Genomic DNA, 56,854 nt, shown 5'->3' with positions numbered 1-56,854 from the left:
TGTTTGCTGTTCTCGCCGCCGGTGTTGGTCTTGCGGCTGTGGCCGTGGCCGAAGCCCGGGTTGATCCGCAGCCAGACCCGGTGCCCCGGGGACCGCTCCCCGAGTTGACGGAGCATGTCGATGGAGCCGGCGTTGACCTCCACTTGCAGTTCCACCACGCGCTTGAGGGTGGCTGCGTCGAACAGGTCGCAAGTGAAGACGATGCCGGCATCCACCGGGCTGAAACCGGCCAGCAGGGCACGCTCGATCTCCCCCAGGGATACGGCGTCGACCCGTACCCCGGCCTCGCGGATCAGGCGCAGCAGGTGCAGGTTGGACGAGGCTTTCTGGGCGTAGCGCACCACGTCGAAGGCCTGCAGTTGGGCAATGCGCGCCTGGATGGTGGCGGCGTCATAGCACCACAGTGGAGTGCCATATTGGCGGGCAGCGGCGACGAGTTGAGCGGGAGAGAAGGGAATGGCCATGGCGATTGCTGTCTGTGGTCAGTGAGAGTGGTTGCAGCATGCCGATTTCCGGTCATTCAATAAAATATCTATTCTTTGTAGCCTAATTCAGATCTGATATGGGTTGAGCGATCAAGCGAGCCTCTGTTCATGGACATCTCCCTGCGGCACATCGAAGTATTCCGCGCCATCATGCAGGCCGGCAGCGTCACCGGCGCCGCGCGCCTGCTGTTCACCTCGCAGCCCACGGTGAGCCGCGAACTGGCGCGGCTGGAGGCGCTTTCCGGTCTGCGCCTGTTCGACCGCGAAGGCGGGCGCCTGCTGCCCACGGCCCAGGCCCTGCTGTTGCTTGAAGAGGTCGAGCGGGCCTATGTGGGGCTCGAGCGGATCAACAGCGTGGCCCAGTCGATCCGCCGTTTCGAGCACGGCCAGTTGAGCCTGAGCTGCCTGCCACTGTTCTCCCAGACCCTGCTGCCGCGGGTGTGCAAGCGCTTTTTGCAAGCGCATCCGGGAATCGGCCTGAGCATCACTGCCCAGGAATCGCCGCTGCTGGAAGAGTCCCTCAGCGCCCAGCGCCATGACCTGGGCCTCACCGAAAGCGAGCACCTGCCACGAGGTACTCAAGGGGAACTGCTGTTCTGCGCCGATATGGTCTGCATCCTCCCGGACGATCATCCGCTGTTGGCCAGGCCACGGCTGGCTTCGGAGGATTTTCGCGGGCAGAACTTCATCAATCTCTCGGGCCTGGATATCTACCGGCAAACCCTGGACGAGCATTTTCGCCAGGCCGGGGTCGATCGCCGGGTGGTGGTGGAAACCACCAACGCCGCCTCGGTGTGCGCCATGGTGCGCCAGAAACTGGGGGTGGCGATCATCAATCCCTTGAGCGCCATGGAGGAAGTGGGGCGTGGCTTGGCGATCCGTCCGTTGCAGCTGTCGGTGCCGTATCGGGTGATGCTGATCCGCCCGGATTACCGGCCGTCATCGAGTTTTGTCGAGGGCTTTTGCCAGTCGTTGCGAGAGGAAGCGCGGCGCCTGGAGGGGCAGCTACGAAACATCCTATGAAAACCGACACCCTCGCTACAGGAGCCCGCTTGCTGGCAAAGGCGATCTCTCGAACGCCTTCGCTGGCAAGCCAGCTCACAACGGGATGTTTCTGAGGGACAGGCCCGCGCAGGTCGCGGGCTGGATGGTTAGCGCTCGATGGCCAATGCCACGCCCTGACCGCCGCCGATGCACAGGGTCGCAAGGCCTTTCTTGGCGTCGCGCTTGAGCATTTCATGCAGCAGGGTCACCAGCACCCGGCAGCCCGACGCGCCGATCGGGTGGCCGATGGCAATGGCGCCACCGTTGACGTTGACCTTGCTCGCATCCCACGCAAGCTCCTTGGCCACGGACAGGGATTGCGCGGCGAAGGCTTCGTTGGCTTCGATCAGGTCCAACTGGTCCAGGGTCCAGCCGGCCTTGTCCAGGCAGCGGCGGGTGGCGGAGACCGGGCCGATGCCCATGATCGCCGGGTCGACCCCGGCGTTGGCGTAGGCGGCGATTCTGGCCAGTACCGGCAAGCCCAGGGCCCGCGCCTTGCTGGCGCTCATCAGCATCACCGCGGCGGCGCCGTCGTTCAGCGCCGAGGCGTTGCCGGCGGTGACGCTGCCGTCTTTCTTGAACGCCGGCTTGAGCTTGGCCAGGGTTTCGGCGGTGGTGCCGGGGCGCGGTTGTTCGTCGGTGGCGAAGGTCAGCGGTTCGCCCTTGCGCTGGGGAATCTGGATCGGGGTGATCTCGTCAACGAAGCGCCCGGCCTCGATGGCCGCTGCGGCTTTCTGTTGGGAGGCGGCGGCGAAGGCGTCCTGGGCTTCGCGGCTGATGCCGTATTTTTCCACCAGGTTCTCGGCGGTGATGCCCATGTGGTAGTCGTTGAAGGCGTCCCACAGGCCGTCGCTGATCATGCTGTCGATCATCTGGCTGTGGCCCATGCGCAGGCCGGTGCGGGCGCCGGGCAGCACGTAGTTGGACAGACTCATGTTTTCCTGGCCGCCGGCGATGATTACTTCGGCATCGCCGCAGCGGATGGCCTGGGCGCCCAGGTGCAGGGCTTTAAGACCAGAGCCGCAGACCTTGTTCAGGGTCATGGCGGGCACGGCGTGGGGCAGGCCGGCCTTGATCGCGGCCTGGCGGGCGGGGTTCTGCCCGGCGCCGGCGGTGAGCACCTGGCCCATGATCACTTCGTCCACCTGGGCCGGGTCGATGCCGGTCTGGGCCAGCAGTTGGCGAATCACGGCGGCGCCCAGGTCGACGGCGGGAATGCCCGCCAGGGAGCCCTGGAAACTGCCCACGGCGGTACGAGTAGCGGCAACGATAACGACGTCTTGCATGTTGGGGGCTCCTTAAGCGAACTGCATTTCAGGCACGTGGTCCGGCACGATCAGCTTGCCGGCGGTCTTGCTGACGATTTCCTCGACGCTGACCCCGGGGGCGCGCTCCTTGAGGATGAAGGCGCCGTTCTCGATCTCCAGGTAAGCCAGATCGGTGAGCACGCGCTTGATGCACTGGGCGCCGGTCAGCGGCAGGCTGCAACGGCTGAGCAACTTGGATTCGCCGTCTTTCGAGGCGTGGGTCATGGTGACGATGATGTTCTCGGCACCGGCCACCAGGTCCATGGCGCCGCCCATGCCCTTGACCAGCTTGCCGGGGATCATCCACGAGGCGATGTTGCCTTGCACGTCGACTTCGAAGGCGCCGAGCACGGTGAGGTCGATATGGCCGCCGCGGATCATCGCGAAGGATTCGGCGGAGGAGAAGATCGAGGCGCCGATGCGTGCGGTCACCGTCTGCTTGCCGGCGTTGATCATGTCGGCGTCGACTTCGTCTTCAGTAGGAAAGGCGCCCATGCCCAGCAGGCCGTTTTCCGACTGCAGCATGACTTCCATGCCGTCGGGGATGTAGTTGGCCACCAGGGTCGGAATGCCGATGCCGAGGTTGACGTAGAAGCCGTCCTGCAGTTCGCGGGCGACGCGCTGAGCCATTTGTTCGCGGGTAAGAGCCATGTTTGTTGTCCTTTTAGTCGGGCTGGGGAAGGGCGATCACTTGCGCACGGTGCGCTGTTCGATGCGCTTCTCGAAGGTGCCGCAGATGACCCGGTCGACGTAGATGCCGGGGGTGTGGATCTGCGTCGGGTCCAGCTCGCCCGGCTCGACGATTTCTTCCACTTCGACCACGGTGATCTTGCCGGCGGTGGCCGCCAGGGGGTTGAAGTTCTGCGCGGTGTGGCGATAGACCACGTTGCCGAAATGGTCGGCCTTCCAGCCCTTGACGATGGCGAAGTCACCGGTGATGGATTCTTCCATCAGGTAGGTGCGGCCCTTGAACTCGCGGGTTTCCTTGCCGTCGGCCACCGGGGTGCCGACGCCGGTAGCGGTGAAAAAGGCCGGAATGCCGGCGCCGCCAGCGCGCATTTTTTCCGCCAGGGTGCCTTGGGGAGTCAGCACCACTTCGATTTCGCCGCTGAGCAGCTGTTTCTCGAACAGGGCGTTTTCACCGACGTAGGAGGCGATCACCTTGCTGATCTGGCGGTCCTCCAGGAGTACGCCCAGGCCGAAACCGTCGACCCCGCAGTTGTTCGAGACCACGGTCAAATCACGGGTGCCGCGGCGCTTGATCTCGGCGATCAGGTTCTCGGGGATACCGCACAGACCGAAGCCGCCGGCGATCACGGTCATGCCATCTTGCAGACCTTCCAGGGCTTCCTCGTAGGACGCCACGCGCTTATCGAAACCTGCCATTTGCACCATCCTCTTTCTTGTTCGTTGGCGGCTGGCCAGCCGTTTGCGGATCAGTGTTGCGCTGCAGGATTGATTTGTTAAGTTGATTTTTAAGGTTGATTGATTTGAAAAACAGCATAATCGGCTCCAAGCTTGCGGCCTGAAGTTTATAGCTTGTGGCTGCCTCCTGAGGATGACAGATGACGGTTAAACAGATTCGGGCCTTTCTGGCGGTGGCCCACAGTTTGAGCTTTGCCCTGGCCTGCGAGCGCCTGCACCTGTCGCAGTCGGCCTTGAGCCTGACCATCAAGGCTTTGGAAGAAGGCTTGGGCGGACGGTTGTTTACCCGCAATACACGCAATGTGGCGCTGACCCCGGAAGGCGAGGCTCTGCTGCCTCTGGCCCGGCGCCTGATCGCCGATTGGGACAATGCCGAGGACGAACTGCGCCAGCGTTTCACCCTGCAGCGCGGGCGGGTGACGGTAGCGGCCATGCCGTCCTTTGCCGGCAATCTGCTGCCGCCGATCCTCAAGCGCTTTCGCGCCCGCTACCCCCAGGTCAACGTCACGGTCAATGACGTGGTCAACGAGCAGGTGCTGGAGATGGTCCGCGACCGCGAGGTGGAACTGGGGGTGGCCTTCGAGCCTCAGGACAGCACTTCCTTGCTCTTCACCCCGCTGTACATCGACCGTTTCGTGGCCGTGGTGCCCAAGGATTCGCCCCTGGCGCAGCGCAGCCGCATCGACTGGCAGACGCTGCTGCAGGAGCCCTTTATCACCCTGCAGCGGCCGTCCACGGTGCGGGTGATGCTGGAGGACCATCTGCGGGCCCGAGGCGTGCAGTTGCCGGTGGAATTTGAAAGCCATCAGCTGGCAACCGTGGGGCGCATGGTCGCCAGCGGCCTGGGTGTCAGTGCGGTGCCGGCGCTGTGTGCCCAGCACATGCGCGAGCTGGGCGGGCATTGCCTGACCCTGGATGATCCGGTGGTGGAGCGGGCCATCGGCGTCTTGACCAAGCCGGGGGAGGAGTTGTCCACCGCGGCCCAGGCGCTGTTCGACATCCTGCGCGAGGAAAACCTCGACCAGCGCGTGGCCATGCTTTGAGGCTTAGCGCAGCAGGCGTTCGGCCAACAGCGGCAGCAACCGGTCGCAGGGCTCGCCGAGCTTGAGGTCCAGCAACTCGTCGGCGCGGGTCTTGCCGAAGTTGATGGCCAGCAGCGGCTTGCCCTGCTCAGCCACGGCGCGACACAAGCGAAACGCCGAATACGCCATCAGCGATGAACCCACCACCAGCAGGCCGGCGGCCTCGTGTACGGCACTCAAGGCCCGGGCGGCGGTGGTCTGGGCCACGTTCTCGCCGAAGAACACCACGTCGGGCTTCAAGCGGTCGCCGTCGCAATAGGGGCAGCGGGGGACCTGGAAGCGTTCCTCGAAGGACGGGTCCAGCAGGGTGTCGCCATCCGGCGCCTGCACCGCGTCGACGCCGGCCAGGTAGGGATTGAGCGCCTGCAACTGCTGCTGGATGGCATCACGCTGACTGCGCTGGCCGCAATCCAGGCACAGCACTCGGTGCAGGCTGCCGTGCAGTTCGATGACGTCCAGGCTGCCGGCCTGATCGTGCAGGGCGTCGACATTCTGGGTGATCACCCCGGCAATCCGGCCTGCGGCCTGCAATTGCGCCAACGCCTGGTGCGCGGCATTGGGCCGGGCCTGGCGCATGCGCGGCCAGCCGAGCATGGCTCGGGCCCAGTAGCGACGACGGGCGTTGGCCTGTCCAAGGAACTCCTGATACATCATCGGCTGCTTGCCGCGGCGCACGCCTTCGCTGTCGCGGTAGTCGGGGATGCCTGACGGGGTGCTGATGCCGGCCCCGGTCAGGACCATGAACGGCTGGCCGTGCATGGCGGCGGCGACTTGTTCGAACGGCGCAGCGGTGGGTCGATCAATCATGGGCTGCTCTCCTTTGCAGAGGGGACGGTGATCAGAAATAAACGCAAAACCCCGGGGATGCCAGGGTTTTGCGTCGATGACTGGGCGGTCGCCCTGGCCAGGGCGCTGAACCTACAGATGGAACACGTTCACCTGTTGCTCCAGGTTCTGCGCCAGTTGCTGCAGGGAGCGGGCCGTCTCGGTGGTTTCCTCCACGGCCTGGCTGTTCTGCTGGGACATCTGGGCGATGCGTTCGACATTGCGCGCCACATCCTGACTGGCGGCGGTCTGCTCCCGCAGGGCCAGGGAGATCTGGTCCACCACCCGCACCACATTGCCGGACGAGGTGCGGATATTGACGATGGCCTCACCGGCCTGCTGGGCCAGTTCGACGCCGTTTTTCACCTGATTGACCCCCACGTCCATGCTGCTCACCGCCTCTCGGGTTCCCAGCTGGATCTTGCCGACCATCTCGGTGATCTCCTGGGTCGAGTTGGCCGTGCGCTGGGCCAGCAGGCGCACCTCATCGGCCACCACGGCGAAGCCGCGACCCTGTTCCCCGGCCCGGGCGGCTTCGATGGCCGCGTTCAGGGCCAGCAGGTTGGTCTGTTCGGCAATGCCTTTGATCACGCTGACAATGCTGGAGATCTGCTCGGCGTGCTGACCCAGTTCACCAATCTGGGTGGCCGAAGCCTGCACGGTATCGGCGATCAGGCGCATGCTGCCCAGGGTGTCCTGGATCACGCTGCCGCCTTCCTCGGACTGGCGCCCGGACTCGCTGGACAGGGCGTGGGCATCCCCGGCGTTGTCCGCCACATGGTTGATGCTCACGGTCAGCTCTTCCACCGTGGCCGCCATGGAGGAGGCCGAGTGGGACTGCTCCTGGGCCGAGGCCGAGAGCTGTAACGAGGCGCTGGAAATGCTCTGGGAGGCGCTGACCAACTGGTCGGCCCCCTGCTTGATCTGACTGATCATGGTCCGCAGGCGCTCCTGCATGGCGGCGAAGGCCTGCAGCAGGTTGCTCACCTCATCACGGCCGGTGGCGCTGATGCTGCTGTCCAGGCGGCCGGCGGCGATGGCCTTGGCCACGTCCACGGCCTGGCGGATACGGCCCACCAGATTGCTGGACAGCGACCAGGCCACCAGCATGGCCAGCACCGCCGCCAGCAAGCCGCCGCCGATCAGGATCGCCAGGGCCGAGGCCTTGGCGTCGTCCATGGCCTGGCTGCGGGCGTCCTGCAGGCTTTTTTCCGCGTCGCGCAGCTCACTGGTGAGCTGGCGCATGGCGTCCATCTTGGCCTTGTCGCGGCCGGCGCTGATTTGTGCCGCCATGGCTTCGGCAGGCTGGCTTCCGGCGTTGATCGCCCGACGCAGGTCCAGGTTGCCCTGGACGTCGTCGCGCAGCCACTGGTCGTGCAGGGCCTTGAGTCGCTCCAGGCGCGCCTGCTGCTCGGGGTTGTCGGAGGTGCTGCTTTTGATCCGGGCGTAATAGTCGGCAAAGGCTTTTTCGCCTTGCTCCAGAGGTTCGAGGAAGCTGTCGCGACCGGTGAGGGCATAACCGCGCATGCCGGTCTCGACATTGATCAGGCTGCGCAGCAGGGCGTCGGACTGGCTCAGGACCTCGTAACTGTGGATGTTGCTTTTGACACTGCTGCTGACCTGATCGAAACCGCGCAGGGCCGCTAGTACCAGCAGCAGGAGGATCAGCAGGACGACGCCGAAACCGGCATAGAGCTTTTGTGAAATGCTCAGATTGGAAAACATAGGAAGGACCGCTCCTAAACCGTTGACTGAATGCTTCACAGGGCTGTGTCTCGACGAGGCAGCGTGATAGCTCAATGATGTTCAAATGACATCAACGGTCCGACTTTTCCTGTACAAAAAAAGTTTCATGTACAGGAAAATATTTTTTGCGGGGCGTGTAGAGGGGCGCATCGAGCGTCGCCCGAAAGGGCGATGCTCGATGTCCGGCAGGGTTCAGCTGGAATGGGCGCTGCTGTCTTCTTCGGCGTCGACGTTTTCAGGTTGCCCCGGCAACTCGGTGATCACGCTGAAGTCGCTGACTTCCACCGCGCCCAGGCCGTAGCCCAGAAGGTGGAAGGAGAACGCCTTGCGGGTTTCCGGGTTGTCGAAGCTGAAGTCCACCTGCAGCGGCTGGTCGGGGGTTACCAGCATTTCTTCCGGCAGGCCCAGGGGCACGTCCTGTTCCAGTTCCTTGCCCTTGAGCAGGATGTAGGCGTTCTGCTGCGGGTCGGCGGAGCGCACGGTGAAGCGCACCCGGGTCTGGGAACCCTTGGGCATTTCCAGGTACTGGGCGCCGATCAGGTTGTCGGCCCAGTCATCCTTGATCTGTGCTTGCAGCGGGATGATCGCCGGGCTGCCGAACTGATAGTGCTGGTTCAGGGGCGATTGCAGCAGGCTGCGATCCAGGTAGGCGCCCCGGGCACTGATCTGCCGGGCCCGCAGGCCGCCGTACTGACCCTGCAGACTGGCGCTGTCGGCGATGAAACCGGGGCTTGAGTAGTAGCGGCAGCGCTGCTGGAAATCACATTCGGTGAAGGTGCCCTGGCCGTCGTGGTAGCGCAGCTTGCCGTTGGTGTAGGACATGATTTCCCGGCCCTGGGCGTAGTCGCGGAACAACGAGCGGCCGCTGAGGCTGGCGGGCACCGGCAGGCCGAAGTAGTCCAGCACCGAGGCGCTGAGGTCGACGTGGCCGTAGGTCCCGGACTTGATATGGGGCAGCAGGTCCTGGTCCGGGGCCAGCATCAGGTTGAAGCCCCAGGACGAGGCCAGGCGCACGCCGTCGATGCCGTGGGATTCATCGGAGGTGATGATCACCAGGGTGTCCTTGAGCACGCCCTTGCGTTCCAGCTCCGTGAGGAACTGGTCGATGGCGTCGTCCAGGTAGCCGACCGCCGCCTGCTTGGGCGTCTCGTAGCGCTCCAGGTAGTCCTCGGGCGCGGAGTAGGGCTGGTGGGTGCCGACGGTCAGCAGGGTGAGCATCCAGGGCTGCTTTTTCTTCTTCAACTGATCCACGTAGCTCAGGGCGCCTTCGAAGAAGGCCTTGTCGTCCTTGCCCCAGGGGAATTCCAGGTAGTTGTCGTTCTTGAACCACTCCAGGCCATGGGTCGCGTCAAAGCCGATGTGCGGCATGATCTTGTCTTTGGCCATGAAGCGCAGGCCGGCGCCCTGCAGGTAGTGGGTGTTGAAGCCGAACTTGTGCATCTGCGCCGGCAGGCAGGCCTGGTTGCGCTGGTTCTGGGTGAGCATCTCGACGCCCTTGGGGGTGCCGTTGTCGAGCTTGTCGTAGTCGCCGCAGAGCATGGCGTACAGGCCGCGAATGGTTTGGTGGCTGTGCAGCACGTAGTCCGGGGTGTTCATGCCACGCTCGGCCCAGGCGCTGAGCTTGGGCATCAGGTCTTCCTGATAGTGGCTGTTCAGGGCCTCGCGGTTGGTGCGGATATAGGCCCCGGGAATGCCTTCCAGGGTAATCAGCAGCACGTTACGCGCGCGGCCGGCGCTGGGCAGCAGCGGCTGGCCTTCAAGGTCGAGACGGGTCAGGCCGGCCATGGGCGGCGGCACATCGGCGACATCGCCTTGCAGCCAGTCTTCCAATTGCATCTGCGCCTGGCCGGTGGCGGTGGCCAGGGCCTGGTGGGGCAGGTTGAACAGCTGCCACTGATCGGCTTCGCTGGGTTTGAGGTATTGGGTGGCGCCGTGGGTTAGGAGCAAGCCCAGCGGCAGAATCCAGAGCGTGCGTGGCAGTGTCGGGGTTTTCACCGCGCGACTGCTGCGCTGGACCACCAGCCACAGCATCAGCCCCAGCAGCAGGGTCAGCCCCAGCTCAGGGTGGGTCAGGCCGCCACCGGTGGAGTTGCCGACAAATTGCGGGTCCACCAGGTAATGCAGGTCGGCGAGGTTGGGCATGCGCCCCACGGCGCTCACCAGCTCGGCGCTGACCAGGGTCAGCAGTGCCCACACCAGCAGCACCGGCAGCGCCAGCCACCAGCGGCGGCGGTACAAGAGCAGGGTCAGCAGACTGGCGCTGGCCAGGTCGGACAGGTAACCCAGCGGATTGGACCAGCCCAGGGCCAGGCGCGCGCCCATTGGCACCAGCAACAGCAAGCCGAACAAGGTGCACAGGGGAGCAAGAGGGTGTTGGAGGCAACGACGGATCAACTTCACAAATAACCTGCCTGTCATTAAATCTTCACGCAAATGTGCGCGAGTTTAACAAGAGCTTAAGGTAAGACGTTTCTTATTCATGGGGGGAATTCAGTTTTGGCCGAGTTGAGAATTGGCCCGGATGCTCTTCAGATTGAGCTGAAGGCCAGTACTCAGGCGTCTGACGGCTGTTGTGGACGAGGCTGTCAGTGGCGGGATTTACTATTTCAGAGTGTGAAAAAACCAGCACCGCTGGATCTGCTCCAAGTTGATGGCGCCGCGCTGTTGCAGGTGCGGGCTGGCCAGCGATGGCGCCATTTGGGGCGATGCAAGGTTTGCGGGGTTACTCGCCGCGAATGTATTGCTCCAGCTGGCGGATCAGGTCGGCCTGTTCGGCAATCGCTTCCTTGACCAGGTCGCCAATGGACAGCAGGCCAAGCAGTTGGCCGTTCTCCACCACCGGCAGGTGGCGCAGGTGGCTGTCGGTCATGATGCTCATGCAGGTTTCCACGCTCTGGTGGGAGTCCACGGTGATCACCGGCGAGCTCATGATGGCGCTGACCGGGGTGCCCACCGAGGAGCGCCCGTGGAGCACCAGTTTGCGCGCATAGTCGCGCTCGCTGATGACCCCGACCACTTGACCGTTCTCCATCACCGGCAAGGCGCCGACGTTTTTTTCGGCCATCAGCATCAGCGCTTCCAGGACCATCTGGTGCGGGGCGATGGTGTGCACTTGCTGGTTGTGCTTGGCCTTGAGTTTCAGCAGTTCTGCGACGCTCTTCATGGGGCGCTCCGGTGGTTCTACGTGGGGCGGCGATGCGCCGCCCTGAGGGTTTGTTAAAGAATCGTAGAGACTGGGCCCGTCGGCAAGGCTGAAAACGGCAGATAAACGGCGAAAAACGTCAGCCCGGGGATTTTTTTTCATCAGCGCCCCGATAAAGGGGTCGTTGCCTTCAGAGGAAGCGCTGCAGAGAGAAACTGCCCAGGTCGATCTCGCTGTGCCCGTCCACGTGCCACTGGGCCAAGGCTTCGCCAATCGCCGCCGAATGCTTGAAACCATGACCGGAGCAGGCACTGACCACGGTGACGTGGGCCAGGTGCGGGTGGCGGTCGATGATAAAGCCCGAATCCGGAGTCACGGTGTAGGCGCAGACGCTGGCCTTCACCAGCTCCGGCGCGAGCCCGGCGATATGCGGCGCCACCAGCTCGTGGAACAGGCGCTGGGCGTCGGCGAGGCTGGGCTGGCGGTCGAGGCTGTCCGGCTGGCTGCTGACGCGGTATTGCTCGGTGGCGATCTTCACGCTGCCTTCGCCGGGAATCGGCGGGAAACCGTAGCAGGCGTCGACATCGCCGGCGCTGTGGAGGATGAAGCTCGGCGAGCGGGCCGGGTAGTGCTGGGGCTCATCGAGGCGGAACCAGTACAGCTGCTGGCGACAGACCTGCAGCAGTGTGTCGAAGGGCGCCCCGAGCAACTGCGCCGACCACATGCCGGCGCTGACGATGACTTGCCGGGCCTTGATCGGCGAGCCAGTGCTGATGATCTCCACGCCCTCGGCGCCGGGCTTGAGTTCCAGCACCGTCTGGCCGCTGATCAGCGTGGCGCCCAGTTGCCGGGCCCGGGTCAGTTGCGCGTCGATGCAGCGTTCCGGGCGGACAAAACCACCGCCGGGTTCGAAGTAGCCACGGGCGCTGTCCGCCAGCGGGGCGAACTGCGGGAAGCGCTGACGAATGTCGGCAGCGTCGAGCACTTCATGCTCGATACCGTAGCGCCGGGCGAGGTCAATGCTGTTGTCGGTGAAGTCCAGGGCATCCGCCGGGCGTTGCGGATCGGTGCTGGCGGTCATCACCAGTACCCCGCATTGCTCGAACAGCGGCACATCCAGCTCGGTTTCCAGCTCGCGCCAGATCTGCTGCGAGCGGATCGCCAGGGGCACATAGGCCGCGCCTTCGCCCACCGCCTGGCGGGTGATGCGGGTGTCGCCATGGCTGGAGCCCTGGTCGTGAGGCGGGGCGAAGCGGTCGATGCCCGCCACCTTGACCCCGCGCTTGGCCAGTTGATAGAGGGTGGCGGCGCCCATGGCGCCCAGGCCTACGACGACAACATCAAATTCGGGTGTCTGCACGGCAAGATCCTTGGGGGTGAAGGCTCAGCGGTTATTATTGATGGTGGCCAGGGTCATGGGCGCGATGATCCGGTGGAACGGCGCCACCGGCAGCATGTACAGGCGCCCCAGGCGATTGTGCGGATGGACCACGGTGGACAGCACGATCGGCCGCAGGCCCTCGGCGGTCAGGGGCTGGAGGTTGAGGGACAGGTGCACGTCCAGGTGCTTGTCGCGATCCACCACCAGCACCTCATCGGGGCTCTGGGAGATCAGGGTAAAGATGCCGACCCGGTCGCCGGGCTGGTAATCCTCGTCGGGGCGCGACAGGTCAATGCGGGTCAGGCGTCCCAGGTCCTTGAGGCCGAACAACTGCACCACACGGTTGCGCAGGCCCATCAGGCGGTCGATCCAGGCCGGGGTCTGGCTCATCAGGTTCAGCAGGTGGCGCATGGCGCTGCGTTCGGGGTCGGTCGCCAGGGTGCGACGGCAGTCGACGAAGGTCGCGCCCGGGGCCAGGGAGGCGATGCTGGAATCATGGGGCAACGGGCAAGGGTGTACGGCGGACTTCATCGGTGCAGCTCCTTGAAAGTTGGCGGCTTTGGCTTCATGCCGATCAGTCACGCCAGAAGCGGCAAAAAATACCACTTCTAGGGGCGGGGAACAGCCTGCGGCAGCGGCTACAGAGTGCTCAAGAAGGTATCTGGAGTCTTTGTAGCCGCTGCCGAGCGTTAGCGAGGCTGCGACAGGGGCCGCAGGACCCTCTGCTGCCTTCAGGATCGCTGCGTTTGCTGCGTCGGTACGCCGCCCAAGCCGTTCGCAGCCTGCGGCAGCGGCTACAGGGAACGCAAAAAAGGCGCCCGAAGGCGCCAAGGATTCACCCCAACCGAGGGAGCCGGGTGAAGCCGTTCGCAGGGGTGTCGCGGTGGTAAGGCGCGACAGGAACGGAAAAAGGGCAGCAGCGCCCGCCTGTTCGGCGGGCGGCTTGGATCATTTACCCAGCTTGATCCTTGTCCAGCCGCGGTTCATCACGCGCTGGATGGCAATCGGCTGATCCGGCACCGCATACAAGGTGGCCAGCACCTCTTGCGGTGGGTAGGACGCCGGGTCGTTGCGGATCGCTTCGTCCACCAGTGGCGTGGCCGCCGCGTTGGCGTTGCTGTAGCCCAGGCTGTTGGTGACCTCGGCAATGATGTCCGCGCGCATCAGGAAGTTCATGAACAGGTAGGCGTTGTCGACGTTGGCGGCGTCCTTGGGGATGGCCATCATGTCGTAGAAGCTGCCGGCGCCTTCCTTGGGAATGCTGAACGCGACCTTCTCCTGGTTGCCGGCCTCTTCGGCGCGGGAACGGGCCTGCAGCACGTCGCCGGAGTAACCCACGGCCACGCAGATGTTGCCGTTGGCCAGGTCCGAGATGTACTTGGAGGAATGGAAGTAGGTCACCGAAGGCCGGATCTTCATGAACAGCTCCTGGGCTTCGAGGATCTGCGCCTTGTCCTTGCTGGTCACCGGGTAGCCCAGGTAGTGCAGGGCGGCCGGGAGCATCTCGGTGGGCGAGTCGAGGAAACTGATGCCGCAAGCCTTGAGCTTCTCGGCGTTCTCAGGCTTGAACAGCAGGTCCCAGGAGTTGGTCGGGGCGTCAGTGCCCAGGGCCGCCTTGACCTTGTCCGGGTTGTAGCCGATGCCGATCGAACCCCACATGTAGGGGAAGGCATGGGCGTTGTCCGGGTCGCTGGCGGAGGCGTTTTTCAGCAGTACCGGGTTGAGGTTTTTCCAGTTGGACAGTTTGGACTTGTCCAGTTCCTGGTAGACCCCGGCCTTGATCTGCTTGGCCAGGAAACTGTTGGACGGCACCACGATGTCGTAGCCGGACTTGCCAGTGAGCAGGCGCGCTTCCAGGGTTTCGTTGCTGTCGAAGACGTCGTAGGTGACGTGGATACCGGTTTCGGTCTCGAACTTTTTCAGGGTGTCCGGGGCGATGTAGTCCGACCAGTTGTAAACGCGCAGCACCTTATCGTTGGCTTGAGCGCCGGTCACCATCGCGCCCATCAAGGACAGTGAGAGCAGGGTTTTGGCGAACAGAGTCCTGCCAAGCATTTTCATCACTACAACTCCATTTCTTATTGTGCAGATTGCTGCGTGTGCAAGGTGGATATTGGGGGAGCTTTTTACCCGCTTCACCAGCCAGCGGGCGCCTACGGATAACATCAACCTGTAGGCGTCAGCGGGCTGGCGAAGCGGTCACGGTCAGGCCGTCGCCGGCGCTCGTACCGCAGGTTTTTTTGCCGCCGGTGGCTGCCAGGATTCGTTGGCGGTGAAGTCCATGGCTTCCTGGATCGCCCGCTTGCGGGCGGCTTCGGCGCGACGGCCGAAGTACCAGACCAGGAAGGTCACCAGGGACACCGCCAGCAGAATCAGGCTGGCCACGGCGTTGATCTCGGGCTTGACCCCCAGGCGCACCGCCGAGAACACTTCCATCGGCAAGGTGGTGGAACCCGGGCCGGAGACGAAGCTGGCCAGCACCAGGTCATCCAGGGACAGGGCAAAGGACATCATGCCGCCGGCTGCCAGTGACGGCGCGATCATCGGGATGGTGATCAGGAAGAACACCTTGAACGGGCGCGCTCCCAGGTCCATGGCCGCTTCTTCGATGGACAGGTCCAGCTCCCGCAGGCGCGCGGAGACTACCACGGCTACGTAGGCGGCGCAGAATGTGGTGTGGGCGATCCAGATGGTGACGATGCCCCGTTCCATGGGCCAGCCGATCAATTGCGCCATGGCCACGAACAGCAGCAACAGCGACAGGCCGGTGATCACCTCGGGCATCACCAGCGGCGCGGTGACCAGACCGCCGAACAGGGTACGGCCCTTGAAGCGGGTGACTCGGGTCAGCACGAAGGCCGCCAGGGTGCCCAGGGCCACCGCCGCTACGGCGGTGTACAGGGCGATTTCCAGGGAGCGCATCACCGAGCCCATCAGTTGCTGGTTGTCCAGCAGGCCGACGTACCACTTGATCGACCAGCCGCCCCACACCGTCACCAGCTTGGAGGCGTTGAACGAGTAGATCACCAGGATCAGCATCGGCAGGTAGATGAACAGCAGGCCCAGCACCAGCATCAGTTTGGAAAATTCGAAGCGTTTCATGCCCGTGCCTCCATCTCTTTGGCCTGGCTGCGGTTGAACAGCAGGATCGGAATAATCAGGATTGCCAGCATCACCACCGCCAGGGCGGAGGCCACCGGCCAGTCACGGTTGTTGAAGAATTCCTGCCACAGCACGCGGCCGATCATCAGGGTTTCCGGGCCGCCCAAGAGTTCCGGAATCACGAACTCGCCGACCACCGGGATGAACACCAGCATGCAACCGGCAATGATGCCGTTCTTGGCCAGGGGTACGGTGATTTTCCAGAAGTTGTTGAAGTTGCTCGAACCCAGGTCGGACGCGGCTTCCAGCAGGCTCTGGTCATGCTTGACCAGGTTGGCGTACAGCGGCAGCACCATGAACGGCAGGTAGGCGTAGACCACGCCGATATACACGGCGATGTTGGTGTTGAGGATTTCCAGCGGCTGGCTGATCAGCCCGGTCCACAGCAGGAAGCTGTTGAGCAGGCCGTTGTTGCTGAGGATGCCCATCCAGGCGTAGACGCGGATCAGGATCGCGGTCCAGGTCGGCATCATGATCAGCAGCAGCAAGACGTTCTGGGTTTCCTTGCTGGCCTTGGAGATGGCGTAGGCCATGGGGAAGCCCACCACCAGGCACATCAGGGTGCTCAGCAGCGCCACCTTCAGCGAGCCCAGGTAGGCCGAGAGGTACAGCTCGTCGCCGGCCAGCATGGCGTAGTTGCCCAGGTTCAGCAGCAGCTGGAATTTCTGTTCGGCGTAGCTGTAGATCTCCGAGTAGGGCGGGATTGCCAGGGCCGCTTCCGAGAAGCTGATCTTCATCACCAAAAAGAACGGCAGCATGAAGAACAGGAACAGCCAGAGAAAAGGAATGCCGATCACCAGCTTGCGACCGCTGGGCAGCATGCGGAACAACTTCTGATTGAACGTGCTCATGGTCGAAGTCCTCATGCCCGCAGCACCACGCCGCTGTCGTCTTCCCACCAGACGTAGACTTCGTCGTCCCAGGTCGGCCGCGCGCCACGGCGCTCGGCGTTGGCCATGAACGACTGGACGATCTTGCCGCCAGGCAGCTCGACGTAGAACACCGAGTGGCCGCCCAGGTAGGCGATGTCGTGCACTTTGCCTCTGGACCAGTTGTAGCGGGCGTCGGGCTTGACGGTGGTGACCAGCATCTTTTCCGGGCGGATGGCGTAGGTCACCGACTTGTCCTGCACCGAGGTGCTGACCCCGTGGCCGACGTAGATCTGTTGCTCAAGGTCCGGGCAGTCGATGATGGCGTAGCCTTCCAGGTCTTCGGTGACGGTGCCGTCGAAGGCGTTGACGTTGCCGATGAATTCGCACACCAGGCGGCTGACCGGCGCCTCGTAGATGTCCACCGGGCTGCCGGTCTGGGCGATCCAGCCCAGGTGCATGATGGCGATGCGCTGGGCCATGGTCATGGCTTCTTCCTGGTCGTGGGTCACCATCACGCAGGTCACGCCCACGCGCTCGATGATCTCAACCAGCTCAAGTTGCATCTGCGAACGCAGCTTCTTGTCCAGGGCACCCATGGGTTCGTCCAGCAACAGCAGCTTGGGGCGCTTGGCCAGCGAGCGGGCCAGGGCCACCCGCTGGCGCTGGCCACCGGACAGCTGGTGCGGCTTGCGCCGGGCGTACTGGGTCATGTGCACCAGCTTGAGCATCTCCTCGACCCGGGCGTCGATCTCGGCGGCCGGCAGGCGGTCCTGCTTGAGGCCGAAGGCGATGTTCTGGGCCACGGTCATGTGCGGGAACAGGGCGTAGGACTGGAACATCATGTTGATCGGCCGCTCGTAGGGCGGCATGTCGGTGATGTCCACGCCATCCAGCAGGATGCGGCCCTCGGTGGGGCGTTCGAAGCCGGCGAGCATGCGCAGCAGGGTGGATTTGCCGGAGCCGGAACCGCCCAGCAGGGCGAAGATCTCGCCCTGGTGGATCTCCAGGGAGACATCGTCCACGGCCACGGTTTCATCGAACTTCTTGGTCACGCGGTCGATCTTGACCAGGACCTTCTGCGGGCTCGGGGTGCCTTCGAGGGCCTTGCGGTAAGTGCTGGAGGCGTTTGCCATGTGAAACTCCCAACAGGTGTCAGCAGCCTGGCCAATTCGGCCGGGCTTAAAGGTTGATTGCCAGCCCGCAGGGGGTGCGGGCTGATTCGGCGCTGCCTTCCTGGCGGCCTGACGCTATTTGTTGTTGTGGTCTTGCCGTTTGCTGCTCACGCCGAACACGGGGCGCGCGCAGGCGCGCTCGCCGTGGGGCAGGGCGTGGTGGATCTTGTTGAATGCCTGGAAGGCCGCCTTGGCGGCCGGGGTTTGCCGGTTAGCGGCGTTGCGCGGCCCGTTGCCGGCAGGCGTCGCCAAAGGCCTGGAAGATTCGCAGGTAGGCCGGGTTCGACAGCACCTGCCATTCCGGGTGCCACTGCACGCCGAAGGCGAAGGCTGTGCTGTGTTCCACCGACAGCGCCTCGATCAGGCCATCCGGGGCCACGGCCTCGACCCGCAGGCCGGGGGCCAGGCGGTCGACGCCCTGGCTGTGGATCGAGTTGACCTGGATCTCGCCGGCCAGGCCCATGGCCTCGAACACGCCGCCGGGCTGGATTGCCACCGGGTGCGCCGGGGCGTACTGCACTTCGATGCGCGGGTCGTCGGCTTCACGGTGGTCCATGTAGCCCGGCAGTTCATGCACCTTCTGGTGCAGGCTGCCGCCGAAGGCCACGTTCATTTCCTGGAAGCCGCGGCAGATGCCGAGCACTGGCACGCCAGCGGCAATCGCCGCGCGCAGCAGGGGCAGGGTGGTGGCATCGCGTTGCGGGTCGTGGGCGGTGCCCGGTTCGCTGGGCGTGCCCTGGTAATGGAAGGGTTCGACATTGGAGGGCGAGCCGGTAAACAGCAGCCCGTCCATGTTGTGCAGCAGATCGTCGATATCGATCAGATCCGCCAGGGAAGGAATGATCAGGGGCAGGCCCTCGGCCGCGACGCTGACAGCACGCAAGTACTTGTCGCCGCTGACGTGGTAGGGGTGCAGGCCGATCTCTTTGACGCACGCAGTAACGCCGATCAATGGCTTGAATGCCATTTTTATCACCTCGAAATTCACGCTGGAACGAGTTTTTCCAGAGCTTATCCTCGTTGATTTTAATTAACAACTTCCATGTAAAAAATTCTAAACGTTAATCGTCCGAAACCCGCAGGTGGCGCGGATTGCGCCGGTTATTTGTCTCTGGTGGAGCAAAATAATTGACGAGAAGCCGCTGCTGTTGGCTATTGACTCCGGTTTTTCTTTCGGGTTGACTGCTGGCGTGTCACAGCAGTGAACATAATAATTAACACAATAGGTGCATCATGTCGGTCCCCCCGCGTGCCATTCAACTCAATGAAGCCAATGCCTTCCTGAAAAAACACCCCGAGGTTCTCTACGTCGATCTGCTGATTGCAGACATGAACGGTGTGGTGCGCGGCAAGCGCATCGAGCGCACCGCGCTGCACAAGGTCTACGAGAAGGGCATCAACCTGCCAGCCTCGCTGTTTGCCCTGGATATCAACGGCTCCACGGTGGAAAGCACCGGCCTGGGCCTGGACATCGGCGACGCCGACCGCATCTGCTATCCGATCCCCGGCACCCTGAGCGTCGAGCCCTGGCAGAAGCGTCCCACCGCGCAACTGCTGATGACCATGCACGAGATTGAAGGCCAGCCATTCTTCGCCGACCCCCGCGAAGTGCTGCGCCAGGTGGTGACCAAGTTCGACGAGCTGGGCCTGACCATCTGCGCCGCCTTCGAGCTGGAGTTCTACCTGATCGACCAGGACAACGTGAACGGCCGTCCACAGTCGCCCCGTTCGCCGATTTCCGGCAAACGTCCGCATTCCACCCAGGTCTACCTGATCGACGATCTGGACGAATACGTCGACTGCCTGCAAGACATCCTTGAAGGCGCGAAAGAGCAGGGCATCCCGGCCGACGCCATCGTCAAGGAAAGCGCCCCGGCGCAGTTCGAAGTCAACCTGCACCACGTCAGCGACCCGATCAAAGCCTGCGACTACGCAGTACTGCTCAAGCGCCTGGTGAAGAACATCGCCTACGACCATGAAATGGACACCACCTTCATGGCCAAGCCTTACCCAGGCCAGGCGGGCAACGGGCTGCACGTGCACATCTCGATTCTCGACAAGCAGGGCAACAACATCTTCGCCAGCGAAGACCCGGAAACCAACGAAGCCTTGCGCCATGCCATCGGCGGTGTGCTCGACACCCTGCCCGAGCAGATGGCCTTCCTGTGCCCTAACGTCAACTCCTACCGCCGCTTTGGCGCGCAGTTCTACGTGCCGAACTCGCCGACCTGGGGCATCGACAACCGCACCGTGGCCGTGCGCGTGCCCACCGGTTCCGCCGATGCGGTGCGCATCGAGCACCGGGTGGCTGGCGCCGACGCCAACCCTTACCTGCTGATGGCTTCGGTACTGGCGGGCATTCACCACGGCCTGACCAACAAGATCGACCCGGGAGCGCCGGTTGAAGGCAACTCCTACGAGCAGAACGAACAAAGCCTGCCCACCAACCTGCGGGACGCCCTGCGCGTACTGGACGACAGCGAAGTGATGGCCAAGTACATCGACCCGATGTACATCGACGTGTTCGTGGCCTGTAAGGAAAGTGAGTTGGCGGAGTTCGAAAACTCCATCTCCGACCTGGAATACAACTGGTACCTGCACACGGTCTGATGACCGTGTCACTTCCTGCCTTGAGTATTTGTCATGACTAAATCCCGCAGCGACTGGGAGCAGCACTTCCAGTCCCTCAGCCTTGAAGGCCGTGCCTTTATCGACGGTCAGTACTGCGCCGCCGCCAGCGGCGCCACCTTCGAATGCCTGAGCCCGGTGGACGGGCGCTTTCTGGCCAACGTCGCCAGCACCGATCAGGCCGATGCCGATCGTGCGGTGGCCGTGGCGCGCCAGGCGTTCAACAGTGGCGTCTGGTCGGGCAAGGCCCCGGCCGAGCGCAAGCGCATCCTGATTCGCTTCGCCGACCTGATCCTTGCGCACCAGGAAGAACTGGCGCTCCTGGAAACCCTGGACATGGGCAAGCCGATTGGCGACTCCATGGCTATTGATATTCCGGCCACGGCCAACGCCATCCGCTGGAACGCCGAAGCCATCGACAAGCTCTACGACGAAGTGGCGGCCACCCCTCACGACCAGCTGGGCCTAGTGACCCGGGAACCGGCGGGCGTGGTGGCGGCCATCGTGCCGTGGAACTTCCCGCTGATCATGGCCAGCTGGAAGTTCGCCCCGGCCCTGGCGATGGGCAACTCGTTCATCCTCAAGCCGTCGGAAAAGTCGCCGCTGACCGCGATCCGCATCGCCCAGCTGGCCCTGGACGCCGGCATCCCCAAGGGGGTGTTCAACGTCCTGCCGGGCTACGGCCACACCGTCGGCAAGGCCCTGGCCCTGCACATGGATGTGGATGTGCTGGCCTTCACCGGCTCCACCGCCGTGGGCAAGCAACTCTTGGTGTATTCCGGCGAAAGCAACATGAAGCGGGTGTGGCTGGAAGCCGGTGGCAAGAGCCCCAACGTGGTGTTTGCCGACGCCCCGGACTTGCGCGCAGCGGCCGAAGCGGCGGCTGCGGCCATTGCCTTCAACCAGGGCGAAGTCTGCACCGCTGGTTCGCGCCTGCTGGTGGAACGCTCGATCCGCGAACAGTTCATCCCGCTGCTGGTGGAGGCCCTCAAGGGCTGGAAACCGGGCCATGCCCTCGATCCCGAAACCCGGGTTGGCGCCGTGGTCGACCAGCGCCAGCTGGACAACGTGCTGCGCTACATCGAAATCGGCAAGGAGCAGGGCGGCCAACTGCTGGCCGGTGGCGTCCGCACCCTGGAAAACACTGGCGGCCTGTATGTCGAGCCGACGATCTTCGACGGCGTGACCAACGCCATGACCATCGCCCGGGAAGAGATCTTCGGCCCGGTGCTGTCGGTCATCAGCTTCGATACCGAAGAAGAAGCGCTGCAGATTGCCAACGACAGCATCTTCGGCCTGGCGGCCGGGGTCTGGACCGCCAACCTCAGCCGCGCCCACCGTTTTGCCCGTGGCCTGAGGGCTGGCAGCGTGTGGGTCAACCAGTACGACGGTGGCGACATGACCGCGCCGTTCGGCGGTTTCAAACAGTCCGGCAACGGTCGCGACAAGTCGCTGCACGCCTTCGACAAATACACCGAGCTCAAAGCGACCTGGATCAAGCTCTAACTCTTATAACAACAGCGGCGGCGGGCCTGGGCCCGTACCCGCTGGGGAATTTCTCATGCAAACCTACGTGAACAGCTACTACGCCGCGACCCGCAACCAGACCACCGACTACCCGCCACTCGAAGAGAGTGTGGAGTGCGACGTCTGTGTGATCGGCGCCGGTTACACCGGCCTGTCCTCGGCCTTGTTCCTGGCGGAAGCGGGCTACAGCGTCACCGTGCTGGAAGCGGCCAAGGTCGGCTTCGGCGCCAGCGGGCGCAACGGCGGGCAACTGGTCAACTCCTACAGCCGCGACGTGGACGTGATCGAAGAACGCTACGGCGAAAAAAGCGCCGAAGTGCTCGGCAGCATGATCTTCGAAGGCGCCGACATCATCCGCCAGCGCATCCAGCACTACGACATCCAGTGCGACTACCGCCCCGGTGGCATTTTCGCCGCCCTGAACAACAAGCAGCTCAAGGGCCTGGCGGAACAGAAACGCAACTGGGAGCGTCTGGGCAATCACAACCTGAAGATGCTCGACAAGGCGCAGATCGACCGCGAAGTCGGCACCAAGAACTACATCGGCGGCCTGCTGGACATGCAGGGCGGCCATATGCATCCGCTGAACCTGGCCCTGGGCGAAGCCAGCGCCATCATCGGCCTGGGCGGCAAGATCTTCGAACAGTCGGCGGCGGTGGAAATCACCTACGGCGAACCCAACGTGGTGCGTACCGCCAAGGGCCTGGTGCGCGCCAAGTACCTGCTGATCGCCGGCAACGCCTACCTGCAGCAAGACCTCGATCCACGAGTGACCCGCAAGAGCATGCCCTGCGGCTCGCAGATCGTGGTCACCGAGCAACTGCCCGAACAACTGGCCCGCAGCCTGATCGCCAACAACTACTGCGTGGAAGACTGCAACTACCTCTTGGACTACTTCCGCCTCACCGGCGACAACCGCCTGCTGTACGGCGGTGGCGTGGTCTACGGCGCCCGGGAACCGGATGACATCGATCAGCTGATCCGGCCGAAGATCCTCAAGACCTTCCCCCAGCTCAAGGACGTGAAGATCGACTACCGCTGGACCGGCAATTTCCTGCTGACCATGTCGCGCATGCCGCAATTTGGCCGGATCGAAAAGAACGCCTACTACATGCAGGGCTACAGCGGCCACGGCGTCACCTGCTCGCACCTGGCCGGCAAGCTGATTGCCGAAATGATCCGCGGCGACGCCGAACGCTTCAACGCCTTCGCCTCCCTGCCGCACATGCCGATGATTGGCGGGCGCACCTTCCAGGCCCCACTGACCGCCCTGGGCGCCGCCTACTACGCCCTGCGCGACCGCTTCGGCATCTGAATGCACAACGCGGCTACAGCCTCCACCCTGTAGCCGCTGCCGCAGGCTGCGACGAGGTCCCCAGGACCTCCCGACGCCCTCCGACAGCGCCCACATTTCCCCCGCGGCACCCCTCATCGCCAGCCTTTACAGCTTGCCTGTCAAACATGTTTAAATAGCCGCCTTTTCAGGCTCCAGGGCAGCCAAATCGCGATCCTCGCGACCCAACCGCCGCAAAAATACCCTTAAGTACTTCTCACATAAGGCTGTTATGGACACGGGCACCCGACTCAAACTCGTTCGCGAAAGCTACAAACTCTCCCAGCGCGAGCTGGCCCGTCGTAGCGGCGTCACCAATGCCACCATCTCCCTGATCGAACAGAACCGCGTCAGCCCCTCCGTCAGCTCCCTGAAAAAGCTGCTGGAAGGCATCCCCATGTCCCTGGCCGACTTCTTCACCTTCGACCAGCCGCCCCGGGAGCATCAATACGTATTCCGCGCCAACGAACAGCCCGACCTGGGCCGCGACGGCCTGCGCCTGTTGATGATCGGCGCCCCGGTGGCCAACCGGCAGATGCGCTTTCTGCGCGAGCAATACGCTCCCGGCGCCAGCTCCGGCGAAGAAGCCATCGTGCACAGCGAAGGCGAGGAGTGCGGGCTGGTGACCCGCGGCACCGTGGAGTTGACCGTGGACGGGCAAGTCAGCGTGCTCAACCCTGGGGATGGCTATTACTTCCCCACCACCTTGCCTCATAGCTTTCGCAACATTGGCCAGGATGAGGCGGAAATCATCAGCGCCAACACCCCGGCGAACTTCTAAGGGGTTGGGTGACTGATCCGGCTCGACCTGTTGCAACCTTATCCAGCCTGCGCCTTGTGTCGCGGGCTTTGTTTTTTAGACTGGTGACTGCCGTTGCCGCGCTTGCGGGCAGGGCCTGGAGCGGGCGCCGTTCAGACAAGGAAGACCCATGATCAAGGACAGACGACAAGCATTCCTCAGCGCAGCACGCCTGGAGAACTTCTTCAGCAATTACCAGCACAGCGTGGAATTCTTTGCCGAAAACACCTTTGAGTCCGACTCCGAAGCCCAGGAAAAGTCCCTCAGGGCCCGGCATTTCCAGAAGTGGATCTTCAAGGAAATCCTCATCCGCTACACCGCCGGCCACAGCATCGACCTGTTGATTCCCTTGCTGGAAACCCTGGTGGACAGTTACGAACACCTGCAAAGACAACTGGCCGAGTACAACCAGATTCCGAACATCACCCCCTTGGCGATTGACGACTGGCTCGATCAGTACCAAGAGTGCGTCCAGGTGTTCAGCCTGTGCATCCTGCTGCACCGCGCCGACCTGCTCCAACGCTTCGTGGCCCTGATCGACCCCGCAGGCTACGCCGGGGACGACACCCTCTACGAAGACCTGCTGTGCAAACTGCTGCCCGACCGATATGACGTCGATGACTGGTACCACGACGTCTACACACCGCTGATACAAGCCATCTACGCCGACGACCCGACCGAGGCCAGCGACCTTCTGCAGCAGTACTGTGACGACTGGTACCCCGCGTTCGAGCAAGCGCCCTGGCACGACAGCCACCTGCAAGGGGACGAGGGCAGCTATTGCGGGTATTGGGCGTTCGAGGCGGCTGCTATTGCCTTCCTTTATGGCATCGATGACAGCGGGGTCGAGCATAGGGTCTATCCCAAGGATCTGGTGGCCTATGCGAGGAACCTTCGGCCGAGCGATCCGAAGCATGTAGCGCCGGTGGTGGCGGGGCAGTCCTGTAGCAAGGCCGGTTATTGGTTTACCCCGGCGCAGCCGGAGTCGCGGCGCTGCTTTGCACAGGGGGAAGTGATGCCGGAGTTTGAGGGGGGAGCGGTTTGGTATTGGGTGGGGTAGGGGTAGGGGTGGGCCGCCATTCGTTGCAGCGTTTTCCAACCCTTGTTTCTGGTCGAACGCAGAAGGGGGCTGCTATCGACTCAACGGCATCGTCCTTGAGTGGCAGTTTTCGGTCAGCAGTGGACTGCCCCTCGTCCGACGTACATGAGGTGCTTAATGGATAGCCGCTATTGCTTTTCTCATACGAGAGCAGCCCAAGACTTGCACACGGCACGTTTGCTGGTGGGTAAGCGACTGAGCGCGCTGATGCATGACCAGTACTATTTCAACGGCGAAAGGAGTCTGGGATATGTAGGCTCTATTGAATGGCATTTCGGCGGGCAAGAGGTGATATCCATGTACCTCTTGAGTGATGGTGAGAGTGTTGGGGCTGACATATACCCCATCAACACGCCCGTTTCCTTCGAGATAGAGCCTGGCGTGACTTGCGCCTGGAAGAGGGAAAACCTCCTTGCAGCGTTATCAGCGTCCCACCTCGAAGGCGAGAAAGTTCTCGAGGTCAAGGGCATGCTCGATTGCCTCAACGGCCAGGCATCTCGGCTAGTCGGATTTAGGATCGAGTTTGAGTCCGGGGACTTCCTGGTTTTTCTTAACCAAGGCGATGATGCCGCCATGCTGGTCAATACGCTCCCGCCAGCATGCGTCGAAGTTGAAACCAGCTTCGTGACCTTCATTCAATGAAAGCTATGGGTTGAAAAGCTTTCTCGTGGTGGGCTGTTTTCGGCCAGAAACGGACGCTCGGCCCCAAAGGAATACGATGAAGAGAAAAGCAAGAATGGCTGCACTTTTGGCTAGCAAAACCAGGACCCTGTCTGAGCCTGGCTGGACGTTCGACCCTGATCGCATGACCAAAATACCCGATTGCCATTCGATCATTGAAGTACTTCGACGCATTAAACACGGTGAACCTGAATGGGCACACCGTAACGTCACCCTGTGGTTTCCCGGCCCATCGAATGCCTGGGTTCTGGTGTACTCGCTTCGGGATGCCAGGGCTTCGTGCTTTGACTTCATGTACGCCCACAAAAAACCACCTCAGAAAGCGTTGTCTGAACTGCTAGAGAAGTACCCAGAATGCACGGTTATCGATTGGTCGGCGGGACGCTTGGCCTGCATCAAGGCCGAGGGTGTGGATGTTGAGACGCTAGCGGAAATTATCCAGGACGTTGCTGAAACTGTTTGGGGTGAGCACAGCTCGGTCGTCGATGCTTCGTACGAGGAAATGAGCAGAGCGTGATCCGAAGCGCTTATGCATGGCCCCGGCCTTGAGCAACAATCGGCCAAGAGCGCGTGGTCCGCAGGTCACCGTAATCGAAGGAATGTTTGTAATGAATCACCCTAACAACGATTTGAGGGCCGATTTCATAGAGGTGCTCAAGGAAATCAGCGCGCTGATGTCCATTGCATACGAACAAACCGGCCCAGTACCGGATGACCATCCTTTAGCTCAGGCAGGTTTAGAGAATGGTGGTGAAATCGTTCTGGATTATGTCGATCGCAACGAGGCTGGAATAGCGTTCGAACACCTGCTTTATATGATTAATGAGCCACCGCTCGTTATTTCTGAAGAATGCACAAAGATCTTGGCCCAAATCGCAAAGACTCTGGAGATGCCGTTTACAGGGGACGAAAGCTGCCGCCTACGAAGGGCTACTTTTGGCCGGTAGCTGCCCTTTGCGAGAGGCACCTATCGGCCAACAGGAGTCGTCCAAGTTGTGAAGAAAAGCGTATTTCTGCGATGTGCGTGAGTTATGTTTCATTGGTTGATCCGCTGCTACCATCAACGTAAATCAGCATTTTCTAGGATTGAGTATGCAGGGCGAACTAAGCTTCACCGATGTGGTACGGGAGATTCTTCGGCAGCATCCTGAGGGACTGACACCGCAACAGATCCGAGAGTTCGTGAAGACCGGATACCCTCAGTACGTTGGCACGCCAAGCCATTTGAAAAACGTCGCTGCAGGTAACTACAAAGATGTTGACCATGCTGTTCTTGCCCGAATTTACTTAGCCTGCAGAGGCGCCTCAGACATCGCGGCAGATAAAAGTCGTAAGCCTCACCTAATGACTCTCTTGGCAGACGCCGCCTCAGTGGACACCAAGGCTGATGATTTCATTGAGGGGGAGGACCTTGCCAAGCTAGAGGCGGATATCGGGACGCTGTACGTGCTCTCCACCGGTCTCTATACCGCTGAGCAAGTCGAGATCGTAAAGATTGGAATAACCAGTGGGTCAGTCGACAAGCGCATCACACAGCTCTATACGACGGGGGTACCTTTTCGCTTCACGATCTTAAGCCAGCTTGAAACCACAAACTATTCAAAGCTAGAGCAGGCTTTGCATTGTTTGTTTGATAAATATCGGATCAATAAGTCCCGAGAGTTTTTTACAGGGAATTGTCTAAAATTCCTTCCTGATCTAATCGCGATTCACCGGAAAATTGAGGAGGCGTGAGCCGGTAGGGGGGGAGCGAAGGAAGCAATGGAGCAGGGTTGATTTTCCTACTTTGACTGACAGTTTTCGGCTAGAAGCGTCACCCTCGGGGAGGGTGGCTCGTTACGAGCAGCAGTAACAGGCCATGGACACGTTGCTAGCGACTTCGTAATCTCCGTGAAGACTCATGTCGCTTTTCCCCCGCTATTATCGCGTTATAGCCGTACCTAAGGTGCTGCTGAAGGGGAAGTAACTTTATCAGACACAAGTGGCGGAAAATTTTATCCCGCGTGTGTCGTCTACTTACAGTTAGGGAATGGCCAAACTATGCAAGACCCGATTCAGACAATCCGAGAAATTCTGATCTCAGCTGCAAGAGACAGGAAAACTGTTTCTTACCCGAAAATTTACAATGTCTTCAAAACAGGCACGCCAAAGAACGAGGTATGGGATACTTTTGAGGAGGCGTGCAGAGGTATTTGCGACAGCAAAACAGCAATCTACGGCGCGTTGCTTTCAAAAAAAGACACTGGACTCCCCGAAAGTGGTTTCTTCGATATTTATAAAAACATGAGGGGAGCTCATTACAGAGCAATTGCAGGCAACGTCGAGGCAAACGTTTTGACAGGAGCTCATAAAAAATTATTCTGTGATACCGAAAGAAGCACTGTCTACCAGCATGTCCTCACTATCTCCTAACAACGCGCTCAAAGAGCTCACTTAGCTCACTTAGCTCACTGGGACGGGCTGGGTCATGAGGTCAAAGCGTTTTTACACACTCTGGGCCAAAAGCAGACATTCACGGGAGACAGCTATCGACCCAGGCTGTGTGAAAACGTCAGCATCGATAGGGACGGGGAGTCTCTACGTGAAGTCCGTAGATATACGGAATCATTTTCACTGCTCTGGAAGTCAGTTCTTACGACATTGGTTAAAGGATTTCTTGAGTTCTTCGGTGTCATTGCTCTCGCCCCTCTCAAATCAGGTCATGCCATGAACCAAAACCCTATGGAATCCTGCCCCCGCTGTGGATCCGTCCAACACGTCAGACCAAAGGGAATTCTGATAGGAGCAGCAAGCCCAAAAAAACGCTTCAATGGGGAAGAAAAAGCAGGCTATCAACGCTTGGATCAGCTAGCAGTTGATGAATGCAAGCCTGCCCTTCTGAAAGTAGCGCCGCTGGAGCAACTGGTTGATGGGTTTTATTGCGATCATTGCGGGGTGGGTTTTGTAACAAGCGAGATTGTACAAGGTGTCGACCGAACATCGCTCTAGAGACGATGACGGGGGTTGTTTAGATCGAAACGGCTTTTCATGACAGGTAGAAGTCGAGCAGACCGGGTGAAAATGCCAGTGTTTGTATAATCTTTTGATCCTTTAGATCGTATCGAGGACGATCATGAAGCGATTCATTGAGCGCGAGGCCCGGACCCAAATGATTCTGCTGCCGGAGTGCCTGGACGATTACGTAACCGAAGAAAATCCAGTCCGAGTGGTCGACGTTTTCGTCGATGAACTCGACTTGGGGGCACTTGGGTTTGAGGGCGTCGATCCTGCTGCAACGGGTCGTCCGGCCTATCATCCAGCGGTCTTGCTAAAGATCTATATCTACGGCTATCTCAATCGGATTCAATCCAGCCGCCGACTTGAGCGTGAGGCTGAGCGCAACGTCGAGTTGATGTGGCTAACGGGGCGTTTGGCCCCGGACTTCAAAACTATTGCCGACTTTCGCAAAGACAATGGCAAAGCCATTCGCAGCGTATGCCGTCAGTTCGTAGTTCTTTACCGCAACCTCAATCTCTTCTCTCAGTCGATCATCGCCATCGACGGCAGCAAATTCAAAGCCGTCAACAATCGTGACCGTAACTTCACCCAGGGCAAAGTGAAGGCACGCATGCAGCAGATCGAACAGAGCATTGACCGTTATCTGGCAGCGATGGATTCGGCGGATCGGGCAACGCCCGAAGTGGCCGAGGCCAAGGCCGAGCGGTTGAAAGAAAAAATCGAAACGCTGAAAAAGCAGATGCAGAAACTCAAGGATATCGAGGTGCAGCTCCACGACAGTCCAGACCAGCAAATCTCCCTCACAGACCCAGATGCACGCTCAATGGCCACGAGCGGACGAGGCACTGGAACGGTTGGCTATAACGTCCAAACAGCGGTCGACGACAAGCGCCATTTGATCATTGCCCATGAGGTGACCAACGTTGGTAATGATCGTGGGCAACTGAGCAATATGGCGAACCTGGCGCGTGAAGAAATCGAGGCTGAAACGAGGCGATCAGGGCGTGAACCAAGCTGCTTGGCGGTTCGAGAGCGACTGTTTGGGTCGCTGACGCGGCCCAAACGGCAATACGACCGCCTATGCAACTGATCAAGGAAATTCGCGCTTACGTGCGCTGATTCCACTGGCACCATCGCGACTTTCAGTTTGCGACGTATTTAGTGCGTTTTCACACAGCCTAGGTCGATTGCTACAATCAGCGACTGACGGCCTCTGACCCAGTACTTATGCGCCATGCGTAGGACTAGTCCACTGCCCGATAAAGTCGCCAACTCTCCGCTCAATGTCACTCTCAACTGTCCGTAGGCGCAGAATAGGAATGCCACTTCTAGCCAAAATCTCATTTTTCATGGCGTCCCGAGCTGCCTGCACGGGCCGGTCGTGGTATCCACCATCGACCTCAATCACCCCTATCGGTTTCTTGCCAACTTTGAAATAGATCACGAAATCGCAACTGGCGCGCCGCATGAACGCCCGCTGGGGCTCCGTCCAGTCGAGGCTACTCGGCGATGCAAGCTTATCCAGCTGGATCTGTGTGTGGTACTTCAATGCCTGGCACGCCGGGGCTGACAACGCTTCGCGCAGCAGCTGTGCCACGATCTGCTCGGACTTATATCGTGAATCCTCGGGCCGCAGTCGGGCGTCCAAGCGTGCCAGAGACTGGTCGTACTCGCGGTACAGCAAGTCGAATGCCGACACCACCGGCGCGCGCACGATCTGCTCGTCCTGTGCGTAATAGCTGATGTAGCGGATCAGCGCAGCGATGTGGCCATTATTGTCAGTGAACACCTCGTCGCCGGTCACCAGGGTGAAGCGCTGTTTGGCCCGTGAAACTGCCACGTTGATCATGCGTGGGTCGTCGACGAAATCCAGGCGTGTTTGCGCCTGGTTGTAGCGCTTCTTGTCCAGCACGGTAGAAAAGACGATCTCGTCGCATTCGCGCCCCTGAAACTTGTGCACGGTGTCCTTGACGAAATCCGTTGGCAAGTGCGTATCGGAAAGGTTGACTTGCGCCCGGAACGGGGCGATGTAACCGCGGCCTTCGCCGTCCATTCCGACAGGCTGCCCCTCGTCTTCAAGCACCTTCAGCAAGGAGTCCAATTCCCGAAGGTTGGTGTTCTTCCTGGCGTGGTTGCCTTTGGCTGTCACCACTAGGCGCAGTGGGACTTCGCCCTTGTCCTCGGTCATCGGCACCAGTGCGTTGTCATAGAACTGCTGGTTGCAGAACTGGATGATCCTGGGGTGACAGCGGTAATGCTCTTTCAGCAGGGTTCTGGGCAGCGCGTCCTGGAACACGGCAATGCACGAATCCAGCAGGCTGTAGCGCTCGCAATCATAGGTCTCGGCGGGTGCTTGAAGCCCCAGTGCCACAGGGATATGCGGCAACTGGCGGTTGTCTCCTACGACGATCAGGTTCTTTGCACAGCCCAGTGGCAGGATGCCCGGCACGATGTCCTGCAAAGAGGCTTCGTCGATGATCACGTAATCGAGGACCGCGCCCGGCGCGATCGAATTGACGATGGAGTGCGTGCCGCTGCCCAGGATAGGGAAGCGTTGCACGAAGGTATCGAAATGCCTGCAGTAAGTTTTGACTTCAAAGTTGTCCAACGGCGGTACCTGAAGTTGCAAATGCTGCTTCAGATGGTGCATCGATGCTGTTGTCAGTTCATTCAGCAGTGCCGTGAAATTCGCGCGTGCCAACGATTCACGGCAAGTTCTCAGCTCAGCTTCCTTGTCCCGTAGCGACTTATCGTAGTAATGCATCTGCAGTGCATGGAAAACGGCCATACGCGCCTCGCCCTCGGCGAATGGCTTGGTGCGAAAGATTCTGAATTTGAACAGTAGTTCGATGCGGTCTTTTAGATGAATGCGCTGCTCGCCGAGGTAAGCCAGGTAGGCCATGAGGTCCGCAGTCTTGCGCGGTGTCAGGCCGTACTTGTCGAGCGAGCCTGTGGCCTGCACATCGTTTTCTGCCTGCCACTGCTGCAGGTAGCGTCGCTCGATGACCAGCTCGTCCAGCTCGATTTGCAGTTGTGCCGCCCTGTTGTGGTCTTGCAGGTGTTGCTTCAAACGGGTCAGCAAGGCCTGGATCTCATCCAGAGACGGTGCCAGCTCGGGCGCGCTTGATGGCCAAGCAGGCAAGTTGGCGAAGAAGGCCTCACGTTTTTCTTGGTTGCCAAGCTTGGCGACCAAGTAGCCCAGACCGTATTTCTCCAGCTTTTCGTAGACGTTTTCCACGGCCGCATTGTTGTTGGACAGCACCGCTACTGTCTGCCCACGTAACAGAATATTGGCGAGTATGTTGAGGATCGTCTGGGTCTTGCCGGTCCCTGGCGGGCCTTCGATCACACTGATTTGCGCGCTGAACGCCCGCTCGACCGCCTGAAGCTGACTCTCGTTAAGCCCGAATGGATAGATGAGCCCCTGACCCGGCGCCAACGTACCGTTGCGCCCCGTACAGTAGGCTTGCAAGGCAGTGTCAGCGATGGCGGGCAGCTTTCCGAGCTGGCGCACCACATTGTCGGCAATTTCACGATCAGTCTTCGACTCAGCGTGATCCCGTCGGGCATTCGCCACGATAGTGAAATAGCGGAAGGCCGGCGTTTCCTTCATCGATGTCGGGGCGGTAAAGCTGATACCGTCCATCTTGTAGACATAGGGCTTCTGGGCACCCGGGTAGTGCACGACGGCATATCGCTCGCCGTAAATCGTAGCTTTGGCAATGGACGTGACGATCGTGCTGCCGGGCTTGTGCAGCAATACATTGGTCAACACGCGGGTGGGCAAAACTTGGCAGTTACTGAGCGGGCGGGTGTATTTTTTCTTGGAGGGGAAGTGACAGGTTAGTTCCAGGGCTTCGTACTTATCGCTCCAGCGAATCGCCCAGTCGCTGATTTTTGCGGTCTTGTCCTCACCATCCACCTGAATCGAAGCCATATTCCATATCCCTATACGCATGACATCCGGCTTCGTCTCGTGCCGAATGCTGCTTTCTCCAAGAGGAGTCATATTGCCATTATTGCGTGCAGGGCCGATAGCCGGTTCATGCGTTTAGTCATCTTCCGTGCTTCCGGCCGATAGCTGTCCTTTGCGGAGGGCTGCTATCGGACGAATGCAGCCTGTCACAAGCTGATCACTGTGTGTTTTTGAAACGATAAACCGAACGATCTTTTACCCAGAAACTGTCATCGAGCGAATATCACTTCTATAGTCCAACACGTCACCGCAGCTCAGTGACTGGTCATCGCGGGCCAAAAAACTATGGGCATAAACCTCGTCTCTTAGCCGATTCCATTTGGCTGTTTGACGGCGGTAAAGACTTGTCTCTCATGGAGTTTCACCAATGACCCGCACACATACCTGCAACCCCATCCCGCTCACCCGCAACGACACCGACCATCCCGTCCTCTATCTGGACGCCAACGCCTCGTTGGCCGATCTGTATACCTGCGCTCAGCAACGCATCGGCGCAGCCCGCAACCTGCTGGAAATTCTTGACTGCGCTTCTGGTCAGCAAGACCTCTTACAGATCCGCTTTGCCATCGGCCTGTTGCTCAGTGATGGCTTCGATCTGTTGCGTACCTTGGGTGATAGAACCTTGAGACAGGCTGATCCTGCCTGACCCCTGGTTGAGTAATGAAGCAACAAAAAAGGCGACGCAATGCGTCGCCTTTTTGCTTGAACGGGGCGCTTTTCAGCGATCGGCTCTTTGCCCACTGTCCTGCTTCTGCCGTTGGCCTCAGATCCGCTCACTGACTTTTAAAAACTACCTTAGGGCTCCGCCGTTCTGGTGGTGGGTGGCGCAGGGACAGCGGAGAGGCCGGTATCGGCTAGAGCAGAGAAAGGAAATCTACCCCTTTGCTCCAGTGCCTTGTTCTAAAAGTTGAAACGTTGGTCAAACACGGTCTGCTCGCCCACCGTCACGCTGCATTGGCGGGCCACTTCAGCCGGCATCACCTTGCCCAGCAACGGCGCCAGCGACTTGTAGAACACCTTGTCGCAGGCGTCGTCTTTGCTAAAGGCTTGGGAGTTACCGGCCGCGTCTGCCGTAATTCGGCAGCCTGCCACCAATTCGGTGGGCAACTCGTTCAATGGCACTGTTGTCGAGCCGGAGCCCTGCAACTCGATTAGCTCGTTGCATGTGCCCTTGGCCGGACCTTCCTTGATGGTTTTGGTAAAGGCGACGCGTTGGTAGTCGGTACCGGTGAACAGCACCTGGTCGTTAACAGTGACTCGGTATTGTGAGGGTTTGAAGGCGATGGTCTTGATGCAGAACTGCGTGGTGACCGGTTTCCCATTGACCTCAGCGGTGGCCGCTTTGCAACCTGGGGTGGCCTGGGTGAAGGAGGTATCGGGCGAGCTGACACAACCGGCCAGTGAAAGCAGACACACACCGAACAGCATTCTTTTCATGGGACTTCCTGTGCTCAAACACACCGCCTCCAGCAGGCGGCTCCGGACGCAGATCATACCAGCGACCTGTTGGCCAAAGGCGCAGAAAGGCAGGGTGGCCCTTTAACTCGGCTATCGAATCCCATCTCTACAGCTGTCTGCTTCCGGCCCAGGCGGTGTGAAGAGCCCAAGTAAAAATCGAAACCCGCTCTTCTACATGAAAGCTGAACTGTAGTGGTCGCCCCAAGAGACACAGACAGATTTATTTCTCTAGCCTAAACGTCCGCTATTGGCCGGTTTCTGCCTGTCGTGACCAGCAGACGCCGACCCATAAAGGTCTTTCGCTTTTGACAGTCTGAAAGTTTATGTAATCTCGCGAAATCCGTTCGCAAATTCGTTGTAATACCCGGGATACCTTTATGCAGACTGCTCAAACCAGGCTACTCGCGCTTGCACTGATAGAGATCAGGACGTTGCTTGCAGATTATCTGGGCAGTGATGTAGATGCTCCAATGAGCGTCCGTGTTGCGGCCCATATGGCCTATGCACTCCACAATGAGGCGGAGGCTACATACAGCAATGCTGACTTTCAACTCGACTGTGCGACCCGGAAAATAGCCGTAATTGATCAGATTCTTGGTGTTTCGGATGGAGCCGCATTGTTGAGTAGATTTAACGTCGAAGACAAAATCAACCCGGATGATGCCCAACCTGGATGACCGCTTCTGGCCGATTAGTGCCGTTCTTGACGGGCAGCAATCGGCCAGAAGCGGACTTCGGCTTGGTCCGCTTCGAGGCCGCGAATCAGAACGCCAGAGCTTTACGCGCCCCTAGAGCTGCATTACTGCGAGCGCCCTGCGCAGGGGCTCGTCGGATATCTGGATAGGGCCATGAAATGGCACGTCCATGTCCAAAACAAGGTAAACGGAAGCCGCAATGAGCAATGACGAGATGATGAACATTCCTATCACCATCGAGTTACGGGGAGCGCGGTATCCAAAACTGGCGAAAATGAGCGTCAACCAGGCAGCAAGCATCCCAATAAGCGGACCAGGAATCGCTCCCTCTGACTGCTCTACGATCCTCCAGCGTTGCTCGATGAGCGAATGATACTGCTGACGAATATCCTGAAGCATCGTTTCATGGTAGCGGTCCGGGGGCTTTATAAGAGCCAAAGACTTGCCTATATCATCCAGGTGTTTAGCCGCCTCGCTGTTACGATGCTGCAGCGCCTCGTCTCCTCGATATGGGGTCTCGATAGCGCGCTCAAGATAGATTATCAGACGGTTTCGCGTGTCTTGTGCCGCATCGCCATAGCCCCGCAGTGTCCGATCAAAAATGATCATGCTGGTTGCATACCCATGGAAGTTTGCATCAATGGACTCGAAAGTGTTTTTGGCAGAATTGATCATCAAACCAAAGACCAGCGATGTCATAACCACAAAAATGTTGGCTACTAGGCGAATTACGGAGTTGGTGTCTTCATCCCTGTGGTGGGATGCCAGCTTTGGGTACCACTGCATCATGAGAAGCGAGGCAGCAACGAGGCAACCAAAAATGGCCAGTGCGATCCAGAGAGAGTCCATACATCAGCCCTGATCAATTGGAGTCAAGTCTTGAAGGATAGACCGTTGGGGTTCTCTGCGAATTCTGCTCGGCAGATACTGCGGTTGCACCCCGGGAATGCCCCCCATATTGGTTTTAACGCCAGCGCTGATCATCGGTGGATACTGGGCGAGTTCTGCCAATCGTTAGAGGCAACAGATCACGACCGTCTGCTTATGGCCGTTTTTAACTATGAGCGTGTCTCTTTATGTGGGTAAGCGCTTCAATCAGTCGTTCTTGAATCCCGGCAGCCCCTGGGCTTTCCGCCATTCCTTCACTGTTTTAGTAACTCCCTCGGCGGAGTTATCCGCACCGAGTTCAGGGTGGAAAATCAGGTCGTAGCCATCTGGATGGCCTGCGAGTCTGCTGAACTTTTCAAGTAACTCACCCAGCTCATCGTCCGTCCCGCCCTTGTCGCCATGCACCAATATCCGGCCGTCATACCCACAACTGATCCAGCGACCGGAGCGGGTGGGGAGTACATCGGTTGCAAAGTTGTCGTGTGAGCCGATGATCGCCCCTTGCCGTGAGGGCAGGTTCCAGCGCCTGACGAATCCATCCTCGCCGCAGGTCAGCAGCATGTGTCGCGCCTCGAAGCGCACGCGCCGGACCGGCCCGTCATGAGCGGCAAGGCAATCCAGAAGCGCCAGCATCGGTTCGGTCGCTAGCAGGTGCACCGCGCCGTCAAGATCACCAGCGGCCAAGGTGACGCTGCCATCGGCGTCGATCCAGCTCGCCAGCGTCCTCAGGGGGCGGCCCAGATCGAGCACTTGTACGCAGTCCTGCTCCTCGGGTTGCCACAGCCTGACGGTTCCGTCCTCCGATGCGCTGGCGAAACCGCCGTCGCCCGTAGGTGCTATCGCCCAGACCCAGCAGGCGTGGGCCTGACGCCTGTCCGCGGCACCTGTCGCCAGGTTCCAGATTGTCAGGCGACCGTCAGCAGCCCCGGTCACGAAGCGGCCAGCGTCTAACCTGGCCGAGGACAGGACGGCCGAATCCGATGTGCCGACCAACCTTGACTTGCCACTCGCCAAGGACCAATGCCGGATCGTACGGTCCCGCGAGTGAGAAACCAGCTCGCCAGGCGCCACTTCCACCAGACCCAGAATGGACTGTGTATGTCCGTCAAGCTGACCCAGGCAGCGGCCCTCGCGATCCCAAAGCCGGATGGTTGCGTCACGCCCGGCGCTTGCCAAGCCCCTGTCGTCAAGGTCGGCAAGCGCCCATACGTAACCGCGGTGGCCCGGCTGGAAGGGACCATCGACGTGCAAGGCATGCTGTGGCTCGTACATCAGGTCACTGCGCATGATGTATTTTTGGCCTGCGTCCACTAAGGCGCCGGCGTGCCAGAGGGTGTGGTCGAATACGATCAGGCTGCCCTTTCGGGGGCGCAGCCTGAGCGTGGAATTCCGGTTCGACATGGCTGCGGACCGCCCCTCGAAGAACACGGTCTCTCCGCCGCTGAATGCATCGTCGTTGAGATAAATCATGAAGGTCAGGCGTGACTGTTGGCGCTGACGATGGTGTACACCATCCTGATGGGCACGGAACTGGGTGCCGGGCCGGTAGCGGCAGAAGCGCAGCCGCTCATTGATGCCGACCAGACGCCAGCCGTCCTCATCGATCACCGTCCCCAGCCTCGGCATCCGCAAGGCGCAGTGCTTCAAGCGTTCGAAGAGTCGCCCGGCCAGAGCTGGGTCGTCTGTGACGATCCGGTCATTATCGCGGTAGGAGGACGGGTAGTCAGACCCTGCGCTGGCGAACCCGCACTGCTCCGTGACTTCTATCAACGCCTCGCATTCGCTGGCCGAAAGAAACTCGTGGATCAGCACACAGCGTACCTGCTCACCCAGCGGTAGCTCGACCGAGGCCGACGGAGCAGTGGCCCCGGCCACCAGTTTTTCAGCGAAGGAATTCATCGTGATCTCCAAAATTGGTCTGATAACCAATATTTGGAAAGCTAGGGTGCGACGGGGTCGATGTCAATGCTAAGCTGGTCGTGCAACCAATATTGGGAAGGTGACATGGCACGGCGCTCGAACACTGATGAAAGACGCGGCCAGATCGTGGCGGCACTCCAGGCCGTGATGGCCAAGGCCGGCTACGCAGGCGCAACCATAGCGGCCATCGCCCGGCACGCGGAGCTAGCGCCTGGCCTCGTGCACTACCACTTCAAGGACAAGCGCGAGATCTTGGTGGCACTGGTCGACTCACTGGCCGGCTACGCCCGTCAGCGCTACGAGTCCCGGGCTGCTGCGGCCCAGACGGCCGAGCAAAGGCTTCAAGCCTATATTGCAGCACACCTGGCCTACGGTTCGGACGCGCAGCCCGATGCGGTGGCAGCATGGGTGATGATCGGCGAACAGTCCGCCCACGACCCAGACGTGCGTGAGGTCTATCAGGCTGTGCTAGCGGCGCAGATGAAGCTTCTCAAGGGCCTGCTCCGGCAGCGATTCGCCGAACGCGGACGCCGCGCCCGAGGGCTCGACGCGCTGGTGGCGGGCATTACATGCTTTATCCAGGGGGCGTTCACGCTGTCCACCACGGCGCGGCCGCTGCTGCCGACGGCCTTCGCCGCACCGACGTTGATCGATTGGGTAGAGCGTTACATTGATACGCAGGAGGAGCGATGACGAAACCGCCAGAAGGGCACAGTCTCTTTCCGGCCGGCGCGCACGGCGCCCCTGAGGTGCCTGATGGTGTGGATTTCGCCGCCTGGACTCGCCTCTGGGCGGAGCTTGGCGCCGGCTGCCCGCCGCGAGAAACCTACGAAGAGCTCCTGCGACGCTACCGCGAGCCCCATCGTGCGTACCACAACTGCCTGCATTTGCAGGAATGCCTCCAGGTGCGTCGACTCATCAACGCAGCCTGCCACGCCCCCGCGGAAGTCGACCTCGCACTTTGGTTTCATGACGCCATATACGACCCCCTTCGCAGCGACAACGAGCTGCGCAGTGCGCAATGGCTGGACGACGTGGCACGCGATAGCGGCCTGGACGATGAAACCCGACGCAGGCTTTACGGCCTGATCATGGTGACGCGACACGACGGCGCTCCAGCCTCGGCAGACGAGGCCGTGTTGGTGGACACGGATCTGGCGATCCTTGGGGCATCGGCCGCGCGGTTTGAGGAGTACGACCGCCAAGTCCGTCGCGAGTACCGATATGTGCCTCTGTTTGTGTACCGCCGAAAGCGGCGCCAGGTCCTGGAAGGCTTCCTGGCACGCGGGCGGATCTATACGACCGCACCGTACTTCGATGCATTCGAACAGCAAGCCCGCGCCAATCTTGCCCGCGCCATCGAGCGTCTCGACTGAGAAACGGCCAACAGCGGAGGCGGGACATTCGCCTTCTCAGGTGCCTGGCCACTCGGCAGTTCAAGCCGCCACCGCAAACAGATGACGGGGCATCGCCGGGCAAAAAACCATGGTTACCGGTCACACAGGCTGCCGTTACCGTTGCGCCCGTTATATCGACCTAAGGCTTGGCCCGATCCCAGCGACATTCCGCCAACCGGTGCTCATCGATTCCGCTCTTTTCTCGCCTGTCGATGTCGCCGTCGGCGTTCAGGTAGATATGGGTGTTGGGCCATTGCGGGGTGATGCTGATGCAGTGATTACGCCCCGTGTTCTTGCTCCACCAGGAAAATTCCATGAAGAACTCGTCGTCCGGGAAGAGCACGCCATGATCGGTTGCGCCGCCTCCGGGAAGCATTCCTCCTTTATCAATCCGATCCTGGATATTCCAGATGTACCTGAGCTCATCCCGGCCGGCTTGGGAGTAGTGCACATTCACCGTTGGCAATGCGATGTCCCAATGCGTGACCAGCCCAAACAGCAGCGCTATCCAGAGCAGCTTTACGTACCAGGGCCGGCGCGTGCCTGCATGGAGGGGCCAGAGTTTCATCTCCATCCTTTGGGCGTATTTTTTTGGGGGGGCGTGGGTTGAGAGTGGAGACGGCAGTGTCGCAGCCGGTCGTTGTCCACTTCCGGCTGCTGGGCCCTTAGCAATATTGCGAAAAAATACAACGTTAAGACAGTCGATGAGTTGAAGGCTCTAACTAAAGGTGGCAGATCAACGACGCACAGGAATGATGGCGTTTTGAAGTCATTCTGTAAGTCATGTAAACAAGTTATGGGTAGGCTAGAAATGGAAGATGGAGCCACACAATGATTGATAGTATAGAAGTTAAAGAGTTTGATGGTCTGGAGGGGCAGTTGCTTGATGCGAATGTTTCTTATGGCGAGATGACGCGTGAGTACGCTAGTTATCTAATGGGTCTTATCCAAAGAGGTGAATTAAAAACTATTGCTGCCAGCAAGTTGGAAAAGTTGGTGCCGTTCTTGAAAGAGGCCATCTTGCGCGAGCGTATCGAAAGTGATGAGGTACTTCGAAAGAAGCTCACTGTCGATCTCTGGAAAATGGAGCAGCAAAGTCGCAAGGAAGATGAAGATTTTGCAAATTTCATCCGAGGTGTGCTCTATTGCTATGGTACAGAGGAGGTTTGGGAAGAGGAGGGCGATGGTCCAACCCCTATCTATCTTTACTTTTTGATCCTGAAAAAAATATTGCCGGGTCTGAGGAAAGATTTTATTAGTAGTTTTAATCGATTCCTTGGAGGGCGCAGCTAAGCCATTCTCTGTTTTTTTGTCGGGCTCAGATAATAATGGCTGGAGAGAATCTCTCCAGCATTACTTAGGCCAGAACTACAAAGATAGTGCAATCGGTTCATAATAAATTTTAATCGCAAGGCTCAAAACACAACCCCGGACTAATACACAATGCAGGTTGGACAATAGTGGGGGCGGCTTATGTTCTTGAGGGGCTACCGGGCATCTTGTAATCCGCGATCAATGAGTCAAACCTGGCCACCAAGCCGGCCGAGCCTGCTGCCATAGCAGCGGTCGACTCACTGGCGCGGTCAGCGCCGCTCAGCACCTTTGAAAATCACCTTGGCCCCGCTGAAGCGGGGCAGTCCGTGCGTTCTCCCCGATATCACCCGGCCAGTGGTGCCGATCCGTCGTACTGCTCAAGCAGCTGCTGTTCAAGGGTCACGATGGCCTGTTTAACCTGCTCAACACAGTCGCTCACCAGGGGCATGTTCAGGTCCGGGCTCTGACAGGCGTCTTCCAATTGCCGGCAGCTTTCCACCAGTTGCTCGTCCTTGACGACTCGTGCTGCCCCTTTGATGCGATGCGCCAACTCAGACAGTTCCGCTGTTGCTTGGTCGCGCAGCAGTGTCTCCAGGGTCTGCAGGTCGGTGCGATTGTTGCTGAGCAATTCGCTCAGGATGTGCTGCAGCATGGTCGGCTCGCTGCCCACCAGGGTATGCACAGAGCCTGGGTGGCCTCTCGTGCTGACGCTCAGCAGCCGGAAGCTTTGAGCCCGGTGCCGATGGTCACCGCGCTGACCTGCACTTTCTCAAAAGCCTTCTGCGCGGCGGCGTTGTATTTCTGGTCGCAGTTGAAGCGTGTTTCCATCACGTAGTCTTCGCCTTCTGCTTTGCGCATCTGCGACTCCCACTGGTCGGCGGCGCTGAGCGCGGCATCCGAGACCAGCACCACCTCCAGCAGCACCTCCCTGAAACCTATGGCGCGTGGGCCTTCCCAGTGGGCGTAGACGGAAGGGTCGGCGGCGTTGCCGCACATGCTCAGGCAACTGGCGCTGTAGCTCAGGCCGCCACCGGACGATTCGGTGAACGCGCCTACGGTGAGCGGCTTGCCGGGAGCGGGGGCGAAGGTGTCGACGAACTGGGTCAGGTCAGCCTGGCATTTGGGCGTCAGCTCCATGCGCAGTTTGCTGACTGTGCCGCCTTCTATGGTGGCGGTGATGTTGCAGCCCTGGACTTTGAACTTGTGCTCATCGCCGAAGGATTCCCGAGGGATTCCGGCGACGGATTCAAAGTACCGCTGATTGGTGCCCAGCATGTCGCCGGTGAAGACTTGGGCCACGGAGGCGGCATGGGCAACGTCAACGGACAGGGCCAGTGTCGAGGCAAAAAGGCTGTAGATCAGCTTGTTCATGGGAGAGTCCTTTCAATGGGTGACCAGGACCTGTGGTCACCTTCAAGTGGGTTGGGGGAAGGGAGTCTAGCAGGCGTTGGTGCTGCGTTTTACGGGTTTTTTGCCGATTTTTTTCTGTGTGCCACCCCTGGGAAAAGAGTGGAGGCGGCTTATGTTCTTGAGGGGCTACCGGGCATCCGGTAATCCGCGATCAATGAGTCAAACCTGGCCACCAAGCCGGCCGAGCCTGCTGCCATTGCAGCGGTCGACTCACTGGCGCGGTCAGCGCCGTTCAGCGCCTTTGAAAATCACCTTGGCCCCGCTGAAGCGGGGCAGTCCGTGCGTTCTCCTCGATATCACCCGGCAAGTGGTGCCGATCCGTCGTACTGCTCAAGCAGCTGCTGTTCAAGGGTCACGATGGCCTGTTTAACCTGCTCAACACAGTCGCTCACCAGGGGCATGTTCAGGTCCGGGCTCTGACAGGCGTCTTCCAATTGCCGGCAGCTTTCCACCAGTTGCTCGCCCTTGACGACTCGTGCTGCCCCTTTGATGCGATGCGCCAACTCGGACAGTTCCGCTGTTGCTTGGTCGCGCAGCAGTGTCTCCAGGGTCTGCAGGTCGGTGCGATTGTTGCTGAGCAATTCGCTCAGGATGTGCTGCAGCATGGTCGGCTCGCTGCCCACCAGGGTATGCAACGACTCCAGATCGAATACCTGTGGGGATTGGCTGCTGACGCGTTCTTCGGGCGGCAGGGGCGCGCGTTCTTCTTCCTCGACTTGACCCAGGGCCAACAGGCGCGCCTCCAGTTCATCCAGGCTGATGGGCTTGATCAGACAGTCATTCATTCCGGCCTGGATGCAGCGTTCCACTTCCTCGGGCTGGGCGTCGGCAGTCAGGCCGATGATCACGATCGGTTCGTCGTGCGTGTCGCGTTCATCCTGGCGAATTGAGCGGGCCAGTTCGGCACCGTTCATGACGGGCATGTGGCAGTCGGTGATGATCAGGTCAAAAGCGTGCTCGCGCCAGGTCTTCAGTGCCTGTTGTCCATTTTCCGCCTCGACTATGTCGTGCCCGAGAAACGCCAGTTGCTGTCCCAGGACCTGACGGTTCACCGGGTGGTCGTCCACCACCAGAATCTGCAGGCGGTACATCTGCCGTCGCTTGATGCTGGGAGCAGGTTCTACGGCGGCCAGGCGCTCCAGCACTTGAAGGCGAAGATCCACCTCCACCAGGGTGCCCTGGCCCAGGGTGCTGCTCATTGAAACAGTGCCGCCCATCATTTCGCACAGGGAGCGACAGATCACCAGTCCCAGGCCGGTACCTTCGGTATTCAGGACATTGCGTTCGACTTGGGCAAAGGGTTGGAACAGCCGCTGCTGGTTACTAGGAGATATGCCTATCCCTGAATCTTCGACGCGCAGTTTGACCTGCAGCAACGAGTTCTCCACCAGATCGCCGCTGATGCTCACTTTAATGAAGCCGGCTTCGGTGAACTTGATGGCGTTGCTTATCAGGTTGGACAGAATCTGCTTGAAGCGCATGCCGTCTACCAGCACATCGCAATTGATGCTGGAGTCGATTTCGAGGATGAAGCTCAGGCATTTCTGGCGTGCCAGACCTTCGAACACACGGGCTATGGATTCCACCAGCTCGCGCAGGTTGGCGCGTTTGGGCGAAAGGCTCAGACGTCCCGACTCGATGCGGGCGATGTCGAGAATATCGCCGATCAGGTCCAGCAGGCTCTTGGCCGAGCTGTAGGCGATTTCAATGCTGGAGCGCTCGATCCGGTCGCTATCGGCGCGTTTGAGCGCCAGTTCCAGAATGCCGATGATCGCGTTCATGGGGGTACGGATTTCATGACTCATGGTGGCCAGGAACGTGGTCTTGGTGCGACTGGCCTGGTCGGCCAGGTTCTTCGCTTCCTTCAATTCCTGGACCAGATGCCGATGCTTGGTGATGTCCAGCCAGCCGCAGATAACGCCTTTGGTGACGCCATTGTTGTCCTGGAAGGGTTGGATCCAGTGATCGATCCAGACATCCTTGCCCTGCAACTTGACCTTGTACACCGAACTGATGGTCTGACCGTCGCGTATGGCTTGCAGGTAGCTGTGATGCAGGTCGGGTTCAGCGCAGAAATGCTCCTTGGGCAGCTGTTGCACGGATTTGTGCAGAACCTGCTCGGCGGTCAGGCCGACACTCTGCAGGTAACTGCGGTTGCACGAGAGCATCTTGCCGTCCATGTCACGAATGTAGAGAACCGGAGGCATGTTTTCGGCCAGGGCCTCGATGAAGCGCAATTGCTCATTCAGGGTTTTCTCGGCCTTGATCCGACGTCGCAGATACAAGGCCCAGGCCAGTGTCAGCAACAGCAGGAGCGCCGCGGCGGCGATGATTTCGGCGATCAGCAGCGCATAGTCGCGCCAGGTTTCGCCACTCATGCCCGGTGGTGAGCGCCAGTGGTTGGCGATAGCGTTCAGATCGTCCGCCGGGAGACTGAGCAGGGCCTTGTCGAGAATCGACTGAAGCTCGGAGTCACTGCGCCGCAGAGCAAAGCTGGCGTTTGCCCGACTGGTGTGGATCAGGTCGGCGATGCCCAGGCGATTTTGAAACAGGCGGACAATGTAGTAGCGAGCGGCCGGCAACGACACCAGGGCGGCATCGGCGCTGCCGTCATAGACTTTGTTCATGGCGTCCAGAGTGGTGCCGGCCTCGATCAATTGCGTGCTCGGATAAAGCTCGCGGACGTGTTGCAGGGTCACGTGACCTGATGGAATGGCAAGACGCTTGCCTGCCAGGTCTTCGGCGGTCAGCCCCTTGTCCTTGCTGCCACTGGGTGTGACCAGGACAAAAGGGCTGGTCAAAAAGGGCCGGGTGAAACGTAGCTTGTCCTCGCGCTGCGGGCCTGCCGTCATGATGGCGATGTCCGCCTCGGAGTTGCTCAAGGCTTCAATCTGCTGCGGATAGCCGCCATTACGCACAGTCACCTGGAAATGCAGGCCGGTGCGCTGCGAGATGATCTCCAGCAGTTCGGCGGCAACTCCGGAGAACACTCCGTTGGCGTCGAAGAACGCCACTGGCGCCAGGTCATCGTTGATGATCAGGCGGATCACCGGGTGACGATCGATCCAGCGTGATTCTTCTGGCGTCAACACAATCTTTTCGCCGGTGGGCACGAAACCGCTGCCGACCCAGCGCTGGCTCAGATGGCTCAGTTTTTCCTTGCCAATGGCCTCGATGCTTCGGTCAAGGATGCGCTGAAGACGAGCGTTGTCCTTGTTGATCGCATAGCCATAGCCACCCGTGGCAAGGTCAACGAAGCGCTCGAACTTGAGGAAGCCGTAGTAAGAACGGTTGATCTGGAAGTAGGCGCTCAGTACATCGTCCAGGTACATGTCGGCATGGCCAAATGCCGCCGCAGCTATGGCTTCGTTATGGGTGGGGTAGATCATCAAGCGGGCACGAGGAAAGCGCGCTTGCGCTTCGCCGCTGTGTTCCTTGACGACGGAAACCCGCAGTCCGGCCAGGTTTGCCGGGGACTGGCGCAGTTCGGCGTTGCGCTTGAACAAGGCCAACCGCCCATCGGCGAACGGTCGGGTGAAGCTGACGGCATCGCTGGATTGCCCGGGGCTGTTGTAGCTGCCCATCAAGTCGATGGCGGAGGCCTGCAGGGCCTGTAGGGCTTGTTCTCGGGTGGCGAAGGGAACCACCTTCATGCCGACTCCGAGCATCTGCCCGATCAATGAACTGACGTCCGCCGTAATGCCTTCGTAGTGACTGTCGTTGTAATCGACATTGAAGGGAGGCGACTCTTGTGCGACCACACCGATTTTCAACTCCGACTTATGCCGTAGCCAGTGCCAGTCCTCTTGTTCAAGTACCAGTTCGTGGTGATCGAGGCGCACCTCGCTATACAGCGTATTGGGCAATAGGGGTGGCTGGGCCGCTGCCGTCTGAGCGGCAATGGTCACTAAGCAGGCAAGTAGCCAGATAAGTCGTGAGTGCATGGTCTCTTCAGAAAATGAGGAAGGCTTAGTTGAGTCGAGAACGCTGAAAATACAGAGTGAAAATAGTAGCTGTCGCGGGTTGCTTTGGCCTATCAATTTATGTCGTTAGTGGGGGGACTTGAGGGCTTGCTGCAATAGGCGATGAAGTGACTTTCCGGCATGGGGCGGGCAAATAGAAAACCTTGGGCAATCGAGCCCCCCAACTTCAATAGTTGCTCCTGCTGTTCAGGGGTTTCCACTCCTTCGATGATCACTGACATTCCCAGGGAGCCCGCCAGGGCCAAGGTATAGCGGATGATGGCGCTGCTTGCGGGGTGATGTTTCATCTTGCGCACGAAGTTGCGGTCCAACTTGATTTGGTTGAAGGGCAGTTCGTAGAGACGTTCCAGAGACGCGAAGCCGGCGCCGAAATCGTCCATGGCCAAACCGCAGCCCATGAGCCGCAGGCGCACCATATTTTCCAAGCTGTACGCGCAAGCGCCCATCACAGAGGTTTCGGTGATTTCAAAGGTGATGCAACTTGAAGGCACCTGGAAGAGCGCCAACAAGGACGTTACGGATTCAGTCAGAGTCGCGGAGGATAATTGTGAGGGGTGCAAGTTGAAGGAAAAATTCAGCGGTAGGTCGTTTCCTGCCAATTTGCGCCGCAGCGCCAGACCTTGATCGAACAATTGCCAGAACAGTCGATCCAGTAGGTTGTGGTCTTCCATGATGTTCAGGAAGTGTGACGGCGGCAGCACCCCCAGTTGGGGGTGGTTCCAGCGAGCCAGGACTTCGGCGCCCAGCACGGCAGCGGTATCGAGTGCCGCCTTGGGTTGGTAGTAGGGCTCGAACTCTCCGTAGTCCAGACCGCGCAACACATCACCCAGCGTGGGCAGCGCAATGCTCTTGAGCGGGCTGGCCAGGTCATGCCGCAGGGACTGGTATCGCTTCAGCAAGGTGGTCAGACGCTCCAGGTTGAAGGGTTTGCTCAGGCTTCCAAGAAAATGCAGACCCAGGCGCTTGATCATGGACACGGTGGTGTTGCGCAGCGCCAGGTCAATCTGGCTGCAGAGGATGACCGCGCGCAGTTTGCCGCTGTGACTGGCGTGACGAAGGAAAGCCAGGCCGTCCATGCCGGGCATTTTCAAATCGCAGATGGCAATGTCGATGGCTTCACAACTTTCCAACAGCGCCAATGCCTGACTGCCGCTGATGGCTTCATGAATCTGGCCGGGTATTACCTTCCTTAACGCGGTGATAGTGACCAGGCGTTGCAGGGGCTCATCTTCCAAAACTAGAACGTTCAGGTGTTGCATTGCTGGCTCGTGTTGTTGACTCGTCGGATATCTTGCTTAAGCCATTTGATACGGGTCCATTAGATGTATCCTCATGCCTTGTAGGAAATTTCCTAATGAAAAAATCAGAGCGTCTGAATTTTCCAATGATCGTCAATAACCACTTGTAAGTCGGGTCAAATCCGAGGAATTTGCGCCCTCGCAGTTGCTGCCCGGCGGCAAGTTATAAGGTGAAATGACATTATGCACAGCGTATTAATAGTGGATGATCATCCCGTCGTTCGATTGGCGGTGAAGGTTCTACTGGAAAAGCACGATATGCAGGTGGTGGGCGAAACCGATAACGGGCTGGATGCGATAGAACTGGTGCGCGAGCATGTTCCTAGTGTGGTGATTCTCGATATCGGCATTCCCAAACTCGATGGCCTCAAGGTGCTGTCCCGGATCAAGGCGCTGGGCTTGCCCACCGAGGTATTGGTGCTGACATCGCAGTCTGTCGAAAGCTTTTGCAAGCGCTGTATCCAGCTTGGCGCTAGAGGCTTCGTCAACAAGGAAGAAGACCTGAGCAATCTGGTGGTGGCGCTAAATGCGGTGCTGGCCGGCTATACCTTTTATCCTTCGCTGGTGAACGATGTTTCCAAGCCGGCTGCCGAGCAGTTGTCCGAGACCGAGCTGATTGGCTCACTGACCGATCGGGAAATGATCGTGCTGCAGTATCTGGCTCAGGGCTATTCCAACAAGGCCATCAGCGAGAAGCTGTTTCTCAGCAACAAGACCGTCAGCACCTACAAGGCTCGCTTGTTGCAAAAGCTTGGTCAGGGCTCGCAAGTTGGCCTGGCAGAGTTCGCCAAGCGCCATGGGCTGATTCTCTGAAAGATGGCAAAGCGGCAATATTGATATTCGGCAGTGCAGTTTGAACTGCGGGGATCGGAGCATCCTTAGGGATGTTCCGATCAAGTCCGCAGATGTGCTGAATACGCCTGGCTTCCCGATCCGCGCCCTCATGAGCCATATAAGCTTTTCCGACGTCTAATACGCCGGCAAGCGCAAGCAGACATGCCGCTAACGCTTCCTTAAAACTTACCCGTTGGAAGTTATGCTGCGTATCCATCTGTTGCAGAACTGGTTCTCTTTGAGCGATCCGGCCATGGAAGAATCGCTCTACAAAATCATCCCCATGCGCCAGTTCGCATGTCTGGCGCTGAGCGCGCCGATCCCCGAAGGCGCCACGACCATGAACTTCAGGCACCTGCTAGAAAAGTACCAACTGGCGCCTGTGATCCTTGCGGTCATCAACGATTTTTTGCAGGAAAAGGGGCTCTCTCTGCGCTAAGGCATCATCGTTGATATCACTATTATTCATGCCCCGAGTTCGACCAAGATCGAATACTTAAAACGCAGATGCGGGCCAAGGTTGAGCATCCACTTCGGGTGATCAAACGGCAGTTTGGTTAGGTGAAAGTGTGCTCTCGCGGACTGATGAAAAACACAGCTAGTTGACGACGCTGTTCGCCCTCTAAAACCTGTGGGTGGCTCGAAAACAACTGATGGGTATGGGCGAGTTACGCGCTTAACACGTGATACCAGGCAAACATAATGCGTCGGCCGATGTTCGGAAATTGACGCTTCGTGGCGCCGGAGTTTTGACCTGGCGCCGTTGCGCGGCAAGTTGATCGGACCATCCCTAGGTGATGCTCTGAGATCACTGAAACGGTTCAATACAGACATGAATCTTGATAGTCTGACTATTGTTGATGAGTTAGTAATAGGCCTGGAGTATGACTACTTGCGAGCCAAGTTTAACGAGACGTCAGCTCCATATGATTCGATTTTTCTCGTTGCCCAGTCGCATATATCAAGTTTTAGTGTCTATGAAGTCGTACGGACGAGGATCGAAAAAGCAAAGCCCTATGTTAGATCTGCTGAGAACTCCGGATTGAGCCTAAAACTTAAGGTTGGGCAAATTCAACTTCACTCAGCTGTCGTCCCACGGCATGAAGATATATCTGGCGATCTTGGCGTTCGTACATACAGTGATCTTAGGGCGGTGATAGAGTTACCACTGTGGACCCACTGAACTGACCAGGCGTAACGTTCCCGCGCTTGACCAGGGTCGAGGTAATGGTCAGCGGTGTGAACTGGTCTTGTGTGATTGGCACATTGATACCCGCCGTGGCATCTTTGCCATTGACTGTGATCTTGCTGTACAGGCTGCCATCGCTCTTGAGCCGTACGCCGTAGGAATCGCTCCGTGACGTCGAGACAGTCATGCTGGCTGGGCCACGGCATTGCACGTAGACCTGCGTTGAGGCCGTCGCCCCGTCCACTGCGTTATCCATCAGGCTCTTGTGGTCGATCACGGCATATCCTGTGATATCGCATTGCAGTGACGGTGCAGCTACTCGGTAACAAGGGCCAAGGGGATTTACAGCACCACCAATGGTTGGTCCAGTTTTCACAGCTCCAAAACCGATGCAAAGGTCAGAAGGCTCATATTTCGAAGCTACAAAAATTGATCCACTGAGCGGAATTCGAAACCCCTTACTTTCCAAATCTTTTAACAGATCTCCCATGTAAGAGTTACGGCGAACCGGGACCTCCCATCTGTCGTAATATCCTACTCCTTCGTGGTAGCTCGAACTAATTCGTGCAGTCAAACTAATAGTACAAGTAGTATAAATCGGCTCGGTCGTTGAGCAGGGGCTAGACATGAACTCATAGCCCCAACTGTTCACCACGAAATAGTAACGTACCCCTCCTGAGACATACTCACTTTTTGTCGGTGTGATGACGATATCGCGGGCTTGGGCCGGCATTCCCCACAGCAGCATCGCTACCAGGGCACAGCGCAGCGCTGTCATATAGGCTTTCTTCATGATGATCACTCGTAACTAAGGGCAAAGGTCAGGGAAGCTTCGAAGTCGCCCTGTCCAAGAGTGCGATTGGCAAGCACATTGGGCTCGCCTTGCAGGTAGGCATTAAAGCTGATCAGGTTTTCACCACGGATCAGCTCGCCCATGCGGTGGGTCTTGTTCAGTGGCAGCGGCACGCCACCCATTGTCTCCAGCCCTACCAGCAGGCCTTGCACGGTTGTGCTTCGCAGCATCAGAAACCCGGGGGAGGCGCTGCTCTCGTTGCCGCTGAAGGTGATGCTGACCATGCGCTTGCCGACGTCCAGCTCGCAGTTCTGCAGGTGCAGCTCGATGGGGCGCCCCTTGGTCCTGCCGTTGAGGTAAAGGTCCTTGTCGATCACGCTTTTGAAGTCCATTTCGATCAACTTATCCCCTTCGGCGAGCACGCAAGGCTCGTTCACCAAGGTGCCAGAAAAGTACAGGTTGTCTTCTGCAGCCTGGATCGCCGGCAACCACAGGCTTACGATCCAGGCGCCCAGGTTCATGGCCCACTTGCTCATGGATCCTCCTAGTAGAGCTCGGCCATCAAGAGCGCCGAGGCGGTAAATTCGGTGCTGGGCAACGCCGCGCCGGCTAGCTTTACCGGTACGGCTTCCAGCACCGGCGGTGTCGATGCGCGGACATCGATCTCTCGCGGCTCGTTTGGCGCTAATGCGGTACCACCAAGCAGGACCTTGATGCCCAAATCGTTTTCCGAGGTTTTCAACGCAGTGGTGTCGAAAGGCGCGGGCGTGCCCTTGAGGGTCAGGCGCATGTGCCAGGTGATGGTGGAGCCGGCCGCCCCCGGGCAGTCGATCTGGTAGGGGATTGCCTGGCGATAGCGCTCGCCATCGATGCGGTTGACTGCGATGTTTTGCGCGAAGCGCACGTTGATTCGGCCGCCCTTGTCACTGACGGTGCAGCCGGGCGGGGCCAGCAGGTTGCCACTGAACACCAAGTTGTCCGCGTCAACGCATGACAGGGGCAGTGCAGTAATTGAAAGAATGGCCAAGGTGCGATGCAAGAGGATCATCGATAGTCCACCACCAGGGTTGCACTGGCTTTAAATGCGCCGGCCTTGATATCGCTGGCGTCGCGTTTGACCAGAACGGCTTGCAGCACGGGCTGCTTGCGCGTATCGAAGTTGGACCAGGTGTTGAGTGCCCACCGCTCGCCGTCCTTTTTCAGGGCGATACCGATGTTGTCGTAACCGGGTATCTGCAGCATCGTGCGGTCGAAGGCAGGATTGCCGCGCACTTGCATCCGCAGCTCATTGGTCGCCGAGCGGCTACAGTCGAGCGTGTAGTCGATGGGGATGGTCTTGTAGTGGCCATCGATGTCTGCAATCTGGACATCACTGAACGGGGCGCTGATGGGCGCGTTTCTGTTGATCACGCAGGGAATCGCCGCATGGATGACACCTTTTATCGTCACCCGGCTCTCGGCGGCCTGGGCCAAGGGGCCGCACCCAAGTAGCAACGCTAGCAGCGTGGGACGTGCGACAGTCATGATGAGGGCCTCAGTCATACGCCAGGTTCACGTTGAGGCTGGCGCGGAATGCGCCCGGGCGCAGCGGGGGGCAGTGCGCTCGGGTCGGATGTAATAGGTCAGCTGGCTGTCGCCGGGCGAGACGAACCAGGCGGGGGCGGTGCGGCCCAGACGCACATCATTGCCCTGGACATCGAGCAGGCGCAGGCCGACCCCCTCGGTGCCAATCACCTTGATCAGCCTGGGCGTGTCGGCGTCTCCCACCGCCTTGAATGTCACTGCCTCCACCGGCTTGATGGCGCTCCAGACCTGTGCACCTTGCTGCTCGTCATAACGACCGCCGTCGCTGCGCACGCAGCCTTGCAGCTTCAGGTGCAGGGCCACGAGCGTGCCTTGGTCGCCCATGTGCGACAGGCGAGCGGTACTCAGTCCGTCCAAAGACAAGCGCTGGCAGGCGGAACTTGGGTCCGGGTAGCAGGCGCTTTCAAGCAAGGTGCCGGTGACCTGGAACTCGGCCGATCTTGCCGTGCTGGTGGCATGAGTGGTGACACTGGCACGGCACAGGAGTGCTGCCAGGGATACGCGGAGTCTGGGCTTCATGATTGGCACTCACAGGAACAAGTCATTGAACGTCAGCGTTTGCTGGTCACGGGGCTGGCAGTGCAGGTAGTGATTGCGCAGCTGAACTGCAGCTGTGGGCGGCCGCCGTAGTCATTGACATAGGTCAGCACTGGCTTGTTGCCCAGCACTTTGCTGCTCACGCCCAGGTCGAGCTGGCCACTGGGTTCTATCATCAGTGGCTTGAAGCCGGCTGCTCCGTCGGCCTTGAGGTTGGGCGCTGCATCGATCAGCGTGACGTAATAGGGCGTCGGGTTGTTCACCAGGTAGCGGTCCTGTTGCCGGGTGAGGGTAAGTTTTTCCTGCCAGGGGGCTTCGTTGACGCCGGCCCGTGGAGCAATCGCTGCGGGCCGGTAGAACAGTTTGACCCGCGTTTGCAGGGCGATTTGCAGCGTATTGGGTTTGTCGCTGCGTGGTGGAATCTCCCGTAGGTTGAAGTAGAACAGCGATTCGCGGTCCTGGGGCAACCGGGCCAGCTCCGGCAGCCCCTGGATTTTCACCTGGCTGTTGGCTCCGGCTTCCAGGCGCTGGATTGGCGGTACCACCACCAGTGGGCTGGTGATCTTCTCGGCCTGTTCGTTTTCGATCCAGGCTTGGGCCAGGTAGGGCAACTGGGTGTTCTGGTTGCTGATGCTGAGGCTGACCGATTTCTCGCTTCCTGTGAAAATTACCCGAGTGCGGTCCAGCGATACGGCGGCCATGCTGGCTTGCGCAGCGCAGGTGCTGAGCAGGGCGAGCAGGGACAAGGTGGTGCGTTTGTAGCAAGTTTTCATGAGGTTACCTGGTGTAGTGAATCAAGCAGTGGCGTTATCTGGGTCGCTGGTCGGCAGGCACAGCAGCTCCAGTTGTCGGTCGGGCGAAACCACCTGTTCGGGTAGGGTGAAGTGGCAGCGCGCGCTGCCATCCCAATGCAGAGACATGAGCTCGCCCGGTTTCATACCGCTCAGGTAGGTCGAACCATCCTCGCCGACGATGCCGGTTTCCTGGCCGCGGCTGTTCTGTACCGAGGCGCCGAAGGGCGGCACGCGGTGGTTGGTCATGCGAATCACGACCATGGCCTTGTGGCCGGCGATCAGATCAAAGCGGCGGTAACCGATCGCCCCTTCAGTCAGGGTCGCCTGGGTGACGGACTGAGTGGCTTCGACATCCTCGGCCAGGCTGTCCAACACGATGTTGGCCTGGTTGCGGTAGTAGCTGTTGATGTCGGTCACTACGGCCTTGCCGAAACGGTTGGTACGTGTGACTGCGCCGTTTCCGCGCACCGGCACGTCGGCAACGCCTTGGGTATCGATCAGCAGCCGGGTGCCGCCCATGATGTTGCTGCGGTGCAGCGCTGCGCCGTGGCCGGTAATCGTCGCACCGCCTTGCAGGGACAACCCGGCCGAGGTGTACTCGTCGGCCTGGTAGCTGGCCCTGGCCACAACCTCTGCCTGGTCGCCGTCATGGGACAGGTAGCCGCTGGCGGTTTGACCGCTTGAAGCCTGTCCGACGCTGATCATGTAGTGGTTGCGCTCATCGATCCGGTCGTAATAGCTCAGGCTATGGGAGGTGTCGCCGCGGTTGACCGACGAGCTGTAGCTGATCGAGCCGGTACTGTCCCAGGGAATGTTGACCGACAGGTAGGCACCGTCATCGGCGGTGCCGTTGCCCTTGTTCTGGTAAGCGGTCAGCGACAGGCTGAGGTTTTTCAGGCTGCCGACATTGAAGTAGCGTGACAACGACAGGCTGTAGCGGTCGCTCGCCCGGCTGTTCCAGTACGTCTGGTGGTTGTAGTTGAAGTACAGGCTGAGCGCGGAATCTCGAAACTGCTTGCTCAAGGTCGCGGTATACAACTCTTTACTCTGGTTAAACGACCGGCTGTCACGCCGGGCCTCGATGAATTCGCTCATGCTCAGGTAGTTCTGCTCGGAGAACCGGTAGCCTGCGAAGGTGACCTGGCTGTCGTACTCATCGAAGCGTTTGGAATAGCTGGCACGGTAGGATTTGCCGCTAAGCGTGTCGTCCTGCAGCGTCGCGCGCGACTGGGTGACGTCGAACGACAGCGCACCGAAGGCCATCAGGTCGCGGCCCACGCCCACGGCCAGCGAACCGTAGTCCTCGGCGCCGAGGCTCCCGCCATACAGCGACCAGCCGTTGCTCACCCCCCAGGAAAACTCACCGGTGGCGAACGCCGGCCCATCCATCTGGTGCTCCCAGTCGGAGGGTTTGCCGGCGGCCAGCTTGTAGCGAACGGTACCGGGACGGGTCAGGTAGGGGATGCTGGCGGTGTCCAATTGGAACTCCTGGACGCTGCCGTCCTGTTCCTCGACGCGCACGTCAAGCTGGCCGGAGACTGCATCGTTGAGGTCCTGGATACGAAAAGCCCCAGGTGGCACCTGTGTGTCGTAGAGCACCCGGCCTTGTTGGCGAATCACCACGCGCGCGTTGGTCCGCGCCACACCAGTGATTTCCGGGGCATACCCCCTGAGGTTGGGAGGTAACATGTTGTCGTTGCTGCTCAGGTTGGCGCCGGTGTATCGGAAGCTGCCGAACACGCTGGAGTCCAGATAGTCTTCACCGACGATCAGGTTCGAACGTAGCGAAGGCACGGCGCGTTGCGCATAAAAACGGCTCCAGGCGAACTCGTTGTTTGATGGCTGGTCGTCACTGCGTTGCACCTGGGTCTGCCAGTCACCGCGCAGGCGCCATGCGCCTAGGTTGATCCCCGTGGTGCCGTTGCCGCTGAGGGAGTCGCTGCGGCCTTTACCGCGTTTGCGCTCGGTGGTCTGGGCGTTGAAGTTGTAGTCGAACAACACCCCGGAAATGCCGTCGTCCCAGCGCGAGGGCGGGTCCCAGTTGGGTGAGCTGTATTCCAGCTGGTCCTGGGGGATGCTCACGTACAGCGCCGAATTGCCCAGGTTGCCACGTACCTGCATGCCGGGAACGCTGGTCAGGTCCAGGCAGGCTCCATCGTGCCACCAGACCAACTGCTTGATGGCTTTTTCTTTCAGACCCAGTTCATTGACCAATGCTGGCGAAAGACAGGCAACGCTGCTTTTCGGATCGTCCTGGGCCGGGAAATAGTTGACGGCAAACTCCGTCAGCGTATTGCGGTTCACGTGGACCATCAGGCTGTACTGGCCGGGCATGATGAAGTTGGCCGAAGCAAACACCCCAAGATCAAGGTTTTCGCGATCCTTGAGGTCTAGTACATCGGTGTTGAATTGGATTTCTTCGGCTGCACTTACCAACGTCGCGACACAACATAGCGCCGTGGTAGCCAGTACCTTACGGTGATCCACGTGACTTAATCCTTGAGCGAAACTGCACACCGGGTGATGCAGTTCAGAAGTGCTGAATACTCAGCTTGATCGTGGCGTGATAGCTGCCCGCTTCCAGCGCATGTCCGCTCCCCACGAGCGTCAGTGAGTAGTTGAGCATCTAACTGTCTGTGGACAGTGTGCTGCGCTCAAGTAACATGCCGGGCGAAATCAACTGCCCTTGTTCATCTTTAATCTGCAATGCGATGCCTTTTGCGCCGCCCTGAATGCCGAAATGTTTACCATCAGGCTGACTTTCGAACTTCAGTTAGAAACGCTGGGAGGGGGCGGTGTTGTTCTTTGTGGTCGACGTAATGCAATTGTTGATATAGATGTTCAGTTATTGTTGGGATGACGTATTGCCGCTGACTAATCCATTAAGTGCCAAGGGGTGAACGCAACCGTCTGATTGTTATTACCCAAACGGTGGTACAGGCGCTGTCGACGGTGCTCCCGGCCAGTTGTACACGCCTTTTGAGTGCACCGGCAGCACAGATGGGCACGCCCACTGGGCAGAGGGAAACTAGTAGCAGTGCGGTAGAGCGAATCATCAAAACCTCCGCAAGCTCCCCCGCAGTACGCAGCCAGCGCGTACTGAGGGGCACTTCAGTGACGCAATACGTTACTGATAAGCGAGGGTGAAGTTGGCGAAGGTTTCGAAGTTGCCTGGTACGATTTCGGCAGGCGCTGCTGCGCCGCCGCCCTCTGGGGTAACCATGTCGCCCTGCAGATAGGCGCTGAACTGTAAGAAGGTGTCGCCATTACTCAGTGTTTGTGCAGGCGAAGCGTTGCCCAGCTTGAGCAGCGCGCCGGTGTGGTCTGCGATTGCCAGGCTTGCGCCCTGTGCGGTGCCTTTAATTGCAAGCAGGTCAGGGTTGGACGAAGGCGAGCCAGTGAAGGTCGCAGTGGCCGATTTCAGAGCACCCAGTTCACAGCCGCGCAGTTCGATCTTGAAGGTCTTCGGACTTGATTTACCGCCGTTCTTCAGGGCGACGTTGGAAACCTGATCCAGATCTACGGTCTGGTATTGCGACTCCTGAGCAATGGAGCATGGTGCGTCGATAATAGCGCCCTTAAAGGTAATCACACCGTGGCCTTGATCTTTGGCAAAGGTTATAGCCGAAGTTGCTGCCAAGGTGACGGTCATGATTGCACCAGCCAACAAACGAACTTTCATTTGATACTCCTAGGTTGAAATTTAGATCCCTGAAGGTACTCAATGGAGCACACAAGCTGCTCCGGTATCTGTGCACCGTTGAGGCTGGGTTATCCTAGAAAGGGGAAGGGAGGATGTAAGTAAGACGATGCCGAAGCAGGTCTAGGGATTCTCCGAACAAGTTTGCAGAATTGCTGAAATACGCCTGACTTTCAGATTCGCGCCCCCCATGAGCCAGATGAGCTTTTCCGACACCTTGAGCGATGAGCGGTGGCGAGTCGGGTGTCGCAGCTGCGTCCATGAAGGCACCTATGCCCCCTGGCGCAACAGCACCTTCGGCCAGCGCGGGCGCCATTGCTCTAGGCGTGCAGGTGCTTTTTCAAGAACGACCGGGTGCGTTCGTGAGTCGGGTTTTG

General features: G+C 59.6%; 51 protein-coding genes and 4 pseudogenes (2 of these 55 running past the window's edge). 21 read left to right on the top strand and 34 right to left on the bottom strand.

Annotated elements, in window-relative coordinates; translation table 11 throughout:
* A protein-coding gene (gene lysA, locus PQT43_RS25375) for a diaminopimelate decarboxylase (RefSeq protein ID WP_272754921.1) crosses the window boundary here: on the bottom strand, positions 1-464 show its 5' portion. 769 nt of this gene lie to the left of the window's left edge; 464 of the gene's 1,233 nt are visible here — the first part of the coding sequence; its start codon is at positions 462-464; the stop codon falls past the left edge of the window.
* Positions 465-593: 129 nt separating this feature from the next.
* On the opposite strand from lysA, the gene PQT43_RS25370 reads away from it, so the two are divergent.
* Positions 594-1,508, top strand: a complete 915-nt coding sequence (locus PQT43_RS25370) for a LysR family transcriptional regulator (RefSeq protein WP_272754920.1) — start codon at positions 594-596, stop codon at positions 1,506-1,508.
* A gap of 128 nt (positions 1,509-1,636) precedes the next feature.
* Here the strand turns inward: PQT43_RS25370 and PQT43_RS25365 are convergent, their stop codons facing one another.
* From PQT43_RS25365 to PQT43_RS25355, 3 genes are read right to left on the bottom strand one after another with little or no spacing between them, the layout of a single operon-like run.
* The gene (locus tag PQT43_RS25365; RefSeq protein ID WP_272754919.1) at positions 1,637-2,815 is read right to left on the bottom strand and encodes an acetyl-CoA C-acetyltransferase; all 1,179 of its coding nucleotides are present in this window, start codon (positions 2,813-2,815) and stop codon (positions 1,637-1,639) included.
* Between the two features lie 12 nt (positions 2,816-2,827).
* Positions 2,828-3,487, bottom strand: a complete 660-nt coding sequence (locus PQT43_RS25360; RefSeq protein WP_011060620.1) for a CoA transferase subunit B — start codon at positions 3,485-3,487, stop codon at positions 2,828-2,830.
* A 36-nt stretch (positions 3,488-3,523) separates the two neighbouring features.
* Positions 3,524-4,222 carry a CoA transferase subunit A gene (locus tag PQT43_RS25355; protein WP_011060621.1) on the bottom strand — a complete coding sequence of 233 codons (699 nt, stop codon included), beginning with the start codon at positions 4,220-4,222 and terminating at the stop codon, positions 3,524-3,526.
* 179 nt (positions 4,223-4,401) lie between these two features.
* Here PQT43_RS25355 and PQT43_RS25350 point away from each other — a divergent pair, with 179 nt between their 5' ends.
* Positions 4,402-5,304 (top strand): LysR family transcriptional regulator, encoded by a 903-nt coding sequence (locus PQT43_RS25350; RefSeq protein WP_102879983.1) that lies wholly within the window; start codon positions 4,402-4,404, stop codon positions 5,302-5,304.
* 3 nt (positions 5,305-5,307) lie between these two features.
* Here PQT43_RS25350 and PQT43_RS25345 read toward each other — a convergent pair whose 3' ends face one another.
* The 12 genes and pseudogenes from PQT43_RS25345 to PQT43_RS25295 all read right to left on the bottom strand — a co-directional run bounded on the left by PQT43_RS25345 (position 5,308) and on the right by PQT43_RS25295 (position 18,610).
* Positions 5,308-6,150, bottom strand: coding sequence for an NAD-dependent protein deacetylase (locus tag PQT43_RS25345; protein ID WP_272754917.1), 843 nt, complete (start codon positions 6,148-6,150; stop codon positions 5,308-5,310).
* A 111-nt stretch (positions 6,151-6,261) separates the two neighbouring features.
* Positions 6,262-6,852, bottom strand: a pseudogene (locus PQT43_RS31540) (methyl-accepting chemotaxis protein); the annotation flags it as partial.
* A gap of 264 nt (positions 6,853-7,116) precedes the next feature.
* Positions 7,117-7,893 (bottom strand): annotated as a pseudogene (locus PQT43_RS31535) (CHASE3 domain-containing protein); the annotation flags it as partial.
* Between the two features lie 213 nt (positions 7,894-8,106).
* Positions 8,107-10,332 (bottom strand): LTA synthase family protein, encoded by a 2,226-nt coding sequence (locus PQT43_RS25335; RefSeq protein ID WP_272754915.1) that lies wholly within the window; start codon positions 10,330-10,332, stop codon positions 8,107-8,109.
* 304 nt (positions 10,333-10,636) lie between these two features.
* A complete protein-coding gene (locus PQT43_RS25330) occupies positions 10,637-11,077 on the bottom strand; it encodes a CBS domain-containing protein (protein WP_102864196.1) in 441 nt (146 codons plus the stop codon).
* Between the two features lie 169 nt (positions 11,078-11,246).
* Positions 11,247-12,416 carry an N-methyl-L-tryptophan oxidase gene (solA, locus tag PQT43_RS25325; RefSeq protein ID WP_272754914.1) on the bottom strand — a complete coding sequence of 390 codons (1,170 nt, stop codon included), beginning with the start codon at positions 12,414-12,416 and terminating at the stop codon, positions 11,247-11,249.
* A 24-nt stretch (positions 12,417-12,440) separates the two neighbouring features.
* The gene (locus PQT43_RS25320; protein ID WP_253085588.1) at positions 12,441-12,968 is read right to left on the bottom strand and encodes a DUF2867 domain-containing protein; all 528 of its coding nucleotides are present in this window, start codon (positions 12,966-12,968) and stop codon (positions 12,441-12,443) included.
* Between the two features lie 417 nt (positions 12,969-13,385).
* Entirely contained in the window at positions 13,386-14,492 is a 1,107-nt protein-coding gene (locus tag PQT43_RS25315; protein WP_253085605.1) for a polyamine ABC transporter substrate-binding protein, read from the bottom strand.
* Positions 14,493-14,642: 150 nt separating this feature from the next.
* On the bottom strand, positions 14,643-15,539 hold the full coding sequence (locus PQT43_RS25310; RefSeq protein WP_102879976.1) for an ABC transporter permease subunit: 897 nt from the start codon (positions 15,537-15,539) through the stop codon (positions 14,643-14,645).
* Positions 15,536-16,417, bottom strand: a complete 882-nt coding sequence (locus PQT43_RS25305; protein WP_170004810.1) for an ABC transporter permease subunit — start codon at positions 16,415-16,417, stop codon at positions 15,536-15,538. The genes PQT43_RS25310 and PQT43_RS25305 overlap by 4 nt, the downstream gene beginning before the upstream one ends.
* Positions 16,418-16,461: 44 nt before the next feature.
* The gene (gene potA / locus PQT43_RS25300) at positions 16,462-17,604 is read right to left on the bottom strand and encodes a polyamine ABC transporter ATP-binding protein (protein WP_253085587.1); all 1,143 of its coding nucleotides are present in this window, start codon (positions 17,602-17,604) and stop codon (positions 16,462-16,464) included.
* 250 nt (positions 17,605-17,854) lie between these two features.
* Entirely contained in the window at positions 17,855-18,610 is a 756-nt protein-coding gene (locus PQT43_RS25295; protein ID WP_102864202.1) for a gamma-glutamyl-gamma-aminobutyrate hydrolase family protein, read from the bottom strand.
* A 266-nt stretch (positions 18,611-18,876) separates the two neighbouring features.
* Here PQT43_RS25295 and PQT43_RS25290 point away from each other — a divergent pair, with 266 nt between their 5' ends.
* The 12 genes and pseudogenes from PQT43_RS25290 to PQT43_RS25235 all read left to right on the top strand — a co-directional run.
* On the top strand, positions 18,877-20,253 hold the full coding sequence (locus PQT43_RS25290; RefSeq protein WP_110595901.1) for a glutamine synthetase family protein: 1,377 nt from the start codon (positions 18,877-18,879) through the stop codon (positions 20,251-20,253).
* Between the two features lie 33 nt (positions 20,254-20,286).
* Entirely contained in the window at positions 20,287-21,777 is a 1,491-nt protein-coding gene (locus PQT43_RS25285) for an aldehyde dehydrogenase (RefSeq protein ID WP_123393016.1), read from the top strand.
* Positions 21,778-21,832: 55 nt separating this feature from the next.
* On the top strand, positions 21,833-23,113 hold the full coding sequence (locus PQT43_RS25280; RefSeq protein ID WP_272754912.1) for an NAD(P)/FAD-dependent oxidoreductase: 1,281 nt from the start codon (positions 21,833-21,835) through the stop codon (positions 23,111-23,113).
* Between the two features lie 250 nt (positions 23,114-23,363).
* Entirely contained in the window at positions 23,364-23,912 is a 549-nt protein-coding gene (locus PQT43_RS25275; protein ID WP_015635120.1) for a cupin domain-containing protein, read from the top strand.
* 148 nt (positions 23,913-24,060) lie between these two features.
* Positions 24,061-24,990: a PoNe immunity protein domain-containing protein gene (locus PQT43_RS25270; RefSeq protein ID WP_253085583.1), complete on the top strand. Its 930-nt coding sequence runs from the start codon at positions 24,061-24,063 to the stop codon at positions 24,988-24,990.
* Positions 24,991-25,146: 156 nt separating this feature from the next.
* Positions 25,147-25,671 carry a hypothetical protein gene (locus PQT43_RS25265; RefSeq protein ID WP_253085582.1) on the top strand — a complete coding sequence of 175 codons (525 nt, stop codon included), beginning with the start codon at positions 25,147-25,149 and terminating at the stop codon, positions 25,669-25,671.
* Between the two features lie 76 nt (positions 25,672-25,747).
* Positions 25,748-26,227 (top strand): hypothetical protein, encoded by a 480-nt coding sequence (locus PQT43_RS25260; protein ID WP_253085581.1) that lies wholly within the window; start codon positions 25,748-25,750, stop codon positions 26,225-26,227.
* A gap of 91 nt (positions 26,228-26,318) precedes the next feature.
* On the top strand, positions 26,319-26,657 hold the full coding sequence (locus PQT43_RS25255) for a hypothetical protein (protein ID WP_253085580.1): 339 nt from the start codon (positions 26,319-26,321) through the stop codon (positions 26,655-26,657).
* Positions 26,658-26,802: 145 nt separating this feature from the next.
* Positions 26,803-27,444 (top strand): GIY-YIG nuclease family protein, encoded by a 642-nt coding sequence (locus PQT43_RS25250; RefSeq protein WP_019095026.1) that lies wholly within the window; start codon positions 26,803-26,805, stop codon positions 27,442-27,444.
* Between the two features lie 306 nt (positions 27,445-27,750).
* A complete protein-coding gene (locus tag PQT43_RS25245; RefSeq protein WP_139187207.1) occupies positions 27,751-28,122 on the top strand; it encodes a hypothetical protein in 372 nt (123 codons plus the stop codon).
* Positions 28,123-28,416: 294 nt separating this feature from the next.
* Complete coding sequence (locus PQT43_RS25240; protein WP_253085579.1) at positions 28,417-28,698, top strand: hypothetical protein; 282 nt, start codon at positions 28,417-28,419, stop codon at positions 28,696-28,698.
* Positions 28,699-28,822: 124 nt separating this feature from the next.
* Positions 28,823-29,695: pseudogene (locus PQT43_RS25235) on the top strand (IS1182 family transposase); the annotation flags it as partial.
* 237 nt (positions 29,696-29,932) lie between these two features.
* Here PQT43_RS25235 and PQT43_RS25230 read toward each other — a convergent pair.
* Positions 29,933-32,644, bottom strand: a complete 2,712-nt coding sequence (locus PQT43_RS25230) for an AAA domain-containing protein (protein WP_253085578.1) — start codon at positions 32,642-32,644, stop codon at positions 29,933-29,935.
* 406 nt (positions 32,645-33,050) lie between these two features.
* Here PQT43_RS25230 and PQT43_RS25225 point away from each other — a divergent pair, with 406 nt between their 5' ends.
* On the top strand, positions 33,051-33,329 hold the full coding sequence (locus tag PQT43_RS25225) for a hypothetical protein (RefSeq protein ID WP_253085577.1): 279 nt from the start codon (positions 33,051-33,053) through the stop codon (positions 33,327-33,329).
* Positions 33,330-33,583: 254 nt separating this feature from the next.
* Here the strand turns inward: PQT43_RS25225 and PQT43_RS25220 are convergent, their stop codons facing one another.
* Positions 33,584-34,120: a hypothetical protein gene (locus tag PQT43_RS25220; protein WP_152686111.1), complete on the bottom strand. Its 537-nt coding sequence runs from the start codon at positions 34,118-34,120 to the stop codon at positions 33,584-33,586.
* Positions 34,121-34,518: 398 nt separating this feature from the next.
* On the opposite strand from PQT43_RS25220, the gene PQT43_RS25215 reads away from it, so the two are divergent.
* Complete coding sequence (locus PQT43_RS25215; RefSeq protein ID WP_272754905.1) at positions 34,519-34,818, top strand: hypothetical protein; 300 nt, start codon at positions 34,519-34,521, stop codon at positions 34,816-34,818.
* Positions 34,819-34,929: 111 nt separating this feature from the next.
* On the opposite strand, the gene PQT43_RS25210 is transcribed toward PQT43_RS25215, so the two are convergent.
* On the bottom strand, positions 34,930-35,685 hold the full coding sequence (locus PQT43_RS25210) for a bestrophin-like domain (protein ID WP_110595887.1): 756 nt from the start codon (positions 35,683-35,685) through the stop codon (positions 34,930-34,932).
* A 246-nt stretch (positions 35,686-35,931) separates the two neighbouring features.
* Positions 35,932-37,623, bottom strand: coding sequence for a bacteriocin immunity protein (locus tag PQT43_RS25205; protein WP_272754904.1), 1,692 nt, complete (start codon positions 37,621-37,623; stop codon positions 35,932-35,934).
* A gap of 105 nt (positions 37,624-37,728) precedes the next feature.
* On the opposite strand from PQT43_RS25205, the gene PQT43_RS25200 reads away from it, so the two are divergent.
* Positions 37,729-38,337, top strand: coding sequence for a TetR family transcriptional regulator (locus PQT43_RS25200; RefSeq protein ID WP_110595883.1), 609 nt, complete (start codon positions 37,729-37,731; stop codon positions 38,335-38,337).
* Positions 38,334-39,020, top strand: coding sequence for an HD domain-containing protein (locus PQT43_RS25195; RefSeq protein WP_272754903.1), 687 nt, complete (start codon positions 38,334-38,336; stop codon positions 39,018-39,020). The genes PQT43_RS25200 and PQT43_RS25195 overlap by 4 nt, the downstream gene beginning before the upstream one ends.
* A 160-nt stretch (positions 39,021-39,180) precedes the next feature.
* On the opposite strand, the gene PQT43_RS25190 is transcribed toward PQT43_RS25195, so the two are convergent.
* Positions 39,181-39,609 carry a hypothetical protein gene (locus PQT43_RS25190; protein ID WP_272754902.1) on the bottom strand — a complete coding sequence of 143 codons (429 nt, stop codon included), beginning with the start codon at positions 39,607-39,609 and terminating at the stop codon, positions 39,181-39,183.
* Between the two features lie 263 nt (positions 39,610-39,872).
* Here PQT43_RS25190 and PQT43_RS25185 point away from each other — a divergent pair, with 263 nt between their 5' ends.
* Positions 39,873-40,334, top strand: coding sequence for a hypothetical protein (locus PQT43_RS25185; RefSeq protein WP_170004788.1), 462 nt, complete (start codon positions 39,873-39,875; stop codon positions 40,332-40,334).
* 364 nt (positions 40,335-40,698) lie between these two features.
* Here the strand turns inward: PQT43_RS25185 and PQT43_RS25180 are convergent, their stop codons facing one another.
* From PQT43_RS25180 to PQT43_RS25165, 4 genes are all read right to left on the bottom strand, one after another.
* Positions 40,699-41,007 carry an Hpt domain-containing protein gene (locus tag PQT43_RS25180; RefSeq protein ID WP_272754901.1) on the bottom strand — a complete coding sequence of 103 codons (309 nt, stop codon included), beginning with the start codon at positions 41,005-41,007 and terminating at the stop codon, positions 40,699-40,701.
* Between the two features lie 59 nt (positions 41,008-41,066).
* On the bottom strand, positions 41,067-41,726 hold the full coding sequence (locus PQT43_RS25175; RefSeq protein ID WP_110652975.1) for a hypothetical protein: 660 nt from the start codon (positions 41,724-41,726) through the stop codon (positions 41,067-41,069).
* A 335-nt stretch (positions 41,727-42,061) separates the two neighbouring features.
* On the bottom strand, positions 42,062-45,709 hold the full coding sequence (locus PQT43_RS25170) for a transporter substrate-binding domain-containing protein (RefSeq protein ID WP_272754900.1): 3,648 nt from the start codon (positions 45,707-45,709) through the stop codon (positions 42,062-42,064).
* A 92-nt stretch (positions 45,710-45,801) separates the two neighbouring features.
* Positions 45,802-47,007, bottom strand: coding sequence for an EAL domain-containing response regulator (locus PQT43_RS25165; RefSeq protein ID WP_272754899.1), 1,206 nt, complete (start codon positions 47,005-47,007; stop codon positions 45,802-45,804).
* Between the two features lie 222 nt (positions 47,008-47,229).
* On the opposite strand from PQT43_RS25165, the gene PQT43_RS25160 reads away from it, so the two are divergent.
* Both PQT43_RS25160 and PQT43_RS31530 read left to right on the top strand, forming a co-directional pair.
* On the top strand, positions 47,230-47,859 hold the full coding sequence (locus PQT43_RS25160) for a response regulator transcription factor (protein WP_102879957.1): 630 nt from the start codon (positions 47,230-47,232) through the stop codon (positions 47,857-47,859).
* A 208-nt stretch (positions 47,860-48,067) separates the two neighbouring features.
* A pseudogene (locus PQT43_RS31530) lies at positions 48,068-48,385 on the top strand (transposase); the annotation flags it as partial.
* 640 nt (positions 48,386-49,025) lie between these two features.
* On the opposite strand, the gene PQT43_RS25150 reads toward PQT43_RS31530, so the two are convergent.
* The 9 genes from PQT43_RS25150 to PQT43_RS25110 all read right to left on the bottom strand — a co-directional run.
* A complete protein-coding gene (locus tag PQT43_RS25150; protein WP_267269817.1) occupies positions 49,026-49,862 on the bottom strand; it encodes an MrpH family fimbial adhesin in 837 nt (278 codons plus the stop codon).
* Between the two features lie 5 nt (positions 49,863-49,867).
* Complete coding sequence (locus PQT43_RS25145; RefSeq protein WP_272754897.1) at positions 49,868-50,398, bottom strand: fimbrial protein; 531 nt, start codon at positions 50,396-50,398, stop codon at positions 49,868-49,870.
* Between the two features lie 8 nt (positions 50,399-50,406).
* Positions 50,407-50,910 carry a fimbrial protein gene (locus PQT43_RS25140; protein ID WP_272754896.1) on the bottom strand — a complete coding sequence of 168 codons (504 nt, stop codon included), beginning with the start codon at positions 50,908-50,910 and terminating at the stop codon, positions 50,407-50,409.
* Positions 50,907-51,335: a fimbrial protein gene (locus PQT43_RS25135; RefSeq protein WP_272754894.1), complete on the bottom strand. Its 429-nt coding sequence runs from the start codon at positions 51,333-51,335 to the stop codon at positions 50,907-50,909. The genes PQT43_RS25140 and PQT43_RS25135 overlap by 4 nt, the downstream gene beginning before the upstream one ends.
* A 78-nt stretch (positions 51,336-51,413) precedes the next feature.
* On the bottom strand, positions 51,414-51,965 hold the full coding sequence (locus PQT43_RS25130) for a fimbrial protein (protein WP_272754893.1): 552 nt from the start codon (positions 51,963-51,965) through the stop codon (positions 51,414-51,416).
* Positions 51,966-51,997: 32 nt separating this feature from the next.
* Positions 51,998-52,756, bottom strand: a complete 759-nt coding sequence (locus tag PQT43_RS25125) for a fimbria/pilus periplasmic chaperone (protein ID WP_123393082.1) — start codon at positions 52,754-52,756, stop codon at positions 51,998-52,000.
* Positions 52,757-52,777: 21 nt separating this feature from the next.
* Positions 52,778-55,264: an outer membrane usher protein gene (locus PQT43_RS25120; RefSeq protein WP_102879950.1), complete on the bottom strand. Its 2,487-nt coding sequence runs from the start codon at positions 55,262-55,264 to the stop codon at positions 52,778-52,780.
* Positions 55,265-55,904: 640 nt separating this feature from the next.
* Positions 55,905-56,459: a fimbrial protein gene (locus PQT43_RS25115; protein ID WP_102879949.1), complete on the bottom strand. Its 555-nt coding sequence runs from the start codon at positions 56,457-56,459 to the stop codon at positions 55,905-55,907.
* A gap of 338 nt (positions 56,460-56,797) precedes the next feature.
* Positions 56,798-56,854, bottom strand: the final stretch of a protein-coding gene (locus PQT43_RS25110) for an amino acid ABC transporter ATP-binding protein (protein ID WP_110652979.1). Its footprint extends 708 nt past the window's final position; the window shows 57 of its 765 coding nt (coding positions 709-765); its start codon lies beyond the right edge, outside the window; it ends in the stop codon at positions 56,798-56,800.

Origin of the sequence: Pseudomonas sp. BLCC-B112 (genome assembly GCF_028550695.1) — a bacterium.
Lineage (GTDB): Bacteria > Pseudomonadota > Gammaproteobacteria > Pseudomonadales > Pseudomonadaceae > Aquipseudomonas > Aquipseudomonas danubii.
This window is presented reverse-complemented; position numbering and strand designations above follow the sequence as displayed.

What these genes read in the sequence shown, in the direction of transcription:
- PQT43_RS25360 (WP_011060620.1), bottom strand. Translation starts at nt 3,487, where the DNA reads ATGGCTCTTACCCGCGAACAAATGGCTCAGCGCGTCGCCCGCGAACTG.
- PQT43_RS25225 (WP_253085577.1), top strand. Translation starts at nt 33,051, where the DNA reads ATGACCCGCACACATACCTGCAACCCCATCCCGCTCACCCGCAACGAC.
- PQT43_RS25275 (WP_015635120.1), top strand. Translation starts at nt 23,364, where the DNA reads ATGGACACGGGCACCCGACTCAAACTCGTTCGCGAAAGCTACAAACTC.
- PQT43_RS25295 (WP_102864202.1), bottom strand. Translation starts at nt 18,610, where the DNA reads ATGGCATTCAAGCCATTGATCGGCGTTACTGCGTGCGTCAAAGAGATC.
- PQT43_RS25230 (WP_253085578.1), bottom strand. Translation starts at nt 32,644, where the DNA reads ATGGCTTCGATTCAGGTGGATGGTGAGGACAAGACCGCAAAAATCAGC.
- PQT43_RS25335 (WP_272754915.1), bottom strand. Translation starts at nt 10,332, where the DNA reads ATGACAGGCAGGTTATTTGTGAAGTTGATCCGTCGTTGCCTCCAACAC.
- PQT43_RS25165 (WP_272754899.1), bottom strand. Translation starts at nt 47,007, where the DNA reads ATGCAACACCTGAACGTTCTAGTTTTGGAAGATGAGCCCCTGCAACGC.
- PQT43_RS25350 (WP_102879983.1), top strand. Translation starts at nt 4,402, where the DNA reads ATGACGGTTAAACAGATTCGGGCCTTTCTGGCGGTGGCCCACAGTTTG.
- PQT43_RS25345 (WP_272754917.1), bottom strand. Translation starts at nt 6,150, where the DNA reads ATGATTGATCGACCCACCGCTGCGCCGTTCGAACAAGTCGCCGCCGCC.
- PQT43_RS25190 (WP_272754902.1), bottom strand. Translation starts at nt 39,609, where the DNA reads ATGAAACTCTGGCCCCTCCATGCAGGCACGCGCCGGCCCTGGTACGTA.
- PQT43_RS25220 (WP_152686111.1), bottom strand. Translation starts at nt 34,120, where the DNA reads ATGAAAAGAATGCTGTTCGGTGTGTGTCTGCTTTCACTGGCCGGTTGT.
- PQT43_RS25160 (WP_102879957.1), top strand. Translation starts at nt 47,230, where the DNA reads ATGCACAGCGTATTAATAGTGGATGATCATCCCGTCGTTCGATTGGCG.
- PQT43_RS25280 (WP_272754912.1), top strand. Translation starts at nt 21,833, where the DNA reads ATGCAAACCTACGTGAACAGCTACTACGCCGCGACCCGCAACCAGACC.
- PQT43_RS25320 (WP_253085588.1), bottom strand. Translation starts at nt 12,968, where the DNA reads ATGAAGTCCGCCGTACACCCTTGCCCGTTGCCCCATGATTCCAGCATC.
- PQT43_RS25365 (WP_272754919.1), bottom strand. Translation starts at nt 2,815, where the DNA reads ATGCAAGACGTCGTTATCGTTGCCGCTACTCGTACCGCCGTGGGCAGT.
- PQT43_RS25115 (WP_102879949.1), bottom strand. Translation starts at nt 56,459, where the DNA reads ATGAAAGTTCGTTTGTTGGCTGGTGCAATCATGACCGTCACCTTGGCA.
- PQT43_RS25205 (WP_272754904.1), bottom strand. Translation starts at nt 37,623, where the DNA reads ATGAATTCCTTCGCTGAAAAACTGGTGGCCGGGGCCACTGCTCCGTCG.
- PQT43_RS25180 (WP_272754901.1), bottom strand. Translation starts at nt 41,007, where the DNA reads ATGCTGCAGCACATCCTGAGCGAATTGCTCAGCAACAATCGCACCGAC.
- PQT43_RS25215 (WP_272754905.1), top strand. Translation starts at nt 34,519, where the DNA reads ATGCAGACTGCTCAAACCAGGCTACTCGCGCTTGCACTGATAGAGATC.
- PQT43_RS25265 (WP_253085582.1), top strand. Translation starts at nt 25,147, where the DNA reads ATGGATAGCCGCTATTGCTTTTCTCATACGAGAGCAGCCCAAGACTTG.
- PQT43_RS25140 (WP_272754896.1), bottom strand. Translation starts at nt 50,910, where the DNA reads ATGATCCTCTTGCATCGCACCTTGGCCATTCTTTCAATTACTGCACTG.
- PQT43_RS25200 (WP_110595883.1), top strand. Translation starts at nt 37,729, where the DNA reads ATGGCACGGCGCTCGAACACTGATGAAAGACGCGGCCAGATCGTGGCG.
- PQT43_RS25130 (WP_272754893.1), bottom strand. Translation starts at nt 51,965, where the DNA reads ATGAAGCCCAGACTCCGCGTATCCCTGGCAGCACTCCTGTGCCGTGCC.
- PQT43_RS25285 (WP_123393016.1), top strand. Translation starts at nt 20,287, where the DNA reads ATGACTAAATCCCGCAGCGACTGGGAGCAGCACTTCCAGTCCCTCAGC.
- PQT43_RS25210 (WP_110595887.1), bottom strand. Translation starts at nt 35,685, where the DNA reads ATGGACTCTCTCTGGATCGCACTGGCCATTTTTGGTTGCCTCGTTGCT.
- PQT43_RS25270 (WP_253085583.1), top strand. Translation starts at nt 24,061, where the DNA reads ATGATCAAGGACAGACGACAAGCATTCCTCAGCGCAGCACGCCTGGAG.
- PQT43_RS25250 (WP_019095026.1), top strand. Translation starts at nt 26,803, where the DNA reads ATGCAGGGCGAACTAAGCTTCACCGATGTGGTACGGGAGATTCTTCGG.
- PQT43_RS25145 (WP_272754897.1), bottom strand. Translation starts at nt 50,398, where the DNA reads ATGAGCAAGTGGGCCATGAACCTGGGCGCCTGGATCGTAAGCCTGTGG.
- potA (WP_253085587.1), bottom strand. Translation starts at nt 17,604, where the DNA reads ATGGCAAACGCCTCCAGCACTTACCGCAAGGCCCTCGAAGGCACCCCG.
- PQT43_RS25355 (WP_011060621.1), bottom strand. Translation starts at nt 4,222, where the DNA reads ATGGCAGGTTTCGATAAGCGCGTGGCGTCCTACGAGGAAGCCCTGGAA.
- PQT43_RS25185 (WP_170004788.1), top strand. Translation starts at nt 39,873, where the DNA reads ATGATTGATAGTATAGAAGTTAAAGAGTTTGATGGTCTGGAGGGGCAG.
- PQT43_RS25150 (WP_267269817.1), bottom strand. Translation starts at nt 49,862, where the DNA reads ATGAAGAAAGCCTATATGACAGCGCTGCGCTGTGCCCTGGTAGCGATG.
- PQT43_RS25315 (WP_253085605.1), bottom strand. Translation starts at nt 14,492, where the DNA reads ATGCTTGGCAGGACTCTGTTCGCCAAAACCCTGCTCTCACTGTCCTTG.
- PQT43_RS25260 (WP_253085581.1), top strand. Translation starts at nt 25,748, where the DNA reads ATGAAGAGAAAAGCAAGAATGGCTGCACTTTTGGCTAGCAAAACCAGG.
- PQT43_RS25370 (WP_272754920.1), top strand. Translation starts at nt 594, where the DNA reads ATGGACATCTCCCTGCGGCACATCGAAGTATTCCGCGCCATCATGCAG.
- PQT43_RS25175 (WP_110652975.1), bottom strand. Translation starts at nt 41,726, where the DNA reads ATGAACAAGCTGATCTACAGCCTTTTTGCCTCGACACTGGCCCTGTCC.
- PQT43_RS25170 (WP_272754900.1), bottom strand. Translation starts at nt 45,709, where the DNA reads ATGCACTCACGACTTATCTGGCTACTTGCCTGCTTAGTGACCATTGCC.
- PQT43_RS25195 (WP_272754903.1), top strand. Translation starts at nt 38,334, where the DNA reads ATGACGAAACCGCCAGAAGGGCACAGTCTCTTTCCGGCCGGCGCGCAC.
- PQT43_RS25245 (WP_139187207.1), top strand. Translation starts at nt 27,751, where the DNA reads ATGCAAGACCCGATTCAGACAATCCGAGAAATTCTGATCTCAGCTGCA.
- PQT43_RS25240 (WP_253085579.1), top strand. Translation starts at nt 28,417, where the DNA reads ATGAACCAAAACCCTATGGAATCCTGCCCCCGCTGTGGATCCGTCCAA.
- PQT43_RS25330 (WP_102864196.1), bottom strand. Translation starts at nt 11,077, where the DNA reads ATGAAGAGCGTCGCAGAACTGCTGAAACTCAAGGCCAAGCACAACCAG.
- PQT43_RS25310 (WP_102879976.1), bottom strand. Translation starts at nt 15,539, where the DNA reads ATGAAACGCTTCGAATTTTCCAAACTGATGCTGGTGCTGGGCCTGCTG.
- PQT43_RS25125 (WP_123393082.1), bottom strand. Translation starts at nt 52,756, where the DNA reads ATGAAAACTTGCTACAAACGCACCACCTTGTCCCTGCTCGCCCTGCTC.
- PQT43_RS25290 (WP_110595901.1), top strand. Translation starts at nt 18,877, where the DNA reads ATGTCGGTCCCCCCGCGTGCCATTCAACTCAATGAAGCCAATGCCTTC.
- PQT43_RS25255 (WP_253085580.1), top strand. Translation starts at nt 26,319, where the DNA reads ATGAATCACCCTAACAACGATTTGAGGGCCGATTTCATAGAGGTGCTC.